Genomic DNA, 41,734 nt, shown 5'->3' on the forward strand with positions numbered 1-41,734 from the left:
AGCTGTCTGATAATGAAGGAAAGCCATTTTCCGTCACTGAGAACGTCCGGTGCCTCAAGCTGAATGTCAAATCCGATTCCTTTTTGTATACACCATGATTGCAGATTTTTAATTTCTTTGAAAACGAGCGGGCGGAGCTGAATGCGCTGGAACGATAAATCATTTTCGATAAAGGACAATCGTTTCTGATGAAGCTGCTGGTCGAGGAGATGATGAATCCGCAGCCATTCATAATGCAAAGGGGCTTTCAGCGGCTGTTCATCAAGGCGCTCGATCATGAGATGCATCGCTGTCAGCGGTGTTTTGACTTCGTGAATCCACGACATCAGCTCATCCTTCTCATGCTCTGATGCCGCCTGCATATGAAGTGAGCTACTTCTTAATAGCTCTGTTTGTTCTTCAATGCTTTCTTCAATGATCGACTCAAACGGACTGTCGGGCGTTTTAAGACCGGAAATATCTAAATCAGCGTCCCAATCTTTTAAGCTTTTATAAAAAGCGGTCTCTTTCCGATAGCGGAACAAGAGAAAAACAAGAAACACAAGAAGCGACAGGTAAACAAAATACAGCACTGAAAGAAACGGAATAGACGGATCAATATATGCCGCAAAAAGGAGCACAGCCTGCTGAAAAAGAAACATCGCGATCCAGCTTTTTCTTTCGAGCAGAAATGATTTAATCATAAAGACCGTCTTCTTCCTTTGCGATGTATCCCTGCCCCACCTTGGTTTCAATCATTTTCCCGATGCCTAAATGATCGAGCTTTTTCCGCAGCCGGTTGACATTCACCGTCAGCGTGTTATCGCTGACGAAACGTTCATCATTCCATAGGCTTCTGATGAGTTCTTCGCGGCTGACGATTTTATTTTTCTGCTCAGCCAGCAGTTTTAAAATCAGCATTTCGTTTTTGGTCAGTTCGACCGAACCGTTTTTATGGCTGACTGTGCCGGTTTCTGTGTCAATGACCGCCCCGCACCATCTTTTCATCAGCGCCGGTTCTGTGCCGTATTGGTGCACGCGGCGGAATACCGCCTGGATTTTCGCGATTAACACATCAAAGTGAAAAGGCTTCTGAATAAAATCATCTGCCCCAAGCTGCATCGACATGACCATATCCGCGGGATGGTCGCGCGAGGACAAAAACAGAATCGGTACGTTTGATTGAGAACGTATCATTCTGCACCAGTGAAAGCCGTCAAATTTCGGCAGCTGTACATCAATGATCACCAAATCAGGCTTGATTGCTGCAAACTCCTGAATGACCCGGCTGAAATCCTTTATTCCATGCACCGCAAATGACCAGCCTGTTAATCTTTCTTTCATCTCGTGAAACAAAGTGTTATCATCTTCTATTAACAAAATGTGAAACATGGTATCCGCCCTTTTCTGATTAATAGATGAAAAACCGGCTGTTGCGTCCAGCCGGTTTTTTCTCTTTACAATTCTCTTCTTAGTGCGGTAAGAACGTTGGTTTTTGTCGCTTTCCGTGCCGGATTCATACCCGAAATCACCGCGACCCCCGCACAAATGACAACTGCGATCACCACGAGGCTGAGCGGGATATAGGAGAAGGTATAATGAAGATCTTCAGCTCCGGTATTTCCCCCTACCGCTTTCAAGATAACCGGCACAGCCAGATTGACGGCAAAACTCACTCCGTAAGAAATGATAATACCAATGACAGAACCTAGTATCCCGATATAGGCGCTTTCCATCAGGAACATTCTGCGGATGATGGACGGGCTTGCGCCGATCGCTTTCATAATCCCGATTTCCTGCGTTCTTTCCGTAACCGCCATCGTCATCGTATTGAAAATACCGATGGCAGAAATGACGACGGCGATAAAGCCGACAAAGATCAGGCCGATTTTAAAGACGAGGAAAAACGTGTTGACGCCTTGCAGCTCGGTTGTGACGGACATGACTTGATAACCGTCATCACTCAAATCATTCGTTAACTGTTCAACATTGTCAAATTTGTCAGCGTAGACTTTTATGCTTTTTTCAGCATTTCCGCCTTTAAAATCTAAGAATTTCGAAAAATCCTTTTTGAATTGATCACTGATAAAAATATTTGTGTCCTCCATCCAATCTTGGGACGGTTTTTTTGTAATCCCGACAATTTTAAAGTCGTATGTTCTGGTTCCTTCCGTTTTTCCGCTATCATTGTTCGTTTTAGAAATGCTCAGCTGTATGGTTTTATTCAGCAGATCCTTCGTGTAGCCTTTTGGCTTTTTCACGTCCGAGACATCGTCTTGATGATCCTTTAAGTCCTTGTTGTAAGCCTCAGCTTCTTTTTTCGTCAATAGGTTTTTCGCGAAATCATAACCGACCACAATTTCATTTTCTGATTTGGCTACTCTTCCCTGATCAAGCTCCATATTGGCTTTTACTTCATCTTTCATGTTCGTTAACACGATCGTTGAACCTTCGTTTGTCCTGTTATCCAATGACGCTTTATTCGGTTCATATACTTCGGTTCTTTCAACGACAGACTTGACATTCTTATATTTTTCCAAGTCTGATTTCTTCACGGCTTTTCCGTTCTCTTGGCCGAGCACTCTTATTTCCGTTACGATCTGCTGGCTCATGGTTATGTCTGTTATCGTTTTTTGAATGCCGAATCCGACGGAGGCCAGCACAACCAAAAATGCACATGCCATCGTTGTTGCAAGCACAGTCATGAAAACACGCAGGCGGTTTTTCTTCATATTTCTTCTGATAAAGTGAACCTGATCCTTAAATCTCAACAGTAACGCCCCCTTTTAATACGCCGTCGTGCAGCTGGAATTTTGAATGTGCAATCGAAGCGACTTCATCGTCATGCGTGATGATGACAAAAGTAATCCCGCGCTCCCGGTTCAGCTGCTGAATTAATGAAAGCACCTCAAGCTCCGTTTCTGAATCAAGGCTTCCCGTCGGCTCATCTGCTAAAATGATCGACGGATTTAAAATCAGCGCTCTTGCGATACTGACACGCTGCTGCTGGCCGCCCGACAGCTCATTCGGATAATGATTCGCATGATTCTCAAGTCCGACCCGTTTCAGCATGTCTGCGACTTTCTGCTTCCGTTCAGACGGTTTAATCCCTTTGAGGGCAAGCGGCATTTCAACATTTTCATAGGTTGTCAGACTCGGAATGAGCTGGAAGCTTTGAAAAATAAAGCCGAAATGCCCGAGGCGGAACTGAGCCCACTCCTTTTCACTGAAGCCCGTCACATCAGTGCCGTTAATGACGATACGCCCCTTCGTCGGCGCTATGTAGCCGGAAATTAAATTCAGAAGCGTCGATTTTCCGGAACCGCTTCGCCCGACGATACAGGCGATCTCCCCTTTTTCAACCGTCAAAGAGACGTCCTTCAGCACCGGTACCTGACTCTCTCTGCCTTTCCTGCCGATTTTAAATGAATGATCGATATGCTGCACCTCTATCACGTAAACCACTCCCCTTTATATTTGTTTCGTTTTTTTATAGATGAAGTAATAACTGATGAAAAACCCGATAACCGCGCCGATCAGCATGCCGAATATGTAACCGGTATATGAACCGTTACCGTTATAAGCATATCCGCATATACCCGCACTTCCCAGCATACTAAGCGCCATGACCAGCACTTGGATCATGCGTTCTGTATGTTTGTTCAAGATAAAATGTCCGCTTCGCTCACTCGGCATTTTCAGGAAATTCACATAGCCGAAAAGATAGAAACAAAATCCCATTAACGCAGATATAAGCAAGGCATGTTTCGTGTAATACATCCATGGTGTATGGATGTAAGCGGCAGGCATGAAATAGATCAGAAATCCGCTCCAAGGAAAATGAATATTCTGTACAGCCTGGCTGCCAAAAAGGAACTCAGCGTTTAACAGGTAAATGATCAAGACAACGATCGGAAAAACGGAGACCATGAACGCTGTGATCAGCTGTGCTGCTAAATTGCCTGTTATCGTGCCGGCGGCTGTCACTAATGCATAAATCATCAAGCTGATGACCAGCATCCCGGCGCTGAATGAGTGAAAATGATGTACAGCGTCAGGTTTAAGCGCAAGAAACAATATGTCAGATAATCCGTAAGAAACAAGCTGCGAGCCGGCTAACACGGCTGCTCCCAACAAAAACTTAGTATGGAATATCCGGCTTCTCGAATACGGCAGACTCAATGTAAACATGTTTTCAGCCCGTCCCGCTCTTGTCAGAAAAAGCCCCATCATAACCGGAGGAATGAAGTGCAGCCCAATCAAATTCTGATTGCTGTAATTCATGCTGAATGTACAAACTGAACCTGAATATTGATGAAGCGCACCCAAACAATCCTTATAGTGAAAATACTCATTTATAATTGCCAAAGGGCCTAATATAGATAAGAACCCCGCTGTAAGAAGCAGCAGTGTCTGCCGCTGCTTCCATTCTTTATAAAGCAAACCGTTAATCGGCACCTTGCCTTCCCCCAAACTACACATTTTCATACAAACTTACATAAGCTTTGTTTTTCTGTAAACCGTAAAATAAGTGATAAAAAACCCGATCACAGCGCCGAAGATCATGCCGGCTAAATAGCCGAACATCGTGTTTGTGACTCCATACCCGAATAATCCAAACCCCATAACGGCAAACACAATCACCAGAATCTGCACCGGGCGGTCCAATTTTCTCCATAGAAAGAATCTGCCGTTCCGTTCATTCGGATGTTTCAGAAAGCTGACATAACCGATCAGATAAAAGACGAGGCTCATCACTGCCGGAATTATTAAGACTAAATCTCTTTCTCTGATCCAGTCGTTAAACACATATCCAACAGGAGTTATAAATACAAAAAGACGAGATTCGATATAGCTGCTGATGAAAGAGAATTGATTTCCCACACTAATATCGAAAACAACCTCCAGATTCGCGGCCGGCAGACCGATGAGTAAAAAGGGCAGAACTGTTACTGTAAACGCAGTTAACAGCTGGGCGAATATATGTCCCGTTAATGCGCCGGCTGCCATTAACAGGGCGTAAGCCATAAAACTGATGACAATCATTCCGATTGAAAAATGATCAAAATCGTACGTATGGCTCGGTTTCAGCAAAGATATGAGCAATGACGCCGCTCCGTAGCCTATCGCCTGAGAAACAACAATGACTGCTGCGCCAAGCCAGAATTTAGTCTGAAAGATTTGGCCTCTGCTGTAAGGCATGCTTAACAAGGCATCCATCGTTCCTTTGGTCCGTTCCAAGCCCATTAAGCAGACAGCAATAACGACACTCACAACCCAGCTGAAAGAAAGAAGCGACCCATTCGTATAACTCACGGTAAATTCACAATATTGCGGATCCAGATACTTCAAACGTCCTTGGTATGATAAATAGTAGTAATAAACCATAAAAGGGTTTGCCGCTATTAATAAAATACCGCTCAACAAAAACAGCCACTGATTTTTCTTCCATTCTGTGTACAATAATCCCCGCGGTATCATTCCGGTTCTCCTCTCTTACACATGCTTTGCTTTTTTATAAATTACAAAATAACTGACTAAAAATCCGACCGCTCCCCCGACAATCATCCCGGCCACATATCCTGTCATTGACTGTCCCGTCGAGTACCCCGCGAGACCAAAACCGAGAACGCCGATCATGATGACCACAATCTGAACAGGGCGGTCAAGCTGTCTCCAGAGGAAAAAACGGCCGTTCCGTTCCACCGGCTGTCTGACATAGCAAAAGTACCCGATGGCATAAAATACAATGCTCATCACTGCCGGGATGAGTAATATATACTTGCTGGCAGATACCCAATCCGTATTAACATACATGATCGGAATCAGATATTGAAACGAATCGTTTAGGTAAGCATTGACTGACGGCATCAGCTCATACATGCCGACCCCGAAAATGACTTCCGCATTTGACAGCGGCAACGTAATAATCAGGTAAGGCGCTATCGACACAGTAAACGCCGTTAACAGCTGGGCGAACGTATTGCCCGTTAAGCAGCCTGCACTCGCGACTAATGCAAAAGCCAAAATACTCACAATGATCTCACCGACGCTGTAATGATGGAAGAAATATACGCGCTCAGGCTTTAACAGAAGAATGAGCAGCTCAGCCAGCCCGTAGCCGATGATTTGGAATCCGGCAATGACCGCCGCTCCGAGCCAAAATTTGGTGTGAAACACCTGAGCGCGGGAATAAGGCAGACTGAAAAGTGCATCAATCGTTCCTTTCGTACGCTCCAGTCCGAATAAGCAAACCGCCAAGATCACACCGGGCGCCCAGTTCAAGTTCAGCATTCCGCTATCCAAAGAATTCACATAAAACTTACAATATGCTCCGTGGGTATCCAGACAGCCTTGGTAGACCAGATAGGTATTTAATACTTCAAACGGATTAACTGACGCTAAAAAAATGCCGACCATCACGAAAACAGTTCGATTCTGCATCCATTCTCTGTACAGCAATCCCCTGTCTACCATCTCCGGTTCCCCCCAAACTTCGCGATGAAGACTTCTTCTAAATTCACAGGAAGTTCGTTCCATACTTTCGGCCGCAGCTTTTGCAGAAATTCCTTTTTCTTCTCATCGTTTTTCGGAATCAGCACTGTATAAAATACACCGGCATGGTCGAGAATCGGTATGTTTTGTTCTCTGATCATCAAGTTGACATCCTCTTCAAACGCCATTTGGATTTTCATGTATTCTTCCTTCATATCATCCAAATCCATCACATTCGTCAGCTGGTTTCCTTCCAAAAATCCGATCCGGTTGCACATTCGCTCAATATCTTCTAAACGATGTGAGGTAATCAGGATGCTCGTTTCCCGTTCAGCCACTTCGTCCACCATAAGCTGAAGCACGTCGTGACGCGTTACGGCGTCAATGCCGTCCGTCGGTTCATCCAAAAGAATCAGTGCCGGCCGTGACGCAAAGGCAAGGACGAGCGCGAGCTGTTTTTTCAGCCCTGTTGATAGTTCACGGTATTTCTTCGTTTCCGGAATATTGTACCTGTTCATCAGTTCATTGGCGTAAGTCACATCAAAATTCGGATAGATTCTGCTTACAATCGCAACAAGCTGTTTATATGTATATTTGTCATAAAAAGGATTTTCAACAGGCATATAAATGATATTCTGTTTTACTTTTGGGTGCCGCTTTATTTCCACCTGATTAAATAAAACCGTCCCTTGGTCCGGCAGGAGAATCTGCTGAATGAGCCGGAGCAGCGTTGTTTTCCCTGATCCGTTTCGGCCAAGCAGCCCGAAAATTTCTCCTTTTCCGATAGTGAGTGAAATATCTCTGAGCACTTCTTTACCGTCAATTGTTTTTGAGAGATTGCGCAATTCAATCATGATCCGTGCCTCCTTTCACATCAGCGCTGATTTCCTTTATCCATTCCTGCAGCTTCTCCAGCTCAACTCCCGCGTAATGGGCATCGATGATGAGCTGTTTCAATTGCTCTTTTATCATCGTCATCTTCCCTTCAACCAATGTCTTTTTTGCATTCTCCGATATATACGTTCCTCTTCCTCTCAGCGTTTCAATGACGCCATCGCGTTCAAGCTCCTTGTACGCTTTGCTGACGGTATTCGGATTGGCGATAATGATCGTTGCCAATTCTCTGACAGAAGGAAGTTTATCCCCCGGCTTCATGATCCCTTTCAAACAAAGCTCTTTCAATTGCTGTATGATTTGCTCATAAATCGGAGTTGAGCTTCTCGGGTCGATTTGAATCATTTACTTCCCTTCTTTCTTTTACGAGCTGCTCGATTTCTTTAAATGTTCTGCCACTGAAAACCGATGACGACAAGAATGACAAACAGACTGCTGGCCAAAACCGAAGCGGCGATAATAAGGGGCACATCTTGTTTTACGGATCTTTTGTTTTTCATGAAAGCTCTCCTTTCCTTTGCTCAGCATTTATATGTCGTTTTTATTTTTTTGAGTGTTTGCGGTGTATTACATCAAGTAGTACACGTAATACAATAAACACACTCCGCCTTATTGTCAATTCTTTTTTGAAAAGAAATACAAAAAAACCCGCCGGGATTCCGGCAGGTTTTTTTGCACCATCTAAGACAGCGCGGTCAGTAATCGAAATTACGCTGCAAAATCATATTGTTTTGCAAAGTCTGCAGCTGCAGCCTCATTCGGTAAAGCTGTTCTCTCTGCTGATCATTCGCAGATAATGACAGCTTGTTTAATTCATTCACCGCGTTTTCAAGCATCATTTGCGCTTCACTGTACTCATTATCATTATAATGCTCTTGTTTTGAAGCGGTTATAAATTGCTCATTCGCAAATTCATACGCCTGTTCGCTTCTTTGGAGATGTTCATCTACTGATTGTCTTGTTGCCAACGAAACCCCTCCTCAGTGAATGGAAATCAAATTTAGTTTGAGCGGACGAAAAATGAATAACACCCGAAGGTTGCAGGAAAGGGAACCAAATTTTCCGTATGTCAGCTAAAGGAATGAGAATTCTGTCTGCAGTCATAATAAGCAAAAGAAAGCCGCATCTGTTTTCACATTGTGAACCCCCATCATTCATGCTACAATTTTAGGATGCATCTGATGTGAGGGAGGCTTTTTGAACATTGAACGAGAATAACCCTTTTCCTTATTCAAATACGGAAAAACGGTACCATACATTAAATTATCATCTGCGGGAGCATTTCGGACATAAAGTGTTTAAAGTCGCGCTTGACGGCGGTTTTGACTGTCCGAATCGGGACGGCACGGTCGCACACGGCGGCTGCACGTTCTGCAGCGCGGCGGGCTCCGGCGATTTTGCCGGCAATCGGGCCGATGACTTACTCACGCAATTTCACGATATCAAAAACCGCATGCACGAAAAGTGGAAAGACGGCAAATATATCGCCTATTTTCAAGCGTTCACGAATACGCATGCTCCGGTAGAGGAGCTGCGTGAGAAATTTGAATCCGTACTCAAGCTTGACGGCGTTGTCGGCATGTCTATCGCAACCCGTCCGGACTGCCTGCCCGATGATGTGGTGGAATATTTAGCCGAACTGAATGAGCGGACATATTTGTGGGTTGAGCTCGGGCTGCAGACCGTACATGAGCGGACCGCCCTTCTGATCAACCGCGCCCATGATTTTGACTGCTATGTTGAGGGCGTCAATAAGCTGAGAAAACACGGCATCCGCGTTTGTTCCCATATCATTAACGGGCTTCCGCTCGAAGACAGGGACATGATGATGGAAACGGCCAAAGCGGTTGCCGATTTGGATGTTCAAGGCATCAAAATTCACCTGCTTCATTTATTAAAAGGCACACCGATGGTGAAGCAGTATGAAAAAGGAAAGCTTGAATTCCTTTCTCAGGAAGAATATGTCCAGCTTGTATGTGATCAGCTCGAAATCATTCCCCCGGAAATGATCGTTCACCGCATTACGGGAGACGGGCCGATCGAATTAATGGTCGGGCCGATGTGGAGCGTCAACAAGTGGGAAGTACTGGGCGCCATTCAAAAAGAGCTGGAAGCACGCGGAAGCTATCAAGGAAAGCATTTCAGGAAAATCGGGGAGGAGACTGCCCTATGACCTTGATGCATATCCTCCCTTTCAGTAAAGAATTGCTGAAGTCAGCCGCTCAAGAAGGAGATATCACGGTTGACGCGACGATGGGCAACGGACATGATACATATTTTCTGGCAGGCCTTGTCGGTGAGACAGGACATGTTCATGCCTTCGATATTCAAGCGGACGCACTCGCCAAAACGAAGGAGCGGCTCGGTGCCGCCTTCAGCCCGCGCGTCACGCTTCACCATAAGAGCCATGATCAAATCAAGGCCTCTCTGCCCAAGGAAGCGCACGGGCATGTGGCTTGTGCGGTGTTTAATCTCGGCTATCTGCCCGGCGGCGATAAAAGCATTACGACAAACGGCCGCTCAACCATTTCTGCCATCGAACAGCTCCTTGAACTGCTGAAGGAAAACGGACTGATCGTTCTCGTTGTGTACCACGGTCATCCTGAAGGCAAGACGGAAAAGAATGCGCTTCTAAAGTATTGCGAAAACCTAGATCAGGAAAAGGTGCGCGTGCTGAGCTACGGCTTTCTCAATCAGCGAAACGATCCGCCGTTTATTATAGCGATTGAAAAGAAATCTGCCGCCAAATAAAGAATCGGCCTGTCATAAGCGGGCCGATTCTTTTTGTGAATGGTGTTTACATTTTTTCGAAAGTCCCTTACCATGAATAATGGAAAAAAGTACATGTTAAATGTAACATCCGGGAGGAGCAGCAGTTTGAATATTCTTCGCATCATATTTTCCAGTGTTCCCTATGTCATGTTCGTCATCATCTTATCAAGACATTTAGGATTTGAGTTCGCAAAAACCTATTATTGGTGGTTTGCCGCATTTTTCGTCATCGGGCTGATCGGCAAATTTGCAATGCACCTTGCGGCAAAAAAGAAACCATTAAAAAAAGAGACAGCGTAAATCGCATGTCTCTTTTTATTTACTGCTTTTGCAGCACGTTACGTGTATACGCGGGATTGTTTGTAAATACCCCATCTACTTTTTGTTTCAGCATAATCGGCGTCAGCGCCCGCTCATCTTCCTTATCAAAAAAGACGTGAACCTTCATCTTATTGTGGTGGATACGTTTGACGGCGGCTTCATTTGTTAATTTAGCATTAAGACCGACTGTATCAGCATATGTTCTGATGGCTTGCAGCTGCTTATCATTTATGTTCTCAGCCTCTTTATCTTTTAATAACTGAACAAGAGGAACGTTTTTATTCATAGATCGAACTTTCTTTAAGCTCTTCTCGCTAAAGGATTCAATGACCGCTTTATGACTGGAAATCAGCTTATATTTTTGTAATATGTCAATCAGCTTCTTTTCCATCACCAGGCTGCCGTTGCTTTCTCTTGTCTCTATATAGTAATTGGCAGTTTGTCCGAATTTCTCTATGATTTCTTCAATCGTTAAAATCTTTTCTCCTTTTCCCGCATTCAGTTTTTTAATTTGAGCCAGAGACAGATCATCTGTCATCCCTTTACCATCAGTTGTCCGATCGACCGTTTTATCATGAATTGCAATCAGATGGCCGTCCTTTGTCTCCCTTAAGTCTATCTCAATATAGTCTGCTTTGTCTTTAATGGCACGTGCATAGGATAAAGCAGTATGTTCCGGTCCAATCGCAGAAGAGCCCCTGTGAGCTATTAATACGGGATGATAGCCGGCGGAAGCATGTATGACGGAGCAGCCGCCCGTCATGGAAATTAATCCCATGATGACTAAATACTTTAATTTTTTCATAAAATTAAAGTATCATATTATGCCTGCGTAAACAATGTTTCATTCTTCACATAAGAATAAAAAAACCGCACCTTCATGAGAAAGGCGCAGTTCACCCATTACGAACTTTTCGTCCAAGCCATCTTCTGAAATTTGCGGTAGGCTCTTCCGTTGATATAAAAGAAAAATGACGTTTTTCCGCTTGCTCTGATCAGCTTTCGCGCGAGGCGGCCCATTTCTTTTTGGCTGGCGACTTTGTCATCGGATAAATAGACGCCGAGCAGCCCCCTGTTAATCAGCCGGTGGAAGTTTTCATGCGGAATGCCATGCAGATGTTCATCCGCTTTTTCAATAAAATGCTTCAGTCTCTGCATCATTTCTTCATGAGACTGATAATACGTGCAGAAATTCAAATCGCCTTCAAGCAGATCCTCTTCCTGGTCAATTAAATAATCGAGCAGAATGTGCAAGCCTTGTATGTATGGAAAATAACTGCTGCGGATTTTCTCAGCGGTATGTTCGTTAAAATCAGGCTGGAATGAATAAGCAACGAGACAGAAAATGCCTAACGTCGATCCGGCGCAGGCCGAGAACTCAAACCATTCCATTTCCGGAAGCTTTGACTGATACTGCTCAAACCAGGCTTTAAGCCTCGGAACGCGTTCATGTTCTACGACATGCTTATGAACCTGAAGATCGCAATAATAATCGCACAGCTCAAGCAGATACGGTTTAATAAGGCTGTAATGTTCTATTGACCCAAGCACCCGCTGGCATGTTTTGACCAGCTCATGAAGATAACCGCCGTCATCCTGCTCCTCTCTGTACTGATAGTACGGCTGCACCTCTGCACCGACCGTCAGCGCGTCACGCATGGAAAGGTGAAGCATGCGGAAATCCTCCGGGTCAAGCGATGTGCTGCGGTCGCACAGATTGTCCAGATAATCACTGATCGTCTGATACGCGATGATAAATTGCACGCACTTCTCTTTTTGCTCTCCCGACAGCAGTGCTAAAATGCCGCCGCCTTCACAATGAAACGATTTATCACGGATACTTGCGGCCGCCTGCTGCCGCAGCTCGTTATTTTTAATGGAATCTGATTTTTCCCGCCACATATTCAATTCCTGATGAACGAGCGGAAAAATTTCCCGATACACTTTTGCCATAAGGTTAAAAGGATGTTCCGGTACTGTCAACATATGCACCCCCAGCGAATTCAAATATACTGATCTGTAAAGGCTTTCGCCGCCTTAAACACAGCTTCTCTTTCCGGTTCATTAAAAATTTCATGATAAAGCCCTTCCCACTCCCGGTAAGACTTATTATGGGAATCCACACCAGAAAACCATTTGCGGACTTTCATTTTATCGACGATTTTGTCATCACCGCCCTGCATCAGCAAAAGCGGCACCTTTAAAAACGCATCAGTCGGCGCCATAGCAGCATCAATCGTTTTTATAAGCTCTCTGTACCATCTTACAGATACTTTCGTGACATATAAAGAATCGTTTTGATCCGCTTCAATCATATCCGCATTCCTCGTCGCCATATCAGGCGATAAACCGGAGTCCACTCTGATGGACGGAACGAGGACATTCAGCCCTTTAGACGCAAAATCAAGCACTTTATTGACTTTTATTTGCAGCCCGAGACAAGGTGATGATAAAATGAGTGCCGTAATGCGGGGATTTCTCTGCTGCTTAAACCATTCTATCGCAATCAGTCCGCCCATGCTGTGGCCCAAAAGGAAAACGGGTGCTTCAAGCGTTCTCGCTTGATCAATCCATATATCTACTTCATCAATGTATTCTTGGAAAGAGCGAATATGCCCTCTGGCGCGGGTGGATGTTCCCTGACCCGGCAAATCGCCCATCACCACGTTATATCCGGAAGATCTCCACATTTCAACGAGCCATTTATAACGCCCGTGATATTCGCTTGCCCCGTGGATGATGACAATGGTACCGACGGGCCTGTCTGCTTTCCAAGTCCACATGCAGTTCACCTCTTACATAAATTTAGAGAAAGAAGGATGAGACATGATAATCTACCCTTATAAACAATTTACGCCGGATATACATCCTGATGCGTTTATTGCGGATAACGCCGTCATTACGGGTGACGTCGTGATCGGAGAACAATCAAGCATTTGGTTCTCAGCTGTCATCCGCGGGGATGTTGCGCCGACAAGGATCGGAAAAAGAGTCAGCATACAAGACTTGAGCTGTCTGCATCAAAGTCCCGGGCGCCCGCTTCTTATTGAAGATGACGTCACGATCGGCCATCAGGTTACACTGCACAGCGCAGTCATCAGAAAGAATGCTTTAATCGGTATGGGCTCCGTCATTCTGGACGGGGCGGAAATCGGAGAAGGCGCGTTTATCGGCGCCGGAAGTCTCGTTCCTCCGGGCAAAACCATTCCTCCCGGCTGTCTTGCGTTCGGCCGGCCCGCAAAGGTCATCCGCCGGCTGACAGAAGAAGACATACGGGACATGGAAAGAATCAGATCGGAATATGTTGAAAAAGGCCGATACTATAAAACACTGCAAGAGAAATAAAAAAGATCAGCTTTGTTTTACTACTGTACCATTTTTCAAAATATTATTTAAGTAATAACCATTTGCGTTCCCCTGATTGTCAGGAAACAGTAGCAAAATGTTCAGGAATTTGTTTTATTCTTCCCCCTTTTACCCGATCCTATGAAAAAAGAGCCCATTTCAGCGGGCTCTTTTTTTACGCTTTTTCAGCGAATGTCTGTCCGTTTTCCAGGTTTATGTGTTTTCTTTTGTGGAAGCCTTTCCCGTAATAGGCTGCTAATAAAATGCCGAACCAGACAGGGCCGATGATGACAGCCACCCTGGTTTCTGCATCAAAAGCCATCAGTACAACAACAAATGCGAGAAAAGCCAGTGAGATGTATGAGGAAAAAGGGTATAAAGGCATTTTATATTTTAGTTTTTTCCGTTCTTCCGGCTGTAAACTTTTACGGTATTTCATTTGGGAAAGCAAAATAATCGCCCATGTCCAAATTGCTCCGAACGTCGCAATGCTTGTCACCCACGTAAACACTTTCGCCGGCACCACGTAGTTCAGCAGAACGCCGATGCATAACGCCCCCGCTGAAACCAATACCGCTTTTCCCGGCACGCCGCCTTTTGTGACTGTGCCGTAGGCTTTCGGGGCTTCATTTTGCTCCGCGAGATTAAACAGCATGCGCCCCGTGCTGAAGATCCCGCTGTTGCAGGAAGAAAGAGCCGCCGTCAAAACGACAAAATTAATGATTCCGGCTGCTGCGGGAATTCCGATTTTTTCAAATGTCAAAACAAACGGACTTCCGCCTGAACCGATTTCCTGCCACGGATAAATTGACATAATGACAAATAAAGCTCCGACGTAAAAAATGAGAATACGCCAAAAAACCGTATCAATGGCCCGCGCCAATGATTTTTCCGGATTTTTGACCTCACCAGCTGTGACACCGATCAGCTCAATTCCGAGATATGCAAACATGACCATTTGCAGCGACAGCAGCACCCCTTTAATCCCATTCGGGAAAAAGCCGCCGTTGCTCCATAAATTGCTGATTCCAAGCGCGACGCCTCCGTTTCCGAGACCGAATACGATCATCACCAGACCGATCGCAATCATTGACAGAATAGCCAAGACTTTAATGAGCGCAAACCAGAATTCAAGTTCACCATACGCTTTGACTGCCAGAAAGTTAACAGCTGTCATAATGACGAGTGCACAAAGCGCCCAGATCCATGACGGCACATCAGGGAACCAGTAGCCCATATAAATGCCGACCGCGGTGATTTCCGCCATACAGGTAACGACCCATAAAAACCAATAATTCCAGCCTGTTAAAAAACCGGCCAGCGGCCCGAGATAATCTCTGGCATAGCGGCTGAATGAGCCGGCAACAGGCTTTTGAATCGCCATTTCCCCTAATGCCCGCATAATAAAAAACATAATCAGCCCGCTGCATGCGTAAGCGGCTAAAATCCCCGGTCCTGCAAGCTTTATGGCAGAAGCTGACCCGAGAAACAGTCCGACCCCTATCGCGGCGCCCAAAGACATAAGCGAGATATGCCTCTCTTCCAAACCGCGGTGAAGCGTTTTTCCTTTGTTTTGCATAACTCTCCCCCCTGATTTTGACAGAAAAGTAACAAACCGAGACGAAATAGCCAGAAAGCACTTTCCGGCATCTGCCCGATTAGTCCTATTATAACCTTTTTCTGAATATTGCGTAATACTTTACTGAAAACATAGCGGAATAGACGGTTTGCATAAAACAATAGAAAAAAGGCTTTCGATAACATCGAAAGCCTTTTGGATTAAACGAAAATGACTTCTTTCGGCTGATGATTCAGCTCTTCCGGCACCAGTCTTTTTTCGACATTGATGCTGTGCCAGATCATGAAGATCAGCACGGTCCAGATTTTGCGGCTGTTGTCCGCTCTGTCGGCGCAATGATCTTCCAGAAGCTGAAGGACATAATCCTTTTCAATATAAGCGTCTGTTTCACTTTCACGAATGATGTTGCGCACCCATTCGTTCATTTCATTTTTCAGCCAGTGGCGGATCGGCACAGGGAAACCGAGTTTTTTGCGGTTCAGCACATGATCAGGCACAACTCCTTCAGCGGCTTTACGCAGAAGGTATTTCGTCGTGCCGTTTTTCGTTTTCAGTTCATCCGGAATTTTAGATGCCACGTCAAACACGACTTTATCAAGGAACGGCACGCGCAGCTCCAATGAATTGGCCATCGTCATTTTGTCAGCCTTTAACAGGATATCGCCGCGCATCCAAGTGTGAATGTCAACATACTGCATTTTATTAATGTCGCTGTATGAACGGCTTTCCGTAAAGTACGGCTTCGTAACATCACGGTATGAAAGCTCTGGGTTGTAATGTTTGAGCAGCTGTTTTTTCACTGGCTCTTCAAAAATCTTCGCATTCCCGATATAACGGTCCTCAAGCGGTGTGCAGCCGCGGACTAAGAGGCTTTTTCCTCTCATTCCTTCCGGCATGACGGACGCCACATGAAGAAGCATTTTTTTCAGACCGGACGGAATGCGTTCAAACGGTTTAAGCGACAGCGGTTCGCGGTAAATATTGTACCCGCCGAACAGCTCGTCCGCGCCTTCCCCGGATAATGCAACCGTTACATGCTTTTTCGCTTCTTTCGCGACAAAATACAAAGGAATCGCCGCCGGATCTGCAAGCGGGTCATCAAAGTGCCAGACGATTTTCGGAAGCTCGTTCATATACTCCTCAGGAGAAATGACTTTGCTGATATTTTCAATCCCGAGCGCGGCAGCTGTTTCCTTCGCTACGTCAACCTCACTGAAGCCCTGCTGTTCAAAGCCGACAGAAAATGTTTTAAGGTTCGGGTGAAATTCTTTCGCAACTGAGACGATAAAAGAAGAGTCGATGCCGCCGGATAGAAACGAGCCGACAGGAACGTCACTTCTCATGTGGACTTTGACAGAGTCAAAGATTGCGTCTCTGACTTCTTTCACCAATTTATCTTCATCGGACTGAACAGGCTTAAAGTTCGCTTTGAAATACGTTTTAAACGCGATTTCGCCTTCCGGGCGGATCGTAAACTGGCTGCCCGGCTCGACTTTTTTCACTTCAGCGTCAAGCGTGCTCGGTTCAGGGACGAATTGGAAAGACATATATTGCTGTAAAGAAGCTTTATCGAGATCAATACCGTTTTGAGCGGCCATTAAACTTTTTCTTTCAGATGCAAAATACACTTTGTCCCCGATGGTTGTGTAATACAGCGGTTTAATGCCGAACGGGTCTCTCGCGCCGTACATGACACGGTCAGTTTTGTTCCAGATTAAAAACGCAAACATTCCGCGAAGCTTTGAAGCAGCTTCTTCTTTATAATGACGGTATGTCGCAAGGAGCACCTCTGTATCGGAATCTGTATTGAAAGTGTAGCCTTTCGCTTCAAGCTCTTCTCTCAATTCAATGTAGTTATAGATTTCGCCGTTAAAAATGATCCAATATTTCTCATCTTCATATGATAAAGGCTGTCCGCCGTTTTCTACGTCAATAATACTGAGCCGTCTGAAGCCGAATCCGACGTGCTCATCATGATAATACCCATCGCTGTCAGGACCGCGGTGAACGATCATTTGGTTCATTTGTTTGATTAGCTCTTCTTGATCTGCGGTTTGAGTTAATGGATGCTTATTAAAAACACCGACAAATCCACACATAGTATAGCCTCCATAAGTGTAATTTTCTAATTGAACCCCCTTTTTATAGACGCTTTGTTACGCCATTGGTTTCACGCTATGTAAAAAATAAGCATGGCAGCATCTGCAAAAAGGGAAAGCCGCTTAAATAAGCGGCTATAAAATTATTCTCCTAGTGCTTCTTTGCGAAGCGCATCCGCCTTGTCAGTACGCTCCCAAGGAAGATCCACATCGTGACGTCCGAAGTGGCCGTAAGCGGCAGTCTGTTTATAGATCGGACGGCGCAAATCAAGCATTTTAATAATGCCGGCAGGTCTCAGGTCGAAGTTATTCCGTACGACTTCGATCAGTTTCTCTTCAGAAGCTTTTCCTGTATCAAATGTATTGATGGAAATAGATACAGGCTGTGCCACGCCGATTGCGTATGCAAGCTGCACTTCACAAGAATCAGCAAGTCCTGCAGCCACGATGTTTTTTGCTACGTATCTCGCAGCGTAAGCCGCTGAACGGTCTACTTTCGTCGCATCCTTACCGGAGAATGCACCGCCGCCGTGGCGTGCATATCCGCCGTATGTGTCAACGATGATTTTACGGCCGGTAAGTCCCGCATCGCCTTGAGGACCGCCGATTACGAAACGTCCCGTAGGGTTGATGAAGTATTTTGTTTCGTCATCAATCAGTTCCTCAGGCACGACAGGGTTAATGACATGCTCTTTCAGATTGCGCTGAATCTGCTCAAGCGTAATTTCCGGATGGTGCTGAGTTGAGATGACGATCGCATCGATGCGGACCGGCTTATTGTTTTCATCATATTCAACGGTAACTTGCGTTTTTCCGTCAGGGCGAAGGTACGGAAGAATGTCTTCTTTGCGGACTTCGCTCAAACGGCGGGCCAATTTATGCGCCAAAGAGATCGGAAGCGGCATAAGCTCTTTCGTTTCGTTACACGCATAACCGAACATCAGACCTTGGTCACCCGCTCCGATAGCTTCGATTTCAGCATCGCTCATTGTGCCTTCACGCGCTTCAAGAGCCTGATCGACACCCATCGCGATATCCGCAGACTGTTCATCAATTGATGTTAAAACAGCGCAAGTCTCCGCATCAAATCCGTATTTTGCCCGTGTGTAGCCGATTTCTTTAATCGTTTCACGGACTGTTTTCGGAATGTCAACGTATGTTGAAGTTGTAATCTCTCCGCTTACCAGCACAAGGCCTGTCGTTACAGATGTTTCACAGGCTACGCGCGCGTTCGGGTCTTTTTTTAAAATCTCATCTAAGATGCTGTCAGAAATTTGGTCACAGATTTTATCCGGATGACCCTCAGTAACAGATTCAGATGTAAATAGTCGACGGTTTTTACTCATTCACTTTTCCTCCTGAAAAAAGATCTTTTTAAAGACCTTCTCATATGATACGGAACTCGCTCCCTCTTAATACAATGTCATACTATATCAGAGAATGTTAATTGGCATATTTTATGAAATAAAAAAACCTTTTCCACTCGAGGAAAGGGTTTGGTCTGTGTGCCTTTCACTCTTATCGCTCAAGGAAATATTAAACCTTGCATCAGGTTAGCACCTTGGTTTCCCACAGTGTATTCACCTGCTTTTTTACAGAGAAACCGGTTGCTGGGCTTCATCGGGCCTGTCCCTCCGCCAGCTCGGGATAAGAGTATCCGCTCAATGAAATATCTTATCGTAAAAGGGCGGAAAGTGTCAATATGAATTAAAGCGATTACGCGCCTTTATTTCAGGAAGCAATGGAAAAACACAAACAAAAAATAATAAACAGTATAGACTATTTTTATATATGTGTTATACTAATTCCACATTCAGCGAAATAAAAATAAACCGGCAAAGGAAGGGTTTTATGAAATTAGTTGCTTTAACTGCAGATCTTCAAGCATTACTCGCAAGTCCAAATGTGCATCATAATTTATCGGCGCCAAAACTTACCGAAAAAGTGATCACCCGAAATGAAGGCACACTGACATCTACGGGCGCCGTACGCGCCACTACCGGTGCATATACGGGACGATCACCTAAAGATAAATTTATTGTTCGTGAAAAAAGCACAGAAAATCAAATTGATTGGGGCGCGGTGAACCAGCCCATTTCTGAAGAGGCGTTTGAAAAGCTGTACGCCAAAGTCGTCAGCTACTTAAAACAGAGAGATGAACTGTTTGTTTTTGAAGGATTCGCAGGCGCAGATGAAAAATACAGACTGCCGATTACAGTCGTAAATGAATTTGCATGGCACAACCTGTTCGCGCGCCAGCTGTTTATCAGACCGGAGACGGCTGAAAGGGATTCGGAAGCACAGCCCTTTACCATTCTCTCAGCTCCGCATTTTAAAGCGGATCCGGAGACGGACGGCACGCATTCGGAAACATTTATCATTGTATCTTTCGAAAAGCGCGTCATTTTAATCGGCGGTACCGAATACGCCGGAGAAATGAAAAAATCAATTTTCTCCATTATGAACTTCCTTCTTCCGCAGCAAGATATTCTGCCGATGCACTGCTCAGCCAACGTCGGTGAAAAAGGTGATGTCGCCTTGTTCTTCGGTCTTTCCGGCACGGGGAAAACGACGCTTTCGGCCGATGAGGACCGGAAACTGATCGGCGATGACGAGCACGGCTGGTCAGACTCCGGCGTGTTTAACATTGAAGGCGGATGTTATGCTAAATGTATCAATCTGAGCGAAGAAAAAGAACCGCAGATTTTTCGTGCGATCCGCTTTGGGTCTGTTCTTGAGAATGTTGTGCTTGATGAAAAAACGGGTGAGGCGGATTACGACAATTCCTTCTACACGGAAAACACAAGAGCCGCGTATCCGATTGAGATGATCGGCAATATCGTGCAGCCGAGCATTGCCGGCCATCCGCAGGCGATCGTCTTTTTAACGGCGGACGCGTTCGGGGTGCTCCCTCCGATCAGCAAACTGACGAAGGAACAGGCAATGTATCATTTCTTAAGCGGGTACACAAGCAAACTCGCAGGAACCGAGCGCGGCGTGACATCTCCGCAAACGACTTTCTCCACGTGCTTCGGTTCACCTTTCCTGCCGCTTCCGGCTCACGTCTATGCCGAAATGCTCGGGCATAAAATCGACGAGCACGGCGCTCAAGTCTTCCTGGTCAACACAGGCTGGACCGGCGGAGGGTACGGAGTCGGAGAGCGGATGAAACTTTCGTATACAAGAGCGATGGTAAAAGCCGCAATTGACGGCACACTTGATCAGACAGATATGACGGCAGACAGCATTTTCGGCCTGCACAGTCCCGTTCACGTTCCGGGCGTTCCGGATGAGGTTCTTCAGCCTGAAAACACATGGAGCGATAAAAAAGCATACAACGAAAAGGCGCTGTTTTTAGCCAATGAGTTTAAAGAAAACTTTAAAAAGTTTTCTCATGCAGACTCAATCGCCAAAGCCGGCGGGCCTCTCGTTTAATCAAAAAAGCCAAGGGCGCTGCTGCCCTCGGCTTTTGTTTTTTCAGTTAGTCGAATGAAGCGAAGTGAGTCTGTATGTAATGCTCGTCCGGCCGTTCGCCCATTCGAGCTTTTGGACTTCGCCGGTGCCGGATTTCTCGCCGTTTTTTGTTTTGCGCACGTCCATCGGAATATCAAGAGGATAAACGCGGTAGCCCTCTTTCTCCAATAAAAAAATATTTTCCTCTATCCGTTTTTCATTGCCTTTTGTCACAATCATTGTATTAAATTCAACAGGCATTCCCAAAATGAAAATCCCCTTTCATTCTCTTTTTCTTTATTATCATATCATAAATCCGTTATCTTACCTTGTCTTCATCCATTCCGCCAGACGCCGGACTATGCGTCTGTTTTCCTGCGGCGGAAAATAATGCGTAAAACCGCTGTAATACCAGGTTTCTACCGGTTTTCCCGCCTCTTTCAGCCTGTCCTCAATCATCCGCGCATGTTCGATCGAAACATTTTCGTCATTCTCGCCATGGATGAGCAGCACAGGCGCTTGAATACGGTCTGCTTTTTCAAACGGCGAACGCCATCTGTATTCATCCGGCACCTTTTTCGGCGTGCCGCCGATCACCCGCTTCATCATCCGCCGCATATCCTTCCGCTCTTCATAAGTAAGCACCATATCACTCACACCGCCCCAAGAGACGAGCGAAGCCGCCTGATGCCCCATCTCGATCGCAGTCAAAAGCCCCATGATGCCGCCTCGGGAGAACCCGAAAATATGAACCCGGCCTTCCCTGACGTTCGGGTGATCCCGAAGCAGGCGGAAAGCGGAAAACGCGTCCTCTCTGTCCTCTCCCGCAAAATCTTCATTTCCCTCGCCGCCCTGATTGCCTCTGTAATAAGGTGCAAACACGACAAAGCCTTGGGAAGCGAACTGAACGATTCTTCCCGGGCGGACCATGCCGACATTTTTTATGCCGCCGCGCAAATATAAAAAACCGTCGTATGTTCCCGGCGCCGCAGGCTCGGCAAGGAGCCCCTTTACCTTCAGCCCTTCTGACTCGTAGCATACCGCAAAGAGCCGGACATGCGGGCTCGGAGACGGAAACCTTCTCTTTTCAACCAGCAAAGCAAATGAGCCTCCTTCATCATCAGTTTTTTTATTCTTTCCCAACCTGAATATGGGCACTCACACATTTTTTATACCCATCATACGATATGTAAAGCAAAAAGGGTTATTTTAACGCTTAATATAAGGAGGTTACAACGTGAACAAATGGCTCAAAACGAGCTGCATCTTTGTCATATGCGCCTTATTCCTGCTCATTCTTCCGGCCTGCAGACAGGAAGAAAGTCTGACAAAGGTGAAGGTGGCGGAAGTCACACACTCCATCTTCTATACGCCTATGTATGTCGCTGAAGCGAAGGGTTTCTTTAAAAAAGAAGGGCTTCAAGTGTCTCTTCAAACAACATGGGGCGGAGACAAAACGATGACATCGCTTTTGTCAAACGGCTCTGACATCGCGCTGGTCGGTTCTGAAACATCCATTTACGTGGAAGCGCAAGGAGCTAAAGATCCTATCATCAACTTCGCGCAGCTGACGCAGACAGACGGCACTTTTCTCGTGGCGCGGAAGGATGAGACATCATTCAAGTGGGACGATTTAAAAGGAAAAACATTTCTCGGCCAGCGAAAAGGCGGCATGCCTCAAATGGCCGGTGAGTACGTCCTGAAAAAACATCACATACAGCCGAAAAAAGACATCAACCTGATTCAAAACATTGATTTCGCCAACATTTCCAACGCATTTGCATCCGGCACCGGTGATTATGTGCAGCTGTTTGAACCGACGGCATCCCAATTTGAAAAAGAAGGCATCGGCCATATCGTCGCATCCTTCGGAGAAGCTTCCGGCCAAGTGCCTTACACAACTTTTATGGCAAAAGAAAGCTATTTAAAAAACAATGAAAAAACGGCGGAAAAATTCACCCGCGCCATTTACCGCGCCCAGCAATGGGTGGAAAGCCACCCGGCCAAAGACATCGCAAAAACGATTCAAAAGGAATTTGCCGATACCGACCCGGCCATTATTGAAGCATCAATAGAACGCTATAAAAAACAAAAATCATTCTCTTCAGACCCTGTTCTGCAAGAGGATGAATGGGAACAGCTCCAATCAATTATGGATGAAGCCGGAGAGCTCCCGAAACATATTCCGTACAGCAAACTCGTCAACACAACAATCGCCAAAAAAGTCACCTCAGAACAATAGGAGGAACATGAATGTCTTTTTTACAAGTGGATCATGTGACACATACTTATTTCTCGCTGAAAGAAAGAACAACCGCCGTGAAAGATATACATTTTCATATTGAAAAAGGGGATTTCATCTCTTTTCTCGGGCCGAGCGGATGCGGAAAAACCACACTCCTGTCCATTCTGGCCGGCCTTATCGCCCCCGCGCAAGGCCGGGTGCTGATTGAAGGAAGCGTGCCGAACCATAAAGAACACCAAATCGGCTATATGCTTCAGCAGGATTATTTATTTCCTTGGAAATCAATTGAGGAAAACGTCCTGCTCGGTTTACACATTTCCAAAACATTAACAGAAGAAAAAAGGGCTGAAGTTCTCAGCCTTCTGCCTAAACTCGGATTAATCGGCGTCGAAAAAAAATATCCGAAAGAGCTGTCAGGCGGAATGCGGCAGCGGGCGGCACTTGCCAGAACGCTTGCGTCCGACCCGGGACTGCTGCTTCTGGATGAGCCGTTTTCCGCGCTGGACTTTCAAACGAAGCTTTCTTTAGAAAACCTTGTCTTCAAAACATTAAAAGATTTTCAAAAAACCGCCGTGCTCGTCACCCACGATATCGGTGAAGCCATCGCCATGAGCGATACGATCTATTTATTTTCGAATCAGCCGGGCACCATCCATCAAATCTTCACCGTGCCCAAGGAGCTCGCGTCCTTAGATCCATTTGACGCGCGTCAGGACCCGGCCTTTCAGCCGCTGTTTCAAACGATATGGAAGGAGCTGAACTCCCTTGAAAAACAGCAGCGGCACGATTGAACAGCTTCATCAGGAGTTTAAGAAAAAACACCAAAAAGAAAAACGCCGGATCCGTGCGTATCAGGCCGCCATTTTCATCGTATTTTTTGCCGGGTGGGAAATATCGAGCAAGGCAGGCTGGATCGATCAGTTAATCTTCAGCTCACCCTCTGCCGTTTGCCGGCTCTTGGCGGAAAAGATCGCGGACGGATCTCTTGCGGCTCACATCGGCGTTACATTAGGAGAAACCGTTCTGGGCTTTTTGCTCGGCACACTTCTCGGCACATGCCTCGCCGCTCTGTTATGGTGGTCAAACAGGCTCGCCCGTGTGTTAGACCCGTACCTCGTCATTTTAAACGCGATGCCGAAGGTCGCACTCGGGCCGATTCTTATCGTCGCACTCGGGCCGAGTTTCACAAGCATCGTAGCCATGGGTGCAGTCATCAGTGTCATTATCACGACGATCGTCGTCTTTACGGCTTTTCAGGAAGTGGATGAGAATTATATTAAGGTCATGAAAACCTTCGGAGCGAAAAGGCGCATCATATTTAAAGAAGTCATCTTGCCGGCGTGCTCCCCCGCGATTGTTTCTGCGCTTAAAGTGAATGTCGGTTTATCCTGGGTCGGGGTCATTGTCGGCGAATTTCTTGTGTCCGAAAAGGGCCTGGGCTACATGATCATTTACGGCTTCCAAGTCTTCAATTTCACTTTGGTGTTCTTAAGCCTTCTGATCATCGCGGTTTTTGCGACATTGATGTATCAGGGAGTCGAATGGTTAGAAAGAAAATGGACGAAAGGAAAAATATAAAAAAGACCCGTGCGGTATCGCCGGGTCTCCGTTTTTATGATTGAAATACGCCGTCCTCTTTCAGCTTTTTCAGGCTGATCGGAAGCACTGAATCTTTCATGATGAAACTGAACTTTTTATTTCTCGGGAGATTCTCCGGCAGTTCGCTGAACAGCACTGGCCCCTTCGTTTCAAAATAATCAGCCTGTTTTTCAAGCCTTTCAATATCGGCAAAATATATATTCTTAATGATTATCTTTTCCCTGCCGAGAACTTTATACTGTCCGACGTACTGAAGGTGTCTTACCGCAGCGCCGGTTTCTTCTTTCACCTCGCGCAGGGCCGCTTCCTCCGCACATTCCATCGGCTCCACTTTTCCGCCCGGAAATTCAAACCCCCGGTCTTCATGCTCAGTCAAAAGCCATTTATCGCCATATCGGCATATGACCCATACGTGCTTCGGGCTGTCTGAAAAAGGCTGGTGTTCAAAGGAGAGCTGAACAGTATTCTGATAATAGTCTTTAAACTCGTACATGTTTATCCCTCTAATCCGTTCCTTCATATCTTCCATACATCATACCACAGTTGCGTTTGTTCGGAAGCCCTTTATCAAAAATTCAGAGGAAAACCATCATACCCGCTAGTATAGCCTCGTTTGAAGCAAATGTTACGGTTTGCGCTTGAATTTATTTTTCAAGGCGTCCAAAAGATCGACGAGCACCTGCGGAACCGGGATGCCCAGTGAGCTTGCCGTGATCACAATCTGTACCGATTCGTATAAGATATAAAACATGATAGCCAAATTACGGATAGCGCCTTCGGTATAAAGCAGCTGATCAAAAAAATGGCAAACTGAGACTAATGCCAGGGTCACAATTTTTTTGACCAGCCGCGCAAAAAGCCTTTTGGGGCTCAGCTGATGCAAAAGAGACTCTTTTAAGCTTGTACTGATAAATTCGATCGCCATGACCGATAGCAAAATCAGAAACGAATACTGAAAACCGCCAAAGAAAAATCCCGCTGCCGACACAATCACTGCAAAAAACGAAAAGATGCCAAAGTCTCTGCCCATTTGATCCAACATCCTTTCACAGAAACGGCCTTACATTATTCTATGAAAAGTGAACGGAACGGTCTGGATTTTTCAGAAAAATGGACAACATCTTCGGCAGCCAAATAAAAGACCGGACGCTCTAAAGCCCCGGTCTTCCCTTGTTAATTATCCTAAATACGCTTTCAGCATCCAGTTATGTTTTTCGATATTCTGGTGAATGGCCAGCAGCATATCGCCGGTCGTTTCATCCCCGACCTCATCTGCGAGATCCATTCCGCTTTTCAGCTCTTCTGCAATGACAGTGAAATCATCATAAACGTTCTGTACCATTTGTTCTGCGCTCTCATTGCCTTCCGCTTCTTTTATAGAAGCAGTCTTCAATGATTCCGTCATGGTGCCGATCGGCTTGCCGTTTAATGCCAGCAGACGCTCTGCAAGGTCATCAATATATGTAGCCGTTTCGTTATACAGCTCTTCGAATTTCTCATGCAATGTGAAAAAGTCCTTCCCTTTGACGTACCAATGATAGTTATGTAATTTCACATACATGACCGTCCAGTTTGCAACTTGTTTATTAACTGCTTCCAATAGTTTTTCTGACATGCCAATCTTCCTCCTTTGGTTTACTATTGATATACCCTATATATCGTGTGTTAAAACATAAATTTTTAGCCCTTGGTTTTCCAGATGGAAAATATGTTATCATTTGTTAAAAAGGAGGGATTTCATGCTGCTTCTACTGAGTCTCGGCTTTCTTATCGTGCTTGCCGTGCTGCTTTTATCCATCTGGTCGACGGTAAGAGCCTATAACGTAAAGCATACGATCGATCCGCCGCAGGACGCATCAAACGGATTGACGGATAAAAACAAGCCTTAATGATGTTGCGCCTTTTCCTCACGGCCGGAGGAATCATCGGCAGCTTCAGCATCCCCGACACGCACTTTTACAGTCGGCATATTGTGCTGCTGTTTTGCCGTTACGTGGGATTGAACGGTATATACACCTTCTTTATCGAATTCAGTCCGCAGATAATACGCCCCTTTTTCCTCCTTGGCCTTGCTTGTTTTGCCGCTGCCTTTTTTTCCTTCTTTCCATACTTCAAACATGACTTCATCCGCATCCGTGACCCGCTTACCGCCGTAAAAAACTTCCGCCTTGTATTCTGCTTTTTCATGCGGCTCTGCCGTTTCCGGTCCGGTAAGCTTGACTTCAAGCGCTTTCGGCTCTTCATCCGCGGAGGTTTTGTCCGCATTGCCTCCGCAAGAAGATAAAAGAAATACCATACCGCACATACCCGCCAATACAGCCCGTTTCATTCCATCACTCCTTCATGTTTGCTTCTATTTTAGCAAACGCTTACACATAAGGTGTGACATTTTTTAGAAATATGTAAAAAAGCCTTTTTGCATGACAGCAAAAAGGCCTGTTTTTTATCCGAACACTTTGAGCAAATCTTCTTTATCCTGTGACAGCCAGAAACGCATCAGGCGTTTCGCGCCTTCCAAATCATGAAGTTTCGCCTGGCCGCACTGTTTTTCGTTGGCTGCCGGGATCTCCGTAATATCGATGGCTTCTTTCAGCGTAGCGTCAAGCAGGTCGACAATTTCTTCCGCTGTCGGCTCGCCGCTCACAACTAGATAATAGCCTGTCTGGCAGCCCATCGGTGAAATATCTATGATGTCGAAGTGATCGTATTTCTCAGAATGTGTGCGAATCGTAAACGCAAGCAAGTGCTCAAGCGTATGAATCGTATCCGGCTTCATCGCCTGTTTGTTCGGCTGACAGAAGCGGATGTCAAACTTATTCACGACGCCGTCTGTTCCGACTTTATGCACCCCGCAATGTCTTACATACGGAGCCACAACCGCATTATGGTCAAGCTCAAAGCTTTCTACTGAAGGCATAATAGCACTCCCTTTTTTTCAGAATATGCATCCATTATAACACAGTTTTCCGATAAGAATTGCGGCGGAAGCTTTTCAATCTGAAATTTTTTTTCTATACTGGCATTAGAAAGGTGGTTTTTTTGATGAAAACCATAATGATTGCGTTAATCCGCGGATACCAGAAGTTCATCTCTCCGCTGACGCCGCCGTCATGCCGCTTCTATCCGACATGTTCTCAGTACGGAATCGAAGCCGTCAGGACTCACGGCGCATTAAAAGGCGGATGGCTGACCTTGAAGCGAATCTTAAAGTGCCATCCGTTTCATCCGGGCGGGGTTGATCCCGTACCGGAAAAAAAACAAAAGCATTAGTCCATATGCTGGTAGCCGTCGATCACCAGATCAAGTTTACCGGTTTCAGGATCAATCACCAGACCGTGCACCGGCACATTGTCAGGGAAAAGCGGATGGTGTTTAATGACGTTTACGCTGTCTGTCACACTCGCTTCTACAGAATCAAAGCTTTTCAGCCATTGATCAAGATCAACACCTGAGTGCTTCAGCATGTCAATCCGCTCTTTCGGAATACCGCGGTCAATAATTTTACCGAGCATATCCTCGCTGTTGATTTTGCTCATGCCGCAATCATGATGGCCGATCACGCAGACTTCATCAGCGTTTAATTCATATACGGCCACTAAAAGGCTGCGCATGATGCTTCCGAACGGGTGGGCGACAAGCGCGCCGGCACTTTTAATTATTTTCACATCGCCGTTTCGCATGTTCATCGCGTGAGGAAGCAATTCAACAAGGCGTGTGTCCATGCAGGACAAAATCGCCATCTTTTTATCCGGGAATTTAGATGTTTGGTATTTTTCATAATCTTTGTTTTTAGTGAACTGCTCATTAAAATTCATGATATCGTTTAGAAGACTCATCTTGGTGTTTCCTTTCTGTCTTTTTATTCACAATATAACACAAGGCGGGCCATTTCGTCACTACCCGCACCTGATCCCAAAGTAACAGACGGCCCAATAAATAAGACAAACCCCCTCGGACTTGTCTTATTTTCCCATATTGTATTTTTTGTTGAACTGTTCGACTCTCCCGCCTTTTTCGTTGAACTTTTGGCGGCCTGTATAAAACGGATGCGTATCTGAGCTGACTTCTACTTTAATCAGCGGGTATGTTTTTCCGTCTTCCCACTCTGCCGTTTCCTCTGACGTTTTCGTTGAACGGCTTAAAAATCGGTAGCCGCTGTTCACATCTTGAAAAATCACTCGATGGTTATCCGGATGAATATCTTTTTTCATGCTGATCTCCCTTTCTCAAATCGTAATAATTACGTTTTATTCTAAACCTTAAATAGGCGCTTGTCAATCATATATGCCCCGATCCCTTGATTTCTAAACCCTGCTCATATATGGAATCAGAAGAATAATCTAATGGCTTCAGCAAATAATATAACCACATTACATAAAACGGTAATAAGAAAGGCGGTTTATGACGTGGATGATTTAGTGTTAGCCAGAAGCCTGTTCGGGACAACCATGGGCTTTCATATTATTTTCGCGACGCTTGGTGTCGGCTTGCCTCTGATGATTTTAATGGCTGAATTAATTTATCAAAAAACCAAAGATCCTCATTATGCCATTATGGCGAAAAGGTGGACAAAGGCGCAGGCGGTTCTGCTCGGCGTGGCGATACCGACTGGAACGATCGCGGGTACACAGCTTGCTCTTTTGTGGCCCGGATTCATGGAAGTCATCGGCAGAGTGATGTCACTCCCGTTTCAAATTGAAATTTATGCTTTCTTTATCGAAGCGCTGTTTATGTCCATTTATGTCTATGCCGCTGACCGGCTGACTCCGGCGATGCGCATCATTGCGGTTATTTTCGTTTTGATCGGCGCCGCAGCATCTGCCGTCTTAATCACAAATGTTCACGCATTTGAAGGAACGCCGGCCGGCTTTAAAATTTTAAACGGCAAAATCACTGACGTCGAACCGTGGGCCGCATTTTTTAACCCAAGCTTTTTCACCACCGCGGGCCATGTCGTTCTGACGGCTTTCATGACCGGTGCATTTATCGTCGCCTCAGTAGCAGCTTATAAAATGCTAAGAACGAGAAAACAGGAGCAGATATACCGGTTTCACCGAAAAGCGCTGCTGCTCGCTTTAACGATCGGCGGAATCTTTTCCATTATTGCTTCTTTAAACGGACACGAATCTGCCCAGCTTCTTTACGAATACCAGCCTGAAAAGCTTGCGGGCGCAGAAGGGCTGTTCGAAACAAGATCACACGCTCCGCTTGCGATCGGCGGTTTTACCGATCCAAAAGAAGAAAAAGTAAAATGGGCGATAGAAGTGCCGTGGGCTTTAAGCTTTTTGGCTGCAAACAGCTTTGATACCGTCGTTAAAGGGTTGAACGCGTTTCCGAAAGACGAGTGGCCGCCTTTATTCATTCATACACTGTTTAACGGAATGGTCGGCATCGGAATGCTGCTCATTTTATACTCCATCATCGGCATCGTATGGAGAAAAATCTTAAAGAAAGACAGCTTTCCGACTTGGCTTTTGATTTTATTTTTAACAGCAGGACCGCTCAGTCTGATCGGAATTGAATTCGGGTGGATATTCGCTTGTACGGGACGGCAGCCATGGGTGATTTATCATCTGCTGAAAACATCAGATGTCGTCACCACAACCGGTTCAATCGGCTTGCTGTTCATCCTGTTTACGGTGGTATACGCCATTTTGGCGGCCGCAGTCATTTATGTGCTGCTTTATTATTTCCGCAAACATCCCGTTGAGGAGGATGTAAAAGCGGCGGAATCTTAACAAAGAAAGGGCTGAATTGAAATGGACATTACCATGGACGCTCTCATCGCGATATCAATCGTATGGGGCTTCGTGTTTATTTACGCGGTCATGGCAACGATGGACTTCGGAGCCGGCTTTTGGTCGATGATTTATTTAAATAAAGAACAAACAAAGGCGACAAACATCGCCAACCGTTATTTGTCCCCGACATGGGAAGTGACCAATGTCTTTATCGTCGCGATCGTTGTCGCCCTTTTCAGCTTCTTTCCCGGGGCAACCTTCGTGCTGGGGACCGTTTTATTGATTCCGGGGAGTATCATTCTGCTGCTTTTAGCGATCCGCAGCGGCTTTCTCGTCTTCTCCAATACGGCGAAGGAAAGAAAAATCATGAGATATATCTCCGGAATTTCAGGCTTCATTATTCCTGCCGTGCTGATATTGGTCCTTCCGGTCACACACGGGGGATTTATCGACAAGACGGGCGGAGTGTATCACTTAAATTTGGCAAATGTCTTTACAAGCCCTAATGCGTATGCGTTTATCGGCTTTGCCATTTTAAGCACTTTGTTTTTATCTTCGCTGCTTCTGGCTGACTTTTCAAATGTTGCGGAAGAGGAGCATGCGTACCGCATCTACAGACGGAGCTCTTTAATAACAGGGCCGCTGTCACTTCTTTTTGCCATCTTCATTATGGTGACATTACGCTCTGAAGCCGGCTGGCTGTATACGGGGATGATGAAAGACAAGACATGGCTCATCCTGTCTGTCATTACATTTATTATTGCGGGCGCGGCCCTGTTTCTGCCGAATAAACGCTTCGGCCAGAACATCGGCAAACCGAGAATCGCCATGATCGCCATTGCGCTGCAATATTTCCTGGCAAGCTATGCGTACGGACGGGCCCATCTTCCTTATATGATTTATCCCGATATTACGGTCATGTCTGGGTTTACGGAGCCGGCAACCTTCAAGGCGCTGTTTATGACGTATATCGTCGCTTTCATTATTTTGTTTCCCGGGTTTTATTTCTTCTGGAAGCTCTTTATGAAAGACAGACGTTATATCCGCCAGGAGGAATAACAGAAATCAGAGCGGTTCATACTAATGGCGTACCTTTTATTATGGAGGGGGAGTCAGCATGGATCATCAAAAAATACTGTGTGAAGTCAATAACTGCTCTTATTGGGGCAAAGGAAACAAATGCACGGCCGACGCGATTTATGTTGTCAGCCATACAGGCGAAACCGCTGAAAAAAGTGAAGAAACGGATTGCAAAACCTTTAAACCGTATGATTTATAAAAAAAGAGCTGTTTTTATACAGCTCTTTTTCATTTCGGCGCCGATGAAAAGCATGGCAGAAACGGCAAATTGGCGGCGGCAGACGGTACAATCCGTATCGAGAAAGCAACGCTTACGATGTTAAGCTGAGACTGTTTGAAAAAAATTATCGCATTCGCCTGCCAAAAAAACCGGCTTTTTCAGCCGGTTCAAACGGGGAAGGGGTGATGTTGAACAGTTTTAATATAACAGCAGCTTACAGTGTGCTCAACTTGCTGAAATAAAGTTTTATCAGCTGTTCGTTGTGAAAACGTCCATTTGGGTGACGTATTTTCTCATTACTTCCTGATTCACGCTGACACCCAGTCCAGGATCGTCCGGAACAGAGATAAATCCCTCTTCGATACGGATGTCAGGAGTGACGATATCCTCCTCCCAGTATCGGTCTGATGAGGAAATGTCACCCGGTATCGTAAATTGCGGCAGCGAAGCAAGCGCGACTGTCTGCGCTCTCGAAATGCCGGTCTCGAACATTCCGCCGCACCATACCGGCATGTGATGCTCTCTGCATAAATCATGTATTTTTAAAGCTTCTGTCAGGCCTCCTACACGCGCCGGTTTTATGTTAATGATTTTACAGCTTCCAAGCTCAATCGCCCGTCTCGCGTCATCAAATGAGCATATACTTTCATCAAGACATATCGCCGTTCTCAAATGTTTTTGCAGGTGGCGGTGATCGACAATATCATCTGCCTGAAGCGGCTGTTCTATCATCATTAATTGGAGTTCATCCAATTCTTTCAGCCTGCTGATGTCTTTCAGTTCATACGCCGAGTTGGCATCCGCCATCAGCGGTAAGTTCGGGAAACGGCTGCGGATGGCTCTGACCAAATCAACGTCACGGCCGGGCTGAATTTTTATTTTTATACGTTGATAACCTTCTTTTACGTATTGCTCAATTTCCCGAAGCATCACATCATCCGAAGCAAGACCCACTACGACCCCGGCGGGCACTTTATCTCTTTTGCCCCCTAAGGCTTCTGCGAGAGATATCCCCTTTTTCTTGGCATATAGATCCCACACGGCTGATTCGAGCCCCGCTTTTGCCATGCGGTTTCCTTTGAAACGCGCGAGACTGTCAGGCACCTCTGACGGATGGAAAAACTCGCGGCCTACGATATTTGGGATGAAAAAATCTCTCAGCATATGCGCGCATGTCTGAATCGTTTCTTCTGTATACCAAGGAGAAGAAAACGCCGATACCTCCCCCCAGCCGGTTCTGCCGGTTTCATCGATCGCCTCCACGATCAAAAATTTGCGGTCCTGCAGCGTTTCAATACTTGTTTTAAACGGTTTTTTCAGCCTCATACTTACATGATAAAGGGTGATTTTTTCAATCTTAATCATGACAATTCTCCTTTACGAAGCTCATTCAGCCGATGTCTCATCAGTTTATTAGACGCATTCCGCGGGAGCTCGTCAACCGCGAAAAAAGCAGCCGGTACTTTATATTTTGCAAGGCGTTCTCGGCAAAAGGCGGCCAGCTCTTCTGCACTGACAGAAGAAGTCAGCACGAGAAAGGCATGCGGCACTTTCCCCCACTTTGGATCTTCGGCTCCTGAAACACCTGCTTCCGCTACAGCCGGATGGGCAAGCAGCGCCGCTTCCACTTCAGCCGGATAGATGTTCTCTCCGCCTGAAATGATGAGATCCGACCGTCTGTCCAGTACATATAAAAACCCTTCGTCATCTAAATAACCAAGATCGCCCGTTTTAAACCAGCCATTATGAAAAGCCGCCTGATTCGCTTCATCACGATGATAGTAGCCTTTCATCACATTCGGGCCTTTTACCGTGATTTCACCGTGTTCAAACGGCGCACAGCGATTTCCTTCTTTTTCAATTCTGATCTCGCATGAAAACAGCGGTTTACCGGCCGAGCCGAGCTTTTCCATGCTGAATTCAGGTGACAGCGTGACAATCTGTGAGCAGGTTTCGGTCAAGCCGTAAGACTGGAAGACCGGAAATTGCTTTCTTCGGCATTCTTCAAGGAGCGGCAGCGGGGCCGGCCCTCCGCCAAGCAGAATGCACCGCAATGATTCCGGACATTGTTCGGTTTCCGCAAGCAGGCCTGAAAGCATTGTCTGCACCGCTGATATGATCGTGACCCTGTGTGAGCTGATGCTGGCAAGCACATCAGTAACTGAAAATTTTCGGTGCAGCACGACGGGCATACCGTAAATGACCGACTTAAACAGTGCAGACAGGCCGCTGATATGAAACAGCGGCAGCGCAATAAGCCAGCGGTCCCGCTCCGTGACCCCCAGATTCAGCGCAGACGATACAGCGCTGGAATAATGGTTTCCGAAAGTCTGCTGCACCCCCTTCGGCCTTCCCGTTGTTCCTGACGTATACATAAGAGTCGCCGTATCATCAAGTGTTACATAAGCTTCCGGCTCCATGTCACCCGCCTTTTCAGCTTGCAGCTCGTCCACATCTGCGACAGCGACTGCAGATTCATAATCTTCGCGGCAAAAACCGTCTTCCGTCAATAAAAGCTTCGCCTCTGAATCTTCGAGCTGAAACAGCCGTTCTTGTTTTGAGAGCTTCGTATTTAACAGCACCGCTTCCGCTCCTAATAAGAAGCAGGCGTGAACGGCATAAATCATTTCTGGGCGGTTAGAAAGCAAAATTGCAACACGGTCTCCTTTTTTAAGCTTGCAGTATTCGGACAGCCGCGCGGCCATTTGTTCAGAAGCATGATACAATTCTCTGAATGTCATCTGTTTGTTTTCAAATATGAGAGCGATTCTCTCAGGTGTCAGCTGAGCCCTTTGAATGAGCCAATTTGGCTGTTCTGTCAGCATGTTATCATCTCCGAGGTAAAAGTACTGTGTTTGAAAAGAAAACAGCTTGGACCAGAGCGGCTCAAGCTGTTTCGTAGTGTCATCTGATCACGGAAAACGAGGGAACTGACCGAAATCCGGACTGCGTTTTTCTTTAAAGGAATCGCGGCCTTCTTTCGCTTCGTCTGTCGTGTAATAAAGAAGTGTTGCATCTCCCGCAAATTGCTGAATTCCGGCGAGGCCGTCTGTATCTGCGTTAAATGCCGCTTTAAGGAAACGAAGGGCTGTAGGACTTTTCTCAAGCATTTCCTCACACCATTTAATGGTTTCCTCTTCAAGTTTCTCTAATGGGACAACCGTATTGACAAGACCCATGTCGAGCGCTTCCTGCGCATTGTATTGACGGCACAGATACCAGATTTCACGGGCTTTCTTATGTCCGACGATACGCGCCAGGTAGCCTGAACCGTAACCGGCATCAAAGCTTCCCACTTTCGGTCCGGTCTGACCGAAAATCGCGTTATCAGCCGCAATCGTTAAATCACAGACGATATGAAGCACATGGCCTCCGCCGATCGCGTAACCTGAAACCATTGCTACAACCGGTTTAGGAATCACGCGGATTAAACGCTGAAGATCAAGCACGTTCAGACGCGGGATCTGATCGTCTCCGACATATCCGCCGTGACCGCGGACTTTTTGGTCTCCGCCTGAACAGAATGCTTTATCTCCCGCTCCCGCAAGAACGATGACACCAATATTAGAGTCATCACGCGCACAAGCAAATGCGTCAATCATTTCTGATACCGTCTTAGGAGTAAATGCGTTATGTACCTCCGGGCGGTTAATTGTTATTTTTGCAATACCGTTATACGTCTCGTACAAGATTTCATCGTACTGACGTTCAGTTTTCCATTCTGCAGCCATTGATATGACCTCCTTCATTTTTGCCTGAGTCCGGCCGAAAAGCTATTTTCTATATGCTTTACAAGCCGTATAAAAACTCACTTACTATCTTACCAAAAATTCGCGGCTGTTCCACATGTACCGTGTGCCCCGCCTGTTTGACAATCTCTATTTTACTTGATGGGAGCAGGTTATGCACCTTTTGATTAATCACGCAAAACTTTTCGTCCCATTCACCGCATATAAGCAGAACGGGCGCCTTGATGCGGTCTAATGCATCCCACCAGGAAGGCTGCGAGCCCGTCCCCATTCCGAGCAGACTGCCTGCAAGTCCGGACGGATTATTTTTCAGCCTGCCGGCACGGATGGACGCCTTTACGCTGTCCGGCAGAGAAAGCTGCGTGGCAAACAACGGAATGCCCTCCCAATAATCGACAAAAGATGTGATGCCTTCCTTCAATATAAAGTCCGCAAGCTTCCGGTCTGACTGAATCCGCTTTTTGCGTTCCTGAAGCGTGCTGAGACCCGGAGTGGAGCTTTCCAAAACAAGCGCTGACACCCGATGCGGAAATGCCTGTGCAAAGGAATACGCAAGTCTTCCCCCCATAGAATAACCAATAAGTTTCACTTTGTGAAGTTTTAATTGATCAAAAACGGCGGCAAGGTCCGCAACCTGCCGGCTCGTACTGTACCTTGCCGCTTGCACAGGCGCGTCTGTCTCCCCGTGACCCAGGCAGTCAATCATCACCATTCGCTCGCCGGGAAACATTTCGCGCAGAAACATCCATGATTCTTTACTGCCCGTAAATCCGTGCAGACAAACAATTGCTTCAGACGAGCGGTCACCGGTATCATTCACCCGGTAGCACACGCCGTCAGCCATTTTGACAGTTACAGTCTCCATTCTTTTTTCACTTCCCGCACTGCGGCCTGCAGCAGATCGCGATGGAATTGAACTCTTGAGGTCCGATCTGTTTTAAGCTCGATAATATGAAGTCCGGGCTTGTCCGCCTGCGGCTGATATGCATCCTTAAATGCTTCCCATGTCTCAGGGCAAGTATACGTCCCGCCATACAGTGCTGCGGCATGCTTGAAATCAAGGCCCGTCGGCGTACCGAATAGTTCTTCAAAATGAGTTTTATCAGATGCCTGCGGCAAAAATGAGAAAATCCCGCCGCCATCATTGTTTATTAAAATAACCGTAAGCGGAATTCCAAGTTTTTTAGCCGCTAACAGCCCGTTTAAATCATGGTAAAACGATAAATCTCCAATCACAAGCGTGACGGGAGCTTTTGTTCCCTCACAGACGCCCATAGCCGAGGAAACAACTCCGTCAATTCCGTTAGCACCGCGGTTGGCATAGACGCGGAAGGAACGATCTTGCTTTTCAAAGAAAGTATCCACATCGCGAATCGGCATGCTGTTGCCGACAAAAATCGAACTGTCTTCAGGAACAAGGTGCTGAAGGTGACGATATACATTTCCTTCGAATGACAAATTATCCATGCCCGCATGCTGTAAATGGCCGCGGAACCGTTCATTGACAAACTGCCATTTCTCCAGCCATCCGGACGGCCGTCTTCCCGTTTCAACTGAACGGACCGCTTCCAAAAATACCGACGGATGGCAATGAATCATATGCGCGCCGGCCTGAGTGGGATCTCTCCACCCTCCGTCTTCATCGACGATAAACTGCTCAATGGCAGGATCATCCCTGAGCCATACAAAGAGCGGTTTGGAAACCGGCATCGGACCGAAGCGGATCACAGCTTCCGGACGCAGCACTTCTTTTATCTCCTCATCTCTTAAGAACGAGTCATAAGCATCAATGATCAGCGCCTTATCATGCTTTCCGTTTCGCAGATTTGAAAGCGGATCAGCCAAAATCGGGAATTGAAGTATCTCGGCAAGCGCGAGGATCTGCTGTTTTTCTGCTTCACCGTGAATTTCGCCGCAGACGATCATACCCTTTTCGGTATTCGCAAGACGCTCTGTAATATGACGCAATGAGGCCGGATCGGCAGACTGAATCCCTGTTGTGACAGAGACATGCCGATCTGCTCTCATTCTTTCAAAAGGCCGGGCTGACAAATCAGGCATCAAAGGCTCCCTGAGCGGCACATTGACATGCACCGGTCCCATCGGCTGCTTCCCCGCTTCACTTGCGGCTCTGCCGGCCAAAGTTCTGATATAACTCAGCATTTGAGGATTTTCCTCGGGAAGAGCCGAGTCTGTGAAAAACTTAACAAAGTTACCGAACAGAAAATGCTGGTTAATCGCCTGAGGCGCCCCTACTTCCCTTAATTCAGGGGGCCGGTCAGCAGTCAGGACAATGAGAGGCACTCTTGAATAATGAGCCTCAATCACGGCCGGATAGAAGTTAGCCGCTGCCGTTCCTGACGTACAAATCAGCATGACCGGACGCTGGCGGGCTTTTGCAAGACCGAGTGCGAAAAAACCTGCGGATCGTTCATCAATTTGTATATGGACTTGAATATCCGGGTGGGCCGCTGCCAAAACCGCCAGCGGAGTCGACCTCGATCCGGGACAAACGACCGCGTCGGTTACACCCGAAAGAGCGAATTCATCAATAAAGCTTCCGATATAATGTGTAATCGGGTTTGTCAAAGCCTTTCACCTCCTAAAGCAGAGATCATCGGCTTTAGTTTAATTTGTGTTTCTTCATATTCTGATTGCGGATCTGAATCTTCAACAATGCCGCAGCCTGCAAAAAGGCGCGCCCTTTTGTCTTCAATCAATCCTGATCGGATGGCCACGACAAATTCTCCGTTTTCCCTGCCGTCCATCCAGCCGATCGGCGCCGCGTACCACCCGCGTGTCATCGGTTCAATTTCAGCAATAACATCAACAGCTTTCTGCTGGGGCGCTCCGCCCAATGCCGGTGTGGGATGCAGCTTTTCAATTAAATCAAACAGCGAAGCGGACGTTTTAAGACGGCCGGTGATCGGTGTATATAGATGCTGCACACTTTTTGTTTTATATAATTGCGGACCTGCAGGCTTTTTCACACCACTGCAGCTCGATAAAAAAGCATCGTTTATCATCTGAACCACAAAATCATGCTCCGCCAGGTTTTTTTCGTCATGCAGCAATTCTTCGCCGAGACGGTCATCTTCTTCCTGACTTTCTCCGCGCTTAATTGAACCTGCCAGACAAGAGGACATGACGTCTTTGCCGGATTTTTTGATCAGCCGTTCCGGTGAAGCGCCGACAAAGCATTTATTTCCCTGCTCAATCGCAAAAACATAGCTTGTCGTTTGATCCGTCAAAAGCTTGCGGACAACGCTCTCCGCCGGAATCGGCCCGTCATATGACAAAACGACTTCCCTTGCCAGCACGACTTTATCATATTGATTTGCTTTCATATCATTTGTTGCTGTTTTAATGGCGTCAAGCCAGTTTTCTACATCTAGTTCTTCCGCTTTTGTTAAATCAGGATATTCCTCATATGTCATTGAAGAAACTGTAAAAGCTTCAGAAAAAGATTTCAGACGTTTCAGCACATCTTCTGCCTGATTGCCGTCTGCCGCCCATTGATTGACGGTTAAATAATCACCATCCGCCGTCTTTGTCAGCATGAGTGAGGGAATAAAAAACAGTCCTTCTTCGAACCCATCCCATTCGTCTCCTCTTTCTTCAGCGGGATTAAATGAAAAACCGCCGAATAAGACAGGGCCGACCGCGGTTTGCGCCGCCTCTTCTTCTTCATGAATATGATAAGCCGTCTTTTTAAAGCGCTCCCATTGTTCAAAAACGTCTTGATAACGTTTTTCGTTTTTTTCATTCGATTGGAACAGCGCTTCTGTGCCAAGACCGACTATTGTTAATTCACTACCGGGTTCTGACCAAAAAAATCGTTTGCCTTTATATTTTTTTGCTCCGTCTTTGAAAAATGATAGAGGGTCTAAAGACGCAATACGTCTTGAATAGCTCAATAAGACAGCATGGTTGACTTGTTTGGCTTTATGTAATGCATGATCTGCTTCCTCTCGGAACGTATGCTGCACCGTTGTCACCATGAGACATTCCTCCATAATCCGTTAAATGCTTTTAATACAATACACCTGTGATGACTTTGTGTCAAACACACAGATTTGCGCACGACAAAATGCCTGCATTTCTTATTATAAACCTTTTTGCGCAAATGAATAAAGAAACAAACTTGAATTTTCTTTCCCCACTCTCGGCAATCACTGTATCCTTTACTTTACTGTGGGAAAACGACCATTTTTATCCACCATTTTTCTGCACAAAAACGTTCATACTAACAGTCATAAGCATCACATAGAAACGAGGGAATGATGTGCTTACAAATGAACAGATCACACACTTGAAAAAAGAGCTCGAAGAAGCCAAACATGATATCTTAAGTCGTTTTAAAGAGAATGACCAATTTCAATTAACAGATGAATTCCCGTATCAGTCATCCGGCGAATTGTCTTCCTATGACAATCATCCCGGCGATCAGGCGACTGAATTATACGAGCGTGAAAAAGATCTTGCTCTCCTCGACCATGAACGGGAGCACCTTCGCGACATTGATTACTCCCTGAAACAAATTGAAAACGGCACATACGGTATTTGTGAAGTCAGCGGCAAAGAAATCCCTTATGACAGACTGGAAGCTCTGCCGACGGCTACCACCTTGGCGGAATATTCCTCTCAGGATGCCGTTTCTAAAGACAGGCCGATTGAAGAGGAAACACCGTTCGGACAGTTTGAATTTGATGATGATGAATCAATACGGCCGCCTTACGATAGTGAAGACTCATATCAGGATGTAGAGGAATACGGAAACTCAGAAACACCTCAAGATTTAGAGGTTCCGCCTCTCAGCTACAACGATATGACAATGAACTCAGAAGAAAACATCGGCTATGTTGAGGATTATGAAAATTTTATCGCCACAGATATTACCGGAAAAAACATTTCCGTGTATCCAAGCAGAGACCACGAAAAGTATGAACAGGAACTGGATGAAGAAGGAATTATGACGACTTTCGGCGATCTTCATGCTGACTAAAACCCCGGCTTACCGGGGTTTTTACATTTGTTGCATTTTTGTAATGGAAACTCATACACTTAATGGTGCATGGCTCTCAAAAAGGTTTAACCTTTCCAAAATAAGGAATGACATTGAACAATGGAGGGAAGAGATGAAAAAGAAGTATATCGGTGCGATCATTGTATTTATCATTACATATGCCTTGTTTTCCTTAGCGGGGTTTCTCTTTCCCGTAGATCGGGAATGGTACGACGCGCTTCAAAAACCTGACTGGACGCCGAGCGGATCAGTGATAGGCATCATATGGGCGGTTTTGTTTGCGCTTATCTCCCTGTCAGCAGCCTTGGTATACGTAAAGCTTTCATGTAAAGAATCCAAAGCTTTCTGGGTGATGCTTCTCATCAATTATATCGTGAATCAAGGATTCAGCTTTTTTCAATTCACACAGAAAAATTTGCTTGCTGCATCTATCGATTGCCTGCTTGTAGCCGTTACAACACTCATTTTATTGATGATTGCCAGTAAATACAGCAAAGCTTCAGCCTGGCTTTTGGTTCCTTATTTATTATGGAGCGCTTTTGCCACATACCTGTCTTTTACCATTTACACTATGAACTCATAATAAAAAACCTTGCATAGTATGCAAGGTTTTTTAATGACCCGTACGGGATTCGAACCCGTGTTACCGCCGTGAAAGGGCGGTGTCTTAACCGCTTGACCAACGGGCCTTATGGCGGAGAAGGAGGGATTTGAACCCTCGCGCCGCTTACACGACCTACACCCTTAGCAGGGGCGCCTCTTCAGCCACTTGAGTACTTCTCCATATGGCTCCACAGGCAGGATTCGAACCTGCGACCGATCGGTTAACAGCCGATAGCTCTACCACTGAGCTACTGTGGAAAATTATCATGGTGGGCCTGAGTGGACTCGAACCACCGACCTCACGCTTATCAGGCGTGCGCTCTAACCAGCTGAGCTACAGGCCCACGACAATATAAAAATGGAGCGGGTGATGGGAATCGAACCCACGACATCAGCTTGGAAGGCTGAGGTTTTACCACTAAACTACACCCGCATTTGTTTGGGGCGATTGATGGGAATCGAACCCACGAGTGCCAGAGCCACAATCTGGTGCGTTAACCACTTCGCCACAACCGCCAAAACAATATTAAATTA

At 46.1% G+C, this 41,734-nt stretch carries 46 protein-coding genes, 6 tRNA genes and 1 riboswitch (1 of these 53 running past the window's edge); of the genes, 15 read left to right on the forward strand and 37 right to left on the reverse strand.

All coding sequences use genetic code 11. The features are described 5' to 3' along the window. The 10 genes from ICW23_RS14285 to ICW23_RS14330 form a co-directional block, all read right to left on the reverse strand. Positions 1–683, reverse strand: the 5' portion of a protein-coding gene (locus ICW23_RS14285) for a sensor histidine kinase (RefSeq protein ID WP_188154665.1). Its footprint begins 322 nt before the window's first position; only the first 683 of its 1,005 coding nucleotides appear in the window; the start codon lies at positions 681–683; its stop codon lies off the left edge, out of view. Beyond that, entirely contained in the window at positions 676–1,371 is a 696-nt protein-coding gene (locus ICW23_RS14290) for a response regulator transcription factor (protein ID WP_099744396.1), read from the reverse strand. Before ICW23_RS14290 ends, ICW23_RS14285 begins: the two co-directional genes overlap by 8 nt. A 65-nt stretch (positions 1,372–1,436) precedes the next feature. Next, the gene (locus tag ICW23_RS14295; RefSeq protein ID WP_045926414.1) at positions 1,437–2,750 is read right to left on the reverse strand and encodes an ABC transporter permease; all 1,314 of its coding nucleotides are present in this window, start codon (positions 2,748–2,750) and stop codon (positions 1,437–1,439) included. Continuing rightward, positions 2,740–3,435 carry an ABC transporter ATP-binding protein gene (locus ICW23_RS14300; protein WP_045926413.1) on the reverse strand — a complete coding sequence of 232 codons (696 nt, stop codon included), beginning with the start codon at positions 3,433–3,435 and terminating at the stop codon, positions 2,740–2,742. The genes ICW23_RS14295 and ICW23_RS14300 overlap by 11 nt, the downstream gene beginning before the upstream one ends. Before the next feature lie 15 nt (positions 3,436–3,450). Beyond that, positions 3,451–4,437 (reverse strand): ABC transporter permease, encoded by a 987-nt coding sequence (locus ICW23_RS14305; protein ID WP_188154666.1) that lies wholly within the window; start codon positions 4,435–4,437, stop codon positions 3,451–3,453. Positions 4,438–4,473: 36 nt separating this feature from the next. After that, complete coding sequence (locus ICW23_RS14310) at positions 4,474–5,460, reverse strand: ABC transporter permease (RefSeq protein WP_188154667.1); 987 nt, start codon at positions 5,458–5,460, stop codon at positions 4,474–4,476. Between the two features lie 15 nt (positions 5,461–5,475). Continuing rightward, entirely contained in the window at positions 5,476–6,456 is a 981-nt protein-coding gene (locus tag ICW23_RS14315; protein WP_188154668.1) for an ABC transporter permease subunit, read from the reverse strand. Continuing rightward, positions 6,450–7,328 carry an ABC transporter ATP-binding protein gene (locus tag ICW23_RS14320; RefSeq protein ID WP_188154669.1) on the reverse strand — a complete coding sequence of 293 codons (879 nt, stop codon included), beginning with the start codon at positions 7,326–7,328 and terminating at the stop codon, positions 6,450–6,452. The genes ICW23_RS14315 and ICW23_RS14320 overlap by 7 nt, the downstream gene beginning before the upstream one ends. Next, positions 7,321–7,713, reverse strand: coding sequence for a GntR family transcriptional regulator (locus tag ICW23_RS14325; protein ID WP_016938498.1), 393 nt, complete (start codon positions 7,711–7,713; stop codon positions 7,321–7,323). Before ICW23_RS14325 ends, ICW23_RS14320 begins: the two co-directional genes overlap by 8 nt. A gap of 350 nt (positions 7,714–8,063) precedes the next feature. Then, the gene (locus ICW23_RS14330; protein WP_016938496.1) at positions 8,064–8,336 is read right to left on the reverse strand and encodes a YtzC family protein; all 273 of its coding nucleotides are present in this window, start codon (positions 8,334–8,336) and stop codon (positions 8,064–8,066) included. Between the two features lie 236 nt (positions 8,337–8,572). Between ICW23_RS14330 and mnmL the strand changes: the two genes are divergently transcribed. The 3 genes from mnmL (at position 8,573) to ICW23_RS14345 (ending at position 10,440) form a co-directional block, all read left to right on the forward strand. Further along, the gene (gene mnmL, locus ICW23_RS14335) at positions 8,573–9,541 is read left to right on the forward strand and encodes a tRNA modification radical SAM protein MnmL/YtqA (RefSeq protein WP_188154670.1); all 969 of its coding nucleotides are present in this window, start codon (positions 8,573–8,575) and stop codon (positions 9,539–9,541) included. Beyond that, complete coding sequence (gene mnmM / locus ICW23_RS14340; RefSeq protein WP_188154671.1) at positions 9,538–10,119, forward strand: tRNA 5-(aminomethyl)-2-thiouridylate-methyltransferase MnmM; 582 nt, start codon at positions 9,538–9,540, stop codon at positions 10,117–10,119. The genes mnmL and mnmM overlap by 4 nt, the downstream gene beginning before the upstream one ends. A gap of 126 nt (positions 10,120–10,245) precedes the next feature. Next, a complete protein-coding gene (locus tag ICW23_RS14345) occupies positions 10,246–10,440 on the forward strand; it encodes a hypothetical protein (protein WP_003152265.1) in 195 nt (64 codons plus the stop codon). Positions 10,441–10,459: 19 nt separating this feature from the next. Here the strand turns inward: ICW23_RS14345 and ICW23_RS14350 are convergent, their stop codons facing one another. From ICW23_RS14350 to ICW23_RS14360, 3 genes are all read right to left on the reverse strand, one after another. Further along, a complete protein-coding gene (locus tag ICW23_RS14350) occupies positions 10,460–11,266 on the reverse strand; it encodes a glycerophosphodiester phosphodiesterase family protein (protein WP_188154672.1) in 807 nt (268 codons plus the stop codon). 98 nt (positions 11,267–11,364) lie between these two features. Continuing rightward, entirely contained in the window at positions 11,365–12,444 is a 1,080-nt protein-coding gene (locus ICW23_RS14355) for a tetraprenyl-beta-curcumene synthase family protein (protein WP_188154681.1), read from the reverse strand. Between the two features lie 20 nt (positions 12,445–12,464). Continuing rightward, entirely contained in the window at positions 12,465–13,244 is a 780-nt protein-coding gene (locus ICW23_RS14360; protein WP_188154673.1) for an alpha/beta hydrolase, read from the reverse strand. Positions 13,245–13,290: 46 nt separating this feature from the next. On the opposite strand from ICW23_RS14360, the gene ICW23_RS14365 reads away from it, so the two are divergent. Continuing rightward, entirely contained in the window at positions 13,291–13,806 is a 516-nt protein-coding gene (locus ICW23_RS14365) for a gamma carbonic anhydrase (protein ID WP_095241536.1), read from the forward strand. 175 nt (positions 13,807–13,981) lie between these two features. Here ICW23_RS14365 and alaP read toward each other — a convergent pair whose 3' ends face one another. The 3 genes from alaP to metK form a co-directional block, all read right to left on the reverse strand. Next, the gene (alaP, locus tag ICW23_RS14370; protein WP_016938487.1) at positions 13,982–15,385 is read right to left on the reverse strand and encodes an alanine permease AlaP; all 1,404 of its coding nucleotides are present in this window, start codon (positions 15,383–15,385) and stop codon (positions 13,982–13,984) included. A gap of 200 nt (positions 15,386–15,585) precedes the next feature. Next, positions 15,586–17,484, reverse strand: coding sequence for an asparagine synthase (glutamine-hydrolyzing) (gene asnB / locus ICW23_RS14375; RefSeq protein ID WP_016938486.1), 1,899 nt, complete (start codon positions 17,482–17,484; stop codon positions 15,586–15,588). Positions 17,485–17,627: 143 nt separating this feature from the next. Continuing rightward, the gene (gene metK, locus ICW23_RS14380; protein WP_016938485.1) at positions 17,628–18,830 is read right to left on the reverse strand and encodes a methionine adenosyltransferase; all 1,203 of its coding nucleotides are present in this window, start codon (positions 18,828–18,830) and stop codon (positions 17,628–17,630) included. Positions 18,831–18,999: 169 nt separating this feature from the next. Further along, a riboswitch (SAM riboswitch) is annotated at positions 19,000–19,138 on the reverse strand. Between the two features lie 197 nt (positions 19,139–19,335). On the opposite strand from metK, the gene pckA reads away from it, so the two are divergent. After that, positions 19,336–20,919, forward strand: coding sequence for a phosphoenolpyruvate carboxykinase (ATP) (pckA, locus tag ICW23_RS14385; protein ID WP_188154674.1), 1,584 nt, complete (start codon positions 19,336–19,338; stop codon positions 20,917–20,919). A gap of 42 nt (positions 20,920–20,961) precedes the next feature. On the opposite strand, the gene ICW23_RS14390 is transcribed toward pckA, so the two are convergent. Both ICW23_RS14390 and ICW23_RS14395 read right to left on the reverse strand, forming a co-directional pair. Further along, on the reverse strand, positions 20,962–21,204 hold the full coding sequence (locus ICW23_RS14390) for a DUF2584 domain-containing protein (RefSeq protein ID WP_013353269.1): 243 nt from the start codon (positions 21,202–21,204) through the stop codon (positions 20,962–20,964). Between the two features lie 57 nt (positions 21,205–21,261). Next, positions 21,262–22,035 (reverse strand): alpha/beta hydrolase family protein, encoded by a 774-nt coding sequence (locus ICW23_RS14395; protein WP_016938483.1) that lies wholly within the window; start codon positions 22,033–22,035, stop codon positions 21,262–21,264. Positions 22,036–22,174: 139 nt separating this feature from the next. Here ICW23_RS14395 and ICW23_RS14400 point away from each other — a divergent pair, with 139 nt between their 5' ends. The 3 genes from ICW23_RS14400 to ICW23_RS14410 are packed head-to-tail and all read left to right on the forward strand — an operon-like array spanning position 22,175 to position 24,760. After that, a complete protein-coding gene (locus ICW23_RS14400) occupies positions 22,175–23,179 on the forward strand; it encodes an ABC transporter substrate-binding protein (protein ID WP_188154675.1) in 1,005 nt (334 codons plus the stop codon). Between the two features lie 11 nt (positions 23,180–23,190). Next, a complete protein-coding gene (locus ICW23_RS14405) occupies positions 23,191–23,973 on the forward strand; it encodes an ABC transporter ATP-binding protein (RefSeq protein WP_016938481.1) in 783 nt (260 codons plus the stop codon). After that, positions 23,948–24,760 (forward strand): ABC transporter permease, encoded by an 813-nt coding sequence (locus tag ICW23_RS14410; protein WP_016938480.1) that lies wholly within the window; start codon positions 23,948–23,950, stop codon positions 24,758–24,760. The genes ICW23_RS14405 and ICW23_RS14410 overlap by 26 nt, the downstream gene beginning before the upstream one ends. A 34-nt stretch (positions 24,761–24,794) precedes the next feature. Here ICW23_RS14410 and ytkD read toward each other — a convergent pair whose 3' ends face one another. The 3 genes from ytkD to ICW23_RS14425 form a co-directional block, all read right to left on the reverse strand. Next, positions 24,795–25,274, reverse strand: a complete 480-nt coding sequence (gene ytkD, locus ICW23_RS14415; RefSeq protein WP_016938479.1) for an RNA deprotection pyrophosphohydrolase — start codon at positions 25,272–25,274, stop codon at positions 24,795–24,797. A gap of 132 nt (positions 25,275–25,406) precedes the next feature. After that, on the reverse strand, positions 25,407–25,811 hold the full coding sequence (locus ICW23_RS14420) for a phage holin family protein (protein WP_016938478.1): 405 nt from the start codon (positions 25,809–25,811) through the stop codon (positions 25,407–25,409). A 147-nt stretch (positions 25,812–25,958) separates the two neighbouring features. Continuing rightward, positions 25,959–26,396, reverse strand: coding sequence for a Dps family protein (locus tag ICW23_RS14425; RefSeq protein WP_016938477.1), 438 nt, complete (start codon positions 26,394–26,396; stop codon positions 25,959–25,961). 124 nt (positions 26,397–26,520) lie between these two features. Between ICW23_RS14425 and ytzI the strand changes: the two genes are divergently transcribed. After that, positions 26,521–26,670 (forward strand): YtzI protein, encoded by a 150-nt coding sequence (gene ytzI, locus ICW23_RS14430; RefSeq protein WP_016938476.1) that lies wholly within the window; start codon positions 26,521–26,523, stop codon positions 26,668–26,670. Here the strand turns inward: ytzI and ICW23_RS14435 are convergent. Together ICW23_RS14435 and ICW23_RS14440 are read right to left on the reverse strand one after the other, a co-directional pair. After that, positions 26,667–27,110: a FixH family protein gene (locus ICW23_RS14435; protein WP_016938475.1), complete on the reverse strand. Its 444-nt coding sequence runs from the start codon at positions 27,108–27,110 to the stop codon at positions 26,667–26,669. The two genes, ytzI and ICW23_RS14435, sit on opposite strands and share 4 nt — an antisense overlap. Before the next feature lie 114 nt (positions 27,111–27,224). Beyond that, entirely contained in the window at positions 27,225–27,698 is a 474-nt protein-coding gene (locus ICW23_RS14440) for an S-ribosylhomocysteine lyase (RefSeq protein WP_003152237.1), read from the reverse strand. 125 nt (positions 27,699–27,823) lie between these two features. Between ICW23_RS14440 and yidD the strand changes: the two genes are divergently transcribed. Continuing rightward, the gene (yidD, locus tag ICW23_RS14445) at positions 27,824–28,051 is read left to right on the forward strand and encodes a membrane protein insertion efficiency factor YidD (protein WP_016938474.1); all 228 of its coding nucleotides are present in this window, start codon (positions 27,824–27,826) and stop codon (positions 28,049–28,051) included. Here yidD and ICW23_RS14450 read toward each other — a convergent pair. Both ICW23_RS14450 and ICW23_RS14455 read right to left on the reverse strand, forming a co-directional pair. Further along, the gene (locus ICW23_RS14450; protein WP_016938473.1) at positions 28,048–28,617 is read right to left on the reverse strand and encodes a beta-class carbonic anhydrase; all 570 of its coding nucleotides are present in this window, start codon (positions 28,615–28,617) and stop codon (positions 28,048–28,050) included. The genes yidD and ICW23_RS14450 overlap by 4 nt on opposite strands. Before the next feature lie 126 nt (positions 28,618–28,743). Beyond that, positions 28,744–28,992 (reverse strand): type B 50S ribosomal protein L31, encoded by a 249-nt coding sequence (locus ICW23_RS14455; RefSeq protein WP_016938472.1) that lies wholly within the window; start codon positions 28,990–28,992, stop codon positions 28,744–28,746. A gap of 195 nt (positions 28,993–29,187) precedes the next feature. Between ICW23_RS14455 and ICW23_RS14460 the strand changes: the two genes are divergently transcribed. Genes ICW23_RS14460 through ICW23_RS14470 form a run of 3 tightly spaced genes read left to right on the forward strand, consistent with a single transcriptional unit; the run spans position 29,188 to position 31,801 of the window. After that, positions 29,188–30,519 (forward strand): cytochrome ubiquinol oxidase subunit I, encoded by a 1,332-nt coding sequence (locus ICW23_RS14460; protein ID WP_029575342.1) that lies wholly within the window; start codon positions 29,188–29,190, stop codon positions 30,517–30,519. Between the two features lie 21 nt (positions 30,520–30,540). Then, positions 30,541–31,581, forward strand: a complete 1,041-nt coding sequence (locus ICW23_RS14465) for a cytochrome d ubiquinol oxidase subunit II (RefSeq protein ID WP_016938470.1) — start codon at positions 30,541–30,543, stop codon at positions 31,579–31,581. 58 nt (positions 31,582–31,639) lie between these two features. Beyond that, positions 31,640–31,801, forward strand: a complete 162-nt coding sequence (locus ICW23_RS14470; RefSeq protein WP_016938469.1) for a DUF1540 domain-containing protein — start codon at positions 31,640–31,642, stop codon at positions 31,799–31,801. Between the two features lie 270 nt (positions 31,802–32,071). On the opposite strand, the gene menC is transcribed toward ICW23_RS14470, so the two are convergent. The 6 genes from menC to ICW23_RS14500 form a co-directional block, all read right to left on the reverse strand. Continuing rightward, complete coding sequence (gene menC / locus ICW23_RS14475) at positions 32,072–33,187, reverse strand: o-succinylbenzoate synthase (RefSeq protein ID WP_095241456.1); 1,116 nt, start codon at positions 33,185–33,187, stop codon at positions 32,072–32,074. Then, entirely contained in the window at positions 33,184–34,647 is a 1,464-nt protein-coding gene (locus ICW23_RS14480; RefSeq protein ID WP_188154676.1) for an o-succinylbenzoate--CoA ligase, read from the reverse strand. Before ICW23_RS14480 ends, menC begins: the two co-directional genes overlap by 4 nt. Positions 34,648–34,734: 87 nt before the next feature. Further along, positions 34,735–35,553 (reverse strand): 1,4-dihydroxy-2-naphthoyl-CoA synthase, encoded by an 819-nt coding sequence (menB, locus tag ICW23_RS14485; RefSeq protein WP_016938465.1) that lies wholly within the window; start codon positions 35,551–35,553, stop codon positions 34,735–34,737. A gap of 58 nt (positions 35,554–35,611) precedes the next feature. Continuing rightward, the gene (menH, locus tag ICW23_RS14490) at positions 35,612–36,436 is read right to left on the reverse strand and encodes a 2-succinyl-6-hydroxy-2,4-cyclohexadiene-1-carboxylate synthase (protein ID WP_188154677.1); all 825 of its coding nucleotides are present in this window, start codon (positions 36,434–36,436) and stop codon (positions 35,612–35,614) included. Further along, positions 36,424–38,160 (reverse strand): 2-succinyl-5-enolpyruvyl-6-hydroxy-3-cyclohexene-1-carboxylic-acid synthase, encoded by a 1,737-nt coding sequence (gene menD / locus ICW23_RS14495; RefSeq protein WP_188154678.1) that lies wholly within the window; start codon positions 38,158–38,160, stop codon positions 36,424–36,426. The genes menH and menD overlap by 13 nt, the downstream gene beginning before the upstream one ends. Beyond that, positions 38,157–39,572, reverse strand: a complete 1,416-nt coding sequence (locus ICW23_RS14500; protein WP_049627228.1) for an isochorismate synthase — start codon at positions 39,570–39,572, stop codon at positions 38,157–38,159. Before ICW23_RS14500 ends, menD begins: the two co-directional genes overlap by 4 nt. Before the next feature lie 284 nt (positions 39,573–39,856). On the opposite strand from ICW23_RS14500, the gene ICW23_RS14505 reads away from it, so the two are divergent. Both ICW23_RS14505 and ICW23_RS14510 read left to right on the forward strand, forming a co-directional pair. After that, positions 39,857–40,576, forward strand: coding sequence for a TraR/DksA C4-type zinc finger protein (locus ICW23_RS14505; RefSeq protein WP_016938461.1), 720 nt, complete (start codon positions 39,857–39,859; stop codon positions 40,574–40,576). Positions 40,577–40,709: 133 nt separating this feature from the next. Continuing rightward, entirely contained in the window at positions 40,710–41,180 is a 471-nt protein-coding gene (locus ICW23_RS14510; RefSeq protein ID WP_045926395.1) for a TspO/MBR family protein, read from the forward strand. A gap of 34 nt (positions 41,181–41,214) precedes the next feature. On the opposite strand, the gene ICW23_RS14515 is transcribed toward ICW23_RS14510, so the two are convergent. The 6 genes from ICW23_RS14515 to ICW23_RS14540 form a co-directional block, all read right to left on the reverse strand. Beyond that, a tRNA-Glu gene (locus tag ICW23_RS14515) sits at positions 41,215–41,286 on the reverse strand. Positions 41,287–41,289: 3 nt separating this feature from the next. Beyond that, positions 41,290–41,380 (reverse strand) — tRNA-Ser (locus ICW23_RS14520). Positions 41,381–41,383: 3 nt separating this feature from the next. After that, positions 41,384–41,458: transfer RNA gene (locus ICW23_RS14525), tRNA-Asn, on the reverse strand. 9 nt (positions 41,459–41,467) lie between these two features. Beyond that, positions 41,468–41,544: transfer RNA gene (locus ICW23_RS14530), tRNA-Ile, on the reverse strand. A gap of 15 nt (positions 41,545–41,559) precedes the next feature. Further along, positions 41,560–41,633: transfer RNA gene (locus ICW23_RS14535), tRNA-Gly, on the reverse strand. A 7-nt stretch (positions 41,634–41,640) separates the two neighbouring features. Continuing rightward, positions 41,641–41,716 (reverse strand) — tRNA-His (locus ICW23_RS14540). Positions 41,717–41,734 lie beyond the last annotated feature (18 nt).

It is taken from the genome of Bacillus sp. 1021, assembly GCF_014534735.1.
GTDB lineage: Bacteria > Bacillota > Bacilli > Bacillales > Bacillaceae > Bacillus > Bacillus siamensis.

Excerpts from the sequence above, each read along its gene's own strand:
- ICW23_RS14290 (WP_099744396.1), bottom strand. The coding sequence starts at position 1,371 with ATGTTTCACATTTTGTTAATAGAAGATGATAACACTTTGTTTCACGAG.
- ICW23_RS14310 (WP_188154667.1), bottom strand. The coding sequence starts at position 5,460 with ATGATACCGCGGGGATTATTGTACACAGAATGGAAGAAAAATCAGTGG.
- ICW23_RS14315 (WP_188154668.1), bottom strand. The coding sequence starts at position 6,456 with ATGGTAGACAGGGGATTGCTGTACAGAGAATGGATGCAGAATCGAACT.
- ICW23_RS14320 (WP_188154669.1), bottom strand. The coding sequence starts at position 7,328 with ATGATTGAATTGCGCAATCTCTCAAAAACAATTGACGGTAAAGAAGTG.
- ICW23_RS14325 (WP_016938498.1), bottom strand. The coding sequence starts at position 7,713 with ATGATTCAAATCGACCCGAGAAGCTCAACTCCGATTTATGAGCAAATC.
- mnmM (WP_188154671.1), top strand. The coding sequence starts at position 9,538 with ATGACCTTGATGCATATCCTCCCTTTCAGTAAAGAATTGCTGAAGTCA.
- ICW23_RS14350 (WP_188154672.1), bottom strand. The coding sequence starts at position 11,266 with ATGAAAAAATTAAAGTATTTAGTCATCATGGGATTAATTTCCATGACG.
- ICW23_RS14360 (WP_188154673.1), bottom strand. The coding sequence starts at position 13,244 with ATGTGGACTTGGAAAGCAGACAGGCCCGTCGGTACCATTGTCATCATC.
- alaP (WP_016938487.1), bottom strand. The coding sequence starts at position 15,385 with ATGCAAAACAAAGGAAAAACGCTTCACCGCGGTTTGGAAGAGAGGCAT.
- asnB (WP_016938486.1), bottom strand. The coding sequence starts at position 17,484 with ATGTGTGGATTTGTCGGTGTTTTTAATAAGCATCCATTAACTCAAACC.
- metK (WP_016938485.1), bottom strand. The coding sequence starts at position 18,830 with ATGAGTAAAAACCGTCGACTATTTACATCTGAATCTGTTACTGAGGGT.
- pckA (WP_188154674.1), top strand. The coding sequence starts at position 19,336 with ATGAAATTAGTTGCTTTAACTGCAGATCTTCAAGCATTACTCGCAAGT.
- ICW23_RS14405 (WP_016938481.1), top strand. The coding sequence starts at position 23,191 with ATGTCTTTTTTACAAGTGGATCATGTGACACATACTTATTTCTCGCTG.
- ytkD (WP_016938479.1), bottom strand. The coding sequence starts at position 25,274 with ATGTACGAGTTTAAAGACTATTATCAGAATACTGTTCAGCTCTCCTTT.
- ICW23_RS14420 (WP_016938478.1), bottom strand. The coding sequence starts at position 25,811 with ATGGGCAGAGACTTTGGCATCTTTTCGTTTTTTGCAGTGATTGTGTCG.
- ICW23_RS14425 (WP_016938477.1), bottom strand. The coding sequence starts at position 26,396 with ATGTCAGAAAAACTATTGGAAGCAGTTAATAAACAAGTTGCAAACTGG.
- ytzI (WP_016938476.1), top strand. The coding sequence starts at position 26,521 with ATGCTGCTTCTACTGAGTCTCGGCTTTCTTATCGTGCTTGCCGTGCTG.
- ICW23_RS14435 (WP_016938475.1), bottom strand. The coding sequence starts at position 27,110 with ATGAAACGGGCTGTATTGGCGGGTATGTGCGGTATGGTATTTCTTTTA.
- ICW23_RS14440 (WP_003152237.1), bottom strand. The coding sequence starts at position 27,698 with ATGCCTTCAGTAGAAAGCTTTGAGCTTGACCATAATGCGGTTGTGGCT.
- yidD (WP_016938474.1), top strand. The coding sequence starts at position 27,824 with ATGAAAACCATAATGATTGCGTTAATCCGCGGATACCAGAAGTTCATC.
- ICW23_RS14450 (WP_016938473.1), bottom strand. The coding sequence starts at position 28,617 with ATGAGTCTTCTAAACGATATCATGAATTTTAATGAGCAGTTCACTAAA.
- ICW23_RS14455 (WP_016938472.1), bottom strand. The coding sequence starts at position 28,992 with ATGAAAAAAGATATTCATCCGGATAACCATCGAGTGATTTTTCAAGAT.
- ICW23_RS14465 (WP_016938470.1), top strand. The coding sequence starts at position 30,541 with ATGGACATTACCATGGACGCTCTCATCGCGATATCAATCGTATGGGGC.
- ICW23_RS14470 (WP_016938469.1), top strand. The coding sequence starts at position 31,640 with ATGGATCATCAAAAAATACTGTGTGAAGTCAATAACTGCTCTTATTGG.
- menC (WP_095241456.1), bottom strand. The coding sequence starts at position 33,187 with ATGATTAAGATTGAAAAAATCACCCTTTATCATGTAAGTATGAGGCTG.
- ICW23_RS14480 (WP_188154676.1), bottom strand. The coding sequence starts at position 34,647 with ATGCTGACAGAACAGCCAAATTGGCTCATTCAAAGGGCTCAGCTGACA.
- menB (WP_016938465.1), bottom strand. The coding sequence starts at position 35,553 with ATGGCTGCAGAATGGAAAACTGAACGTCAGTACGATGAAATCTTGTAC.
- menH (WP_188154677.1), bottom strand. The coding sequence starts at position 36,436 with ATGGAGACTGTAACTGTCAAAATGGCTGACGGCGTGTGCTACCGGGTG.
- ICW23_RS14500 (WP_049627228.1), bottom strand. The coding sequence starts at position 39,572 with ATGGTGACAACGGTGCAGCATACGTTCCGAGAGGAAGCAGATCATGCA.
- ICW23_RS14510 (WP_045926395.1), top strand. The coding sequence starts at position 40,710 with ATGAAAAAGAAGTATATCGGTGCGATCATTGTATTTATCATTACATAT.